This window comes from Cupriavidus sp. DF5525 (genome assembly GCF_040149425.2).
Taxonomy (GTDB): Bacteria; Pseudomonadota; Gammaproteobacteria; order Burkholderiales; family Burkholderiaceae; genus Cupriavidus; species Cupriavidus pickettii_A.
In genome coordinates this window covers 284,335-340,884 of record NZ_CP168266.1, presented here as the reverse complement: position 1 = coordinate 340,884, position 56,550 = coordinate 284,335, and the positions used below count along the sequence as shown (strand labels likewise).

Genomic DNA, 56,550 nt, shown 5'->3' with positions numbered 1-56,550 from the left:
CTGACCCAGGTGGCGGCGATGCAGGCGGCGAGTGCGACGAGTGCGCCGGAGGTCCGTGCGCAGGCTGCGTGCGCGGCCAAGATCCAGGCAGGCCAGGCGGGTGCCTTCGTCGGCCAGGCCGCGGTGCAGATCCACGGCGGCATGGGCGTCACCGAAGAACTGGCGGTAGGCCACTACTTCAAGCGCGTCACGGCGATCGACCTGCAGATGGGTTCGGCCGAACACCACCTGCGCCGCTACGCCGACCTGCTCTATCCTGCCGCGGCATAAGGCCCGCCTCCCCGCCAACCCAGACGACTATCCCAGCGAGGCCCGTCGATGCATCTCGATTTCTCCCCGCAAGACCAGCAGTTCCGTGAAGACGTACGCGCCTGGATCGCCCAGGCCCATGACGCCGACCTGCGCGCCATGATGGCGCAGTCCAAGAACGGCTACCTCGACAAGGCCGGCCAGGTGCGCTGGCAAAAGGCGCTGCATGCGCGCGGCTGGGCCGCGCCCAACTGGCCCGAGGAATACGGCGGCCCGGGCTGGAACGCGACCCAGCGCTTTATCTTCCAGTCCGAGCTGGCCGCCGCCGGCTGCCCGCCGGTATCGCCGATGGGCCTGAAGATGGTGGCGCCGGTGATCATGAAGTACGGCACGCCCGAGCAGAAGGCGCGCTTCCTGCCGCCGATCCTGGCTTCCGACGTCTGGTGGTGCCAGGGGTATTCCGAGCCCAACTCAGGCTCGGACCTGGCCTCGCTGCAGATGCGCGCGGAGCGCGTCACCGATGGCGACGGCGAGTACTACGTCCTGAACGGCGCCAAGATCTGGACCACGCACGCGCAGTGGGCCGACTGGATGTTCTGCCTGGTGCGCACCAGCCGCGAATCGAAGCGCCAGGAAGGCATCTCCTTCCTGCTGCTCGACATGCATACGCCCGGCATCACGGTGTCGCCGCTGCCGACGCTGGACGGCCCCATGGCCGGCCAGCAGGAAGTGAACCAGGTCTTCTTCGAGAACGTGCGCGTGCCGGTGACAAACCGCATCGGCGAAGAAGGCAAGGGCTGGACCTGTGCCAAGTACCTGCTGGAGTTCGAGCGCGGCGGCACCTACAGCCCGATGCTGCGCAAGCAGCTGGCCAAGATTGCCGACATTGCCGCCGACCAGCCCGCCGACGACGGTGGCCGGTTGCTGGACGACCCCGCCTTCCGCCGCAAGCTGGCGGCGCTGCACGTGCGCGCCGCGGCGCTCGAAGCGGTGGAGTTGCGCGTGTTCTCGGGCTTGGAATCGGGCAGTTCGGTCGGCGCGGCTTCGAGCATGCTGAAGCTCACGGGCACGGAGACGCTGCAGGCGGCCAGTGAACTGGCGGTGGAAGCCGCCGGCCCGGCGGCGCTACCGTTCGTGCGGGACACCTGGGCCGAGCTGCAAGGCCGCGAGGCCGCGCCGCGCGTCGGGCCGGACTATGCCGCGGTGCTGGCGCCGCGCTATTTCAACTATCGCAAGGCGTCGATCTACGGCGGGTCCAACGAGATCCAGCGCAACATCATCGCCAAGCTCGTGCTCGGGCTCTGAGCGGCAGGTCGCCGCCCGCCGGCAGCGGACGTTCTCCAAGGCCAGCCGCCATGTGCGGCTGGCCTTTCTTTTTTGTCCCATCTGTCACGGCCTAGGGTTCACCCTTGGTTGACGCCATCTCAGCCGGTTTGCTGGCGGCCAACGACCTGACCATCTTCGCAGGCCGGGTGCTGACGCGTCTCAGCGCGTCGCTGCAGCTGTCGGCCTACCTGGTCGTGCGCGACGGCGGTCATGCGCTCTACCTGCTGCGCCATATGCCCGAAGCCGCCCTGGTCAGCAATATCCAGGTGGGCAGCCGTGTTGCCGCGCACCTGACCACGCCCGGCCGGATGCTGATCGCCGAGCTGCCTCCGGAGACGCTGCGCGAGTTGCTGGGGCCGGACCCGCTGCCGACCGTGACCGGCCAGAGCCCGGCCACCCATGCGCGGCTGGCCGATATCCTGGCCGCCGATCGCGAGCGGGGCTGCGCGTGGAGCATTTCTGCCTACGAACCGGGCATCGACTCCTGTGCGGCACCGGTGCGCGGCGCCGACGGCGAAGTGATTGCCGCCATCAGCGTGGCGGGGCCGCAGCAGCGCTTCGAGCACGATGGCACGTTGCGCGAGCGTGTGGAGAAAGAGGTCAAACTGCGACCTGTCGGGGCTGATGGGTTATCGCCCCGAACGCTCACGCTGAAGGCGACTCCGCACTATTCCGCGGTAAGCATATCGCTTCCAGTCGGATGGCCGGTCAGACGAACGGCTTGGGCACCTGCGGCCGGTAATCGAGCAGGCGCGACAGCTCGGCGGCCGACTGCCTGACCTTTTCCACCACGATGTCGAGCTGGTCCGGGTCGATGCGCGCGGCCGGGATGGTCGCGCCCAGCGCCGCCACGACCTTCCCGCTGCGGTCCCGCACCGGCGCCGCGATGGTCGAGATGCTGGCCTCGAAGAATCCTTCGTGCAGCACATAGCCGCGCTGGCGGTCGCGCTGGACCATCTCGTACAGCTCCTCGACGGTGCGCGGGGTGCTTTCGGAGTAGACCTCCAGCCGCTCCTCCGGATACAGCGCGCGCAGCTCTTCCAGCGACAGGTCCTCCAGCAGCACGCGCCCCAGCACGGTGGCGTGCGCCGGCAGCCGCGTGCCGACATTGACCGTGCTGGCAAACGGCCGCGCCGCCACCGACTTGGCCACGTAGACGATCGAGCGACCGTCGCGCACCACCAGGTTGCACGGGTAGTGGATCTCGTCGCGCAGCCGGTCCAGCAGCGGCCGGCCCAACTCGGTCAGTTCCAGCGACGCCAGGTAGTCGAAGCCAAGGCGCAGCACCGCCATGCCGAGGCGGAACTCGCGCCCGCCATCGGTGCGCTCGACGAAGCCCATCATTTCCAGCGTGGCCAGCAGCCGGAACACGGTAGAACGCGGCACCTTGAGCCGGCGCGCCAGCTCGGCGGCCGACAAGGTGCGCTCGCGGCTGCTGAACTCGCCCAGCAGCCGCAGGCCGCGCTCCAGCCCCGGCACGATGTATTTGTCCTGGCCGCTATCCTGGCCGCTACCCTGGCCGCTCTCCTGGGCCTCATCCTGCGGCGAATCGGTAGTCATGGTCTGTCTCTGCAATATTCGGTCTTGGCGTAACGTTCCCATATATCACGCCTGCGACCCGTAGGGTACCCGTATTGCGGACAAAACCCTGCCCTGCGCCCGCTATGCCTCCTGGCGCAGGTAATCGCGCAGCCAGGCCGCGCACTGCTCGCCATGCGCCGCCGGCCAGCGCACCACGACGGTTTCGTCACGTCGGCGCAGTTCGACGCAGATGTCGCTGTGGGGGCCGCGCGCGGCCTCGCCGCGGCCGAACCAGCGGGCGAACAGCCCGCCCATGGCCGCGGCCGCCGGCACGGATGGCGCCGGCAGCACCGCATGGCCGTTGACCGCGACCGGTCCCTGTCCCGCAGCGGCTTCCGGCCGCCGGGGCGCAGGTTGTGGCGCGGCAACCGTTGCGTTGTCAGGCGACAGCCGCGCCAGCAGGTTGGCGCCGAACTCGTCCCACATGCGGTCGGCCTTGGTCTTCATCACGCTCAGGCCGAAGGTGCCCAGCCGGCCCAGCACATCGACCTGCACCTTGATCCGCAGCTGCGTCGAGCCATCATCCTGCCCGGTCAGGAAGATCTCGCTCGACTGGCGCAGCGAGCTGGCCACCGAGGCATCCTCGCCGGTGCCCTCGGTGCGCAGGTAATGCGGCGCCCGCGTCTCGACGATCTTCGTATGCAGCCGGAAACGCGCGTTGATAAAGGCGATCTTGACCACCATGTGCGCGATGTACTCGACATCGCTGAGCACTTCGATGGATTCCATGCCGGGCACGCAGGCGCCCATCACGTTGGGGTCGAGCAGCAGCTCCCACACGCGCGCCGGCGGCGCCGCGGTGATGAGGGTCTTTTCAATTTCCACGCATTTTCTCCGCGGCGGACAGGATGGATTCGACGATGCCGACGTAGCCGGTGCAGCGGCACAGGTTGCCGTTCAGGCCGTGGCGGACCTCTTCTGCCGTAGGGTTGGGGTTATTGGCGAGCAGCGCGCACGAGGCCATCAGGAAGCCCGGCGTGCAGTAGCCGCACTGCAGCCCGCCGTTGTCCATGAAGCACTGCTGCAGCGGATGGAGCTGCCCGTCGGCGGCCAGTCCTTCCACGGTCATCACATGGCGCCCGCGCACTTGCACGGCGAGCATCAGGCAGGACTTGACCACCTCGCCGTCGACCAGCACGGAGCAGGCGCCGCAAATGCCGGTCTCGCAGCCGCGCTTGGTGCCGGTCAGGTTCAGGTCGTCGCGCAACAGGTCGGAAAGCAGGCGCCGGGCCAGCACTTCCACCTGGTGTTCTTCACCGTTGACGGTGAGTTCGATGCTGACTTTGTTCATGAGGACTCCTTACTCGGATGCCACGCCGAACAACTCGGCGATGGTGCGGCGCGTGACTACCCGCACCATTTCGCGCCGGTAGCTTTCGGACCCGCGCATGTCCGAGACTGCGTTGATGTCCGCGGCGACGATGGCTGCCGCTTCCTCGGCCAGTTCCGCGGTGACGGCCTTGCCGGCCAGCAGCGCCTCGGCACGGCGCAGCCTGGCCGGGATCGGCGTGGATGCGCCTACCGCCAGCCGCGCCTCGGCGCAGAACGCGCCTTCGCGACGCACCGCCAGCGCCACGCTGGCTAGTGGCCGATGTTCGGCGGCCGTGCGCAGGAAGCGCGCATAGCGGCCATCGGCGCCCACGCCGGGCGCGGGCAGGCGAATCTGCGTGACGACCTCGTCCGGTGCCAGTGCGGTGACGTAGTAGTCGACCAGGAAGTCCTTGATATCGATCACGCGCTCGCCGTTGCCGCCGCTGACCACGATCTGCGCGCCGAGCGCCATCAGGCAGCCAGGCGGATCGGTGGCGGGATCGGCATAGCAGAGGTTGCCGCCAAGCGTGCCCTGGTTGCGCACCTGCGGATTGGCCACGCGCGCGGCCATGCTGGCCAGCATCGGGTAATGCGCCTGCACCAGCGGCGAGCGCGCCACCTCGGCATGCAGCGTCAGCGCGCCGATGCGCAGGCCTTCGCGCGCATCGAAGCTGATCCCCCGCAGCGCGTCCAGCCGCCCCAGCGACACCAGGTGGCTCGGCGTCAGCATGCGCTGGCGCATGCCCAGCATCAGTGCGGTGCCGCCTGCGAAGATGCGGCAGCTATCGCCGAGGTCGGCCAGCATGCGGCTCGCCTCGGCCACGGTCGCCGGCTCCAGGAACTCGAAATCACGCATTGGTAGCCCCCTGCTCCCTCAGTTCGCGCAGACCCGCCAGCACCTTCTCCGGCGTGATCGGCAGCGACTGGATGCGCACGCCCACGGCGTCGAAGACGGCATTGGCGATCGCCGCCGCACCCGGCAGGATCGCGGTTTCGCTGGCCCCCTTGGCGCCATACGGTCCATTGGGATCGTTCGACTCGACCACGTCCGTGCGCAGCATCGGCACCGCATCGGCGGTAGGCATGGTGTAGTCGGCAAAGTTGCCGTTCATCAGGCGGCCATCCTCGTAATGCAGGTTTTCATACAGGGTCCAGCCGATCGCCTGCACGGTGGCGCCGTGGGTCTGGCCGTGCACCGCGAGCGGGTTGATCGCCTTGCCGCAGTCGTCTGCGACAAAGCTGTCGATCACGGTGACCTGGCCGGTGCTGGTGTCGACTTCTACCTCCACCGCCTGCACCGCGAACGAATGCGCCGGCGCGACGTTGCCGTAGTAGTCGGCGTCATGCATCACCGTGGGCGCGTCGTAGGTGGCGCGCACGTGGATGCCCTCGCCGCCGTGACGGAAGATATGCAGCCGCGCGATCTCGGCCAGCGTGGCGGATTTGTCCGGCTGGTCCTGCGCACTGATACGGCCGTCGGCGATCACCAGCCGCTCCGCATCGACGCCGAGCTTTTCCGCCGCCAGCGCCAGCAGCTTCGCGCGCGCTTTGCGCGCAGCGCGCAGCACCGCGTTGCCGGAGATGATGGTCACGCGCGAGGCCAGCGAGCCCAGGCAGAACGGCGCGGTATCCGTGTCGGGCGCCATCACGGTCACGTGCGACAACGGGATGTTCAGTTCCTGCGCACAGATCTGGCTGAGCATGGTGTTGGCGCCCTGCCCGATGTCGCATTCGCTGGTCTGCAGCATCACGCGGCCGTCCTCATTGACCTTGAGCAGGATGGTCGAGCCGTCCCAGTTGCCCAGCGTGCGGTTGCCGCTGACGTGCATCGCCGCGGCAATCCCGACGCCGCGCCGGCGCGTGCCGGTGCTGCGCGGGGCGGCGCGTTTCTCGTCCCAGCCGATGGCCTTGCGGGTCATGTCCAGGCACTCTGCCATGCCGGTGCTGCTGATCTTCCAGCCGTGCACGCTGGTCTCGCCCGCGCCGATCGCGTTGCGCTTGTGCACCTCCACCGGGTCCATGCCGATCATGCCGGCCAGCACGGTCAGGTGGCAGTTCAGCGGGAACTGCATCTGCTGCCCGCCAAAGCCGCGGAAGGCGCCGCGCGGCGGGTTGTTGGTATAGGCCATCACCGCGTGCGAGCGCACGTTCTGCACGCGGTGCATATTGTCGCTGCGCATCGCGGTGACGTGCATCACGTCGCCGGCCAGGCCCGAGTACGCGCCGCATTCGGCGACGATGCGCACGTCCTTGGCGAGGATCACGCCGTCGGCCGACAACCCCATGCGCAGCCAAACCTTCATCGGCACGCTGGCGCGCGCGCCCTGGAAATCTTCCAGCCGGCTGTTGACCAGCCGCACGGGGCGCTCCAGCCGGCTCGCCAGGAAGGCGCAGATCAGGCTGTTGTTCTCCTCGACGATCTTGGCGCCGAAGCCGCCGCCGGTGGTGGCCTGCACCACGCGGATGGTCGACGCGGGCCGGTCCAGCGCCTCGGCCAGCCGCGCGCGGGCCAGGAACACCGACTGCGTCGAGGCCCATAGCGTCAGCCGCCCGTTGCCGTCCTGCGCCGCGACCGAGGCCATCGGCTCCAGGTAGCCGGGGTACTGCGAGTGCATGTCGTAGGTGGCTTCATACACCGCGGCCGCCGCGGCAAAACCCGCCTCCACGTCGCCACGTTCGATCCGCATCTCATGGCCAATATTGTGCGTGCCGGGGTGGAGTTCCGGCGCGCCCTTGGCCAGGGCCGCTGCCGGCGTCAGCAGCGCCGGCAGCGGCACGTACTCGATGCGGATCAGGTCCAGCGCATCGCGCGCGATTTCCTCGCTGACTGCGACCACCGCCGCGACTTCCTCGCCGACATGGCGCACCACGCCACACGCCAGGATGCGCTGCTCCTTGCGGTGCGGGCCCCAGTTGCGCGTGGGCACGTCATGCCCGGTCACCACCAGCTTCACGCCGGGCAGCGCCTTTGCCGCCGACGTATCGATGCCGACGATGCGCGCATGCGGGTGCGGGCTGCGCAGCACCTTGGCGTGCAGCATGCCGGGCAACCTGATGTCGCCGGCATATTGCGCGCGCCCCATGACCTTTTCCCGTGCGGTCACCTGCGGTGTTGAGGTTCCCACGATGGCCTTGCTCATGCCGGTCTCCTGCTTGTCGGATTGCATGAATGCGATGCGCTGGCCGGCGTCATTCCGCGGTGATGGCCAGGTCGCGGATGACCTTGCCCAGCCGCTCGTAGTCGGACGCGTTGACCTTTTCCAGCGCGGCCGGCGCGCCGCCCACCGGGATGGCGCCGAAGGTCGCCATCTTCTCGGTCACGTCAGGCATACGGATCACGTCGTTGAGCTGCTGGTTCAACACCTTGACCACCTCGGCCGGCGTGCCCTTGGGTGCCATCACGCCATGCCAGGCGCCGACCACCACATCCTTGTAGCCAAGCTCGGCCAGCGTCGGCACGTTGGGCAGCAGCGGCGAGCGCTTCGCGTCGGTGATCGCCAGCGGGATCAGCCGGCCGGTGTTGATGTACTGCGCCACCGGGCCCAGCGTGACATAGGCGAAGTTCACATGCCCCGCCACCACGTCGTTGACCGCGGGCGCCACGCCCTTGTACGGCACGTGCTGGATCTTCACGCCGGCGGCGCGGTTGAGCATCTCGCCGGCGATATGCATCGGCGAACCGGCGCCGGGGCTGCCGTAGGTCAGCGCCCTGCCCCCCTTGGCCGCGGCGACCATCTCACTGACGGTCTTTACGCCCGCCGCCGGATTCGCCACCAGCAGCACCGCCTGCACCGCGGTCTGGATCACCGGGGTGAAGCCGTGCAGCGGGTCATAGCTGGCCGCGGGCGCGAGCTTGAGCACCATCGGTGCGAGGGTGAACGGGTTGGGCGTGTACAGCAGCGTGTAGCCGTCGGCCTGCGCGCGGCTGACAAAGCTCGCGCCGACCACGCCGCCGGCGCCTGGGCGATTCTCGACGATCACCGGCTGCTTCAGGCGCGCGGACAGCTTGTCGGCATACAGGCGCGCCATGGCGTCGGTGTCGCCGCCGGGCGGATAGGCGACCACCATGGTCACGGTCCTGGCGGGCCAGGCGGCGCTTGCCAGCGGGCTGCCAGCGGCCAGCGTGAAGGCGGCCATGGCAGTGGCGGCAAGGAAGATACGGCGGGGGCGGTCTTGTCTCATCAACAGCTCCTGTGGGGGCATTCGCGGTGTGGAGTGGGCTGTTGTGCGCACCGCGGAAACAGGGTTGGCTCGGGGTTACAACGCTTCGGTTGTTTTATTAGCGAAACTTACGTTCACATCAGGAACACAAGCATCCTAGGTCGCCAATATTGACGACTCAACTTACGTTAAACCCTAATTGACATTTATAGATACTCACATTCTGGTTTCGGAGTATCGACAGCAACACACCCCGGCGGATTCGGATGCCGCATATGAGACAATCTGGCCCGCCAACCGGCCCTGACATTCCATTGCCGACAGATTCGATCAAGAGGACCGCATGCCCCGTGACGCCGCGCCCGCGAAGGGCCAGCCCGCGCCAGACATCCCTGCCAGCCCCTGGACCGACCTCGACGAGGCCGGCAGCGGCCTGACCGTCGACAATTTCCTGACCACGATGCTGAGCCAGTTGGTCACCGCGCTGCGCAGCACGGTGACGAAGCCATATGCCGAGCAGTTCGGGCTGACCGTGCCGGAGTGGCGCATCCTTGCGCTGCTCGCGCACGCGCGCGAACTGCCCTTTGCGGAGCTGGTGAAGCAATCAACGTCGGACAAGGCGCTGGTGAGCCGCACGCTGCGGCTGCTGGAAGAGCGCGGGCTGGTGCACCTGACCTCGACAGGCAACACGCCGCGCAAGAAGCTGATCTGCGCGATTACCGAAGCCGGCGCCGCGCTGCACGACCAGGTGATGCCGCTGGCGCGGCGGGGGCAGGCGCAGGTGATCCGGCAGCTTTCGCCGGAAGAGCGCGAGGCGGTCTACCAGGGGTTGCGCAAGCTGTTGCGCGCGCAGGGCTGACAAAGAATATGGTTCCGGCCGAACTGCGCTGCTGGAACCGTCACAAACACGGCTTGCCGGGTGCCCGAACCCGGCCCTCACGACGCCTCAGTGCCGCGCCGCCACGTTCTGGCGCTGGTACGAAGCCAACGTCATCCGCATGGCGTCGCGCACAGCGGCCACCGAGCGATTGTCGTCATCACCCTTGCGCGTCACCATCGACAGGGTCAGCACCGGCGCCGCGCGGCCCAGCCGCACCAGCCGCACCGGGTAGTTCTGCACCAGCGTCGGATCGGGCCCCTGCAGAATCGACACACCCAGCCCGGCACTGACCATCGCCACGATCGCCGGCGCACTGTCGAATTCCAGCGTGCCGCGGATTTCGGACACGTGCGTATGCACGTATTGCGCAGCCATGGCGCCTGACACGGTATTGCGGTCATAGCGGATCCAGTCGTACAGCCGGAACAGCGACGCCACGTTGGTCTCGGTGGACGCGGGTGGTGCGATCAGCATCAGTTCGCGCCGCATCATCGGCGTCCAGCGCAGCCGCGCCGAGCCGCCGCCTGCCGGCTGCGCCACCAGCGCCGCATCGATATCCCCCGCCTTGACCGAGGCCGTCAGCGTGCTGCTGCGGCCGCGCACCAGGCGCAGCTCCAGTTTGGGATGACGCTCGCGCACATAGCGCACGATGCCGGGCAGCACGACCGGCTGCAGCGACTCGATCACCCCCAGCCGCACCACTCCTTCCACCGCCAGCCCGCTGCCGGCGCGCAGCGCCTCCAGGTTCTGCAGCGCCTGGCGCATGGTGTCGGCCACCTCGTGCGCGAGCTGGTTGGGCCGCGCCTGCAGCCCCGAGCGGTCGAACAGCGGCTTGCCCAGGTACTGCTCGAGCTGCTTCATCTGCATGCTGACCGCGCTGGGCGTGACGTTGGCCTGGCGCGCGGCGCCGGCGAAGGTGCCAGTCTGCAGCACGCCTTCGAGCGTATGGAAGGTCTCGATTTTCATCAAAAACTCTTATGAAGTAACTCAAATATGTTCGCTTTTCTAATGATAGGCGACGTCGCTAGACTTGCTTCCAACGTCATGCACAAACACCCGAAGGAGCCCCCACATGTCACCCATCGCCGCATCGCAACGCCCCGTCGCCTGGACCGCCCAACAGGCTCGCGACGACCGCTCCTGGATCCTGCGCATGAACGAGGCAGAAATCCAGGGCATGCGCGACGCCCTCGACCACGCCAAGACGCTGAACAAGCCGCTGCTGGAGATGGAACAGGCCGACTTCCCGCTCAACCAGGCCGCGCGCGCAGTGCTCAAGCGCGCCATCGACATCACCCAGGGCGGCTGGGGCATGTGCCTGGTCAAGGGCTTCCCGGTGGACGAATGGACCGAGGAAGAATCGCGCCTGGCCTACTGGGGCATGAGCCTGTACATGGGCGTGGGCCGCACGCAGAACCGCGCCAGCCAGTTCATGAACGACGTGCGCAATGAAGGCGGCGAATACAAAGTCAAGGGCGGCCGCGGCTACAACACCAATGCCGGGCTCGATTTCCACCAGGACTCGTGCGACGTGGTCGGCCTGCTGTGCCGCCGCACCGCCCGCGCGGGCGGCACCAGCAAGGTGATCAGCTCGATCGCACTGCATGACGAAGTCCAGCGCCGCCGCCCCGACCTGATCCCGGTGCTCAAGGGCACCTTCTTCCACAGCTACCAGGGCACCCAGGACTCCAGCCAGCCGCCGTACTACCGCTGCCCGATCTTCGGCAGCCATCCCGAGTATTTCTCGGCGCGCACCAACCGCAAGAACACCGACGCGGCCCAGCGCGACTTTGCCGAGCTGCCGCGCCTGACGCCGGCGCAGGTCGAGGCGCTGGACTTGCTGGACGAGCTGATGCCGAGCGATCAGCTTTGCTTCACCATGGAGCTGGAGCAAGGCGACATGCAGCTGCTGAACAACTACGTCACCCTGCATTCGCGCACGCCGTTCGAGGACTATGAGGAGCCGGACCGCAAGCGCCACCTGTTCCGCCTGTGGCTGGCCGTGCCGGGTTCGCAGCCGCTGCCCGACGACTGGAAGGAGTACTACGGCGACGTGCGTGCCGGATCGGTGCGCGGCGGCGTGCGCGGCAGCGAGATCACGCAGGCCTTCCTCAAGTACGAGAAGCGCCAGGCGGCCGCGCTCGGCATGGCGTTCGATACCTGGCGCCCGCAAGTGCGCCAGGAAGACATGGCGCGCATCCTGGCCGAGCATGCGGCCAAGGCCGCCGAGGGAGCTACGGCATGAGCGCCGCCGGCATGCCCTCCCCTTCGCTGAAGGAACGCCTGCGCCGGCGCGAGCCGGTGCTGGCGCCCGGCGTCTACGATGCGCTCAGCGCGCTGCTGGCCGAGCAGGCCGGCTTCGAAGCGCTGTACCTCTCGGGCGGCGCGGTCGCCTACACGCTGCTGGGCCGCTCCGACGTGGGCCTGACCACCGCCACCGAGACCGCCGACGTGCTGGCGCGCATCACCGACCGCGTATCGCTGCCGGTGATCGTCGACGGCGACACCGGCTACGGCAACGCGCTCAACACGCAGCGCACCGTGCGCGCCTTCGAGCGCGCCGGCGCCGCCATGATCCAACTGGAGGACCAGGGCTTTCCCAAGCGCTGCGGCCACCTCGCCGGCAAGTCGCTGGTGTCGGTGCGCGAGATGTGCGGCAAGCTGCAAGCCGCGCTCGACGCGCGCCATGACGCCGACACGCTGATCCTGGCGCGTACTGACGCGGTCGCAGTGGAAGGCCTGGACGCTGCCATCGAGCGCGCCGAAGCCTACCTGGCCTGCGGGGTCGATGCGCTGTTTATCGAGGCGGTGATGTCCGCCACCGACATGGACCACGTCTGCGGCCGCTTCGGCGCGCGCGTGCCGCTGCTGGCCAATATGGTCGAGGGCGGCAAGACGCCGATCCAGAGCGCGTCCGAACTGGGCGAGCGCGGCTATCGCATCGTGATCTACCCGGGCGGCACCGTGCGCTTCCTCTCGCACCAGCTGCAGCGCTACTTCGCCGGGCTCAAGGCCAATGGCAGCACACGCGCCTTCATGGAGGAAATGAACGACTTCGATGCACTGAACCGGCTGATCGGCACGCCCCAACTACTCGATGCCGGCCGCCGCTACGCGGAAGACGACTGACGGCACACGCCGCAGCCCATCGAACAAACATAAATAGAGAAACGGAGACAAAACATGGAACGACGCGAATTCCTGGCGCTGCTGGCGGCCAGCACGATGCTGCCCAGCACCCTGCAGGCCGCCCCGGCCGTGACCAAGGTGCTGGTCGGCGCCACGCCAGGCGGCGGCACCGACTTGGTGGCCCGCGCGCTGGCCGCTGAACTGGAGCAACGCCTCAAGCATCCCTTTATTGTCGAGAACCGCGGCGGCGCGGCCGGCAATATCGCCGCGACCGCGGTGGCCAAGGCCGACCCCGACGGCGGCACGCTGCTGCTCAGCTACACCAGCCACGCCATCAACCCCGCGCTATTCGACAAGAAGCCGTTCGATCCGATCAAGGACTTCACGCCGATCTCGCTGATCGCCAGTTCACCGCTGCTGCTGGTGTCGCGGCCCGACCTGGGCGCGAACAACGTGCGCGAGCTGATCGCGCTGGCCAAGTCCAAACCCGGCAAGCTCAGCATCGCCGTGGCCGGCCTCGGCAGCGCCAACCACCTGGCCGGCGAGATGCTCAAGCATGAGGCCGGCATCGACCTGGTCAGCGTGCCGTACAAGGGCGCGGGCCCTGCGGTGGCCGACGTGGTCGCCGGCCAGGCCGACCTGCTGCTGGGCAATGTCGCCACCGTGCAGCCCCTGCTCCAGGCCGGCCGGGTCAAGGGCCTGGGCATCAGCAGCCTGAAGCGGCTGGCCACGTTCCCGCAGATCGCACCGATCGCCGACGTGGTACCCAATTTCGATTACAGCTCGTGGTATGGCCTGCTCGGCCCGGCCGGCATGCCGGCGGACCTGGTTGCGCAACTGGAGAAATCCGTGCGCGCCGCGGTGGCGTCGCCGGCCATGCGCAAGCGCCTGACCGGCGAAGGCCTGGTGCCGGTGGGCAACGATGCCGCCCAGTTCACGCAGTTCCTGCAGAGCGAGATCGCGCGCTGGGCCAAGGTGGTGGCGGTTACCGGGGCGAGGATGAGCTGAGCCCCGCAGAAGGAAAAAAGGCCGCACCGGATCACGGTGCGGCCCTAACTGAACGGGACGAGCACTCCCCCGTTCAGACCTCCAGTTCCTCCAGCACCCGACCCTTGGTCTCGATGCCCAGGAAATGCACGGTGATGGCCGCCAGCGCCGGCACCACCGCCAGCGCAAAGAAGGCGACGCTGAGGTTGCCGCTGCCGATGGTGCCGGCAATCAACCCGGGCGCAAAGATCGCCGCCAGCTTCAGCCAGGCTCCGCCCAGGCCGCAGCCCATCGCGCGCACGCTAGTCGGGTACAACTCCGGCGTATAGACATAGGCGGTGATAAAGCCGCTCGCGAGGAAGCCCATCGCCAGCGCACAGAAGGTCGCCACCACATATACCGAGGAGGCGTGGAACACGCCCGCCAGCACCAGCGACAGCGCGCACAGCAGGAACGACACGTTGATCACCGGCTTGCGTCCGACCTTGTCGACGATCATCGCGCATACCAGCGAACCGACCACACCCAGCACCGAAGCACCGGCGGCAAGGTTCAGCGCCAGTTGCAGCGGCGCGTGGTACACAGTCTTGTAGACCGTAGGCAGCCACGTCGACAGCCCGTACTGGATAAAGCCGCAGGTCGCCCACAACATCCATACCGCCAGCGTGCGGCCGAGGTAGGCCTTGCTGACCAGGTCACGCACGCGCCGGCGCGGGTGCTGGGTCATGCGGTCGTAGCTGCTGGCATTGACCGGCGGCGGCAGCGGACCCCTGGCGCGCGCCTCGAACGCACGCAGTGCGGCATCGGCTTCGTCAAGACGGCCTTTCTCCGCCAGCCAGCGCGGCGATTCCGGGATCACGCGGCGCAGGATGAAGAACAGCACCAGTGGCACGCCGCCGATGAAGTACATCACCTCCCAGCCGTAGTGCGGCACCAGCCAGGCGCCAACGCCGTTGGACACCATCAGGCCGATCGGGAACACCACCTCGTACAGCAGCACGAAGCGCCCACGGCCATGCGCGCGCGTGACTTCGTTGATATAGGTGGCGGCCACCGGCAGCTCACCGCCAAGGCCGAGGCCCTGCACGATGCGCAGCAGCAAGAAAATCTCGAATGACGGCGCGAAGCCGCAGGCAATGCTCATCAGTCCGATGATGCCCGCGCTCCAGCCGATCGAACGCAGCCGGCCGAAGCGCTCGGCCAACCCCGGGAACAGCAGCGCGCCGACCAGCTGGCCGACCGAAGGCGCCGCGATCAGGAAGCCGATCTGGCCTGGCGTCAGCGACCACTGCGCGATCAGCAGCGGCAGCGTGGCGGCGATGGCGATGACGTCGAAGCCATCGAAGAAGGTGGCCAGGCCGATCAGCAGCCGGGCGCGGATATGCATGGCGTTGCCCGGCATGCGTTCGATGCGGGCGACGATGTTGCCGCGGGTGACGGGGCCGGTACGGGCAGTTGCCGTGGCAGCGCCCTGGCTGGCGCTGTCGGCCGTGGTCACGATACCTGCGGTGGCGGCCACCGGCGCGCCGGGCGGCGCTGCGTCTTGTCTCTGGGTCAACACGGGACTTCTCGTTTGATTCGTGGGGGTGGTTTGCTCCCCTCTCCCGCTTGCGGGAGAGAGGCCGGGGGAGAGGGCTGGCGTTCGCGATCGGCATCCACGCGTGGAACTACCACCCGGCGGCCTTTGAAGAGGAGATCGGAATGTGGCAGTGCGTCGCCTGCGGCCAGCGCTTGCCCTCTCCCCCGCCCCTCTCCCGCACGCGGGAGAGGGGAGCACCCAGTCGCGAAATTACAGGTCCAGCACCAGGCGATTGCCCTTGCAGCCGGAGACGCACACCATCATGGTCTTGTTGCTGGCGCGCTCGCTGTTGCTCAGCACGCTGTCGCGGTGGTCCGGGCAGCCTTCCAGCACGGCGGTCTCGCACGAACCGCACACGCCTTCGCGGCAGCTGTAGTCCATCTCCACGCCGGCATCGAGCAGTGCGTCCAGCAGCGACTTGCCCGACGGCACCTTGACGGTGGTACCGGTGCGCGACAGCGACACCACATACTCGCCCTCCTGCACCGCCTCGGTCGACGGGTCAGCGGCAAAGCGCTCGATATGGACATTCGGATAGCCGTGCGCTTCGCAGGCGGCCTCGAATGCCTTGAGCATCGGGCCGGGGCCGCAGCAGTAGAAGTGCGTCTGCGCATCCTGACCGGCCAGCATTGCCTTCAGGTCAGGCGGCACGCCAGCCTCGTCATCGAAGTGGAATCGCACCGCATCGCCATGCGCCGACAGCGCCTCGACAAACGCCGCCTCGGCGCGCGAACGCGCACAGTACAGCAGCGTGAACGACTTGCCCAGCTCGGCCAGCCGGCGCGCCATGCAGACGATCGGCGTGACGCCGATGCCGCCGGCGACCAGCACGGTGTGCGCGGCGGACTCGTCCAGCGCGAAGTTGTTGCGCGGCGCGCCCACGGTCAGCGTGGTGCCCACGCGCAGCTGCTCGTGCACATAGCGCGAGCCGCCGCGGCTGCCGCGGTCCAGCAGCACGCCCACGGTATAGCGCTGGCGCACTTCCGGCGCACCGCACAGCGAGTAGCTGCGCACCAGGCCATTGCCCAGGTGCAGGTCGATATGGGCGCCCGGGCTGTACTCGGGCAGGGTCTTCCCTTCGGGATCTTGCAATTCGATGCTGACCACGCCGCGCGCTTCGTAACGCATGGCCTGGACACGCAGGGTCAGGGACTGGTGGGCACTCATGCTGCTTCCTTCGTTTCCGCTTGCTGCTGACTTACCGCTTCTCGGTCAGGAACTTGCCTGCCGGTCCGCCCGCGTTCTTCTGGCGGCGGGTGTTGCCGTCGATGCCGCCCTCGATCGCCCACTCGGCGAACATGGTCGGGCCAGGCTCGAAGGCGCGCGGCTCCCAGTGCTCGTCGAGCTGGTCTTCGTCGGCGTAGTACTCGATCAGGCCGCCGGCCGGATTCTTGAAGTACCAGAAGTAGGCCGACGAGATTGGGTGGCGGCCCGGGCCGAGCTGCGTGTCCCAGCCCTTGCGCGAGACGTGCATGCCGCCGCCGAAGACCTCGTGGATGTCGCGCACGGTGAAGGCAACGTGGTTCAGGCCGCTCTTCGGTTCCGGCAGCTGCAGCAGGAACAAGTCATGGTGACCGCCGTCCGCCGTGCAGCGCAGGAACGCGCCGCGATCCGGATAGCGATCCGACGGCACGAAGCCGAACTTCTCGACATAGAAGCGCTCCGTGGCCTTTACGTCTTTCACGAAGAACACCACGTGGCCCACCTCGATCGGCGTGGCGTGGTCGTAGATCGGGCTGCGCTGGTTCAGGCGCGGCTTGTCGTTCCATGTGTTCATCAGCGCGCATTCGACCTGCACGTCATGCTTGCGCGTGACCTGGAAGCGCACTGCCAGGCCGTTCGGGTCGGTGCAGCCGATGCGCAGGGTGTCACCCTCGCCTTGCTTCACATAGCCCGGTGCGTCGGCAATTGCGTCCGCCAGATGGTCGAGCGATGCCTGCGAGTCCACGCCCCACACCACTTCGCGCAGCGTCGGGCCGGCTTCGATGGCGGGCGGCAACGTGGCGTCGTCGATGCGGCGCACCAGCACGCGGCAGCCGTTCAGCGTTTCGAAGTCCAGGCCCTGCGCGTCGTCGCGCTTGATGGCCAGGCCCCAGTCCGAGAAAAAGCCACGGCAGGCGTCAAAGTCATCCGCGCCGTAGACGATCTCGTCGATCCCCAATACCTTGATCATTGCTAGCTCCAGCCTGCCGGGTTCAGTGGTTGGCCCACGGCAGCGGTTGTTCGTTCAGGCCCCAGTACACGCTCTTCTGCTCCATGTACTGCAGGATGCCAAGCCGTCCCTTCTCACGGCCCAGGCCGCTGTCGCGCCAGCCGCCGAACGGCGTCGCAATCGAGAACTGCTTGTAGGTGTTGATCCACACATTGCCCGCCTGCAAGGCCCGTGCCACGCGCCAGGCGCGCTTGTAGTCGCGCGTCCAGATGCCGGCGGCCAGCGCGTAGACGCTGTCGTTGGCCTGCGCGATCAGGTCGTCCTCGTCGTCGAACGGGATCGCCACCAGCACCGGCCCGAAGATCTCTTCCTGGCAGATGCGGGCGTTGTTATCCAGCCCTTCGATGATGGTCGGCGTGTAGAAGTAGCCGTTGGGCAGGCCAGCGACCTCGGGACGCAGCCCGCCAGTGCGCAGTTGGCCACCCTCTTCCACGCCTGCTGCCACGTATGACTCGATGCTGTCACGGTGGCGGTCGGTGATCAGCGGCCCCATCTGGGTGCGATCGTCGGCGGGGTCGCCCACGCGCAGGTGCGCCGCGCCCGCGGCCAGGCGGTCGATAAAGGCCTCGTACTGCGAGCGCGCCACGAACAGGCGCGAGCCGGCGATGCACGACTCCCCCGACGAGCTGAAGATGCCGTACAGCACGCCGTTGACCGCGTGGTCCAGGTCGGCATCGTCGAACACCATGGTCGGCGACTTGCCGCCCAGCTCCAGCGACACCGGCATCATCTTGTCGGCGGCGATATGGGCGATGTGCTTGCCGGTGGTGGTGCCGCCGGTGAACGACACGCGGCGCACCAGCGGATGCTTGGTGATGGCGTCGCCGATCACCGAGCCCTTGCCGGGCAGCACGCTGATCAGGCCCTTGGGCACGCCGGCCTCTTCGCAGATGCGCGCCAGTTCCAGCGCCATCAGCGGCGTGACCTCGGCGGGCTTGACCACCACGGCGTTGCCGGCTGCCAGCGCGGGCGCCATTTTCTGTGCCTCGCTGGCGATCGGCGAGTTCCACGGCGTGATCGCCGCGACCACGCCCATCGGCTCGTACACGCTCATGGTCAGGCAGTCGCCGCGCTGCGGCGTGATGGTCTCTTCCAGCGTCTCGCAGGCGGCGGCAAAGAACTGGAAGGTGCCGGCGGCGCTGGCCACCAGCGCGCGCGTCTCGCTGATCGGCTTGCCGTTGTCCAGGCGCTGGCGCTGGGCGAGCGGCTCGGCTTGCGCGCGGATCAACTCGGCAACGCGATAGAGGACGGCAGCACGCTCGTGCGGCTTGCGCTGGGCCCAGCCGCTGGTGAGGAAGGCCTGATGGGCGCCCTGCATGGCTTCTTCCACGTCCGCCAGGCTGGCGGCGTTGAGTTCGGCCACCACTTCGCCGGTAGCCGGGTAGCGCGTGCCGTAGCGGTCGCCGGTCCCCAGGCGCCATTCGCCCGCGATGCAGATGCGGAGTACTTCTTGTGGGTTCATTGTCGTTGCCTGCTAAGTCTGTGGGGCGCGTGGAGCGCGACTAGATCGAGACCGCGTGGGCGCGGTTGCCCAGCGCCCGCACCACGCTGAACACCGTCAGCGCGGAAGTCTTGGGATTGGCCGCGAGCGGCTTGCCGCGCATGGTCAGCTCGAAGCCGCCAAACGCGCCGCGCGCTTCCACGTGATGCACGTTCTCAACCGCATGCGGATCGGCCAGCAGCTTCACCGACGTGCGATCCAGCCCGAGCCCGGCCAGCGAGACCGTGGCGGCCACGTTGGCGTTCTTGGGATAAAGACGCGCCGCGTCACGAGCGCTGCCTTCGAAGATCACGGTCGGCTCGGTCAGCGCATCCAGGTCGAACAGCTGCTCGGCCGGCGTGCCGACCCAGGCGCGCGCCGGCTTGCGGCCGGTGTAGATGACCTCGTCCAGGCCGCCGACACGCGCCGCTGCCAGCGCGTCGATGGCGCCGATCGCGCCAGACAGCAGCTGCACCTGCGTGCCGCCGCGGCGCGCGGCTTCTTCCAGCCGCTCGGCCATGCCGGGTTCGGACAGCGCGCCCACCGACACCACCATGCACGGGATGCCGCGCTCCAGCGCCGGCACGATGTGCTCTTCCAGCGCATGGTGGCCGGCACACTCGACCAGCAGGTCGGGACGGCCGTCGCTGTCGTTCAGGTGCGTCGCCACGCGGACGCCTGGCGCCAGCGCGGAGAGCGCGCCGCGTGCTTCGTCCATCGTGCTCTCGGGCACGATCACCACGTCGAACACGACATCCGGATCGCTCTTGAGCAACTCGAGCACGCCGCGGCCGATCGCACCGCACCCAATCATGGACACATGCAGCATTTTTCTGGTCTCCCTCAGGCGCTGACGGTGGCCTGTTCCGAAGCCGGGGTTTCCTTGTTCACCGGCGGGCCGGCAAACACGGTCTTGAAGCTGCCGATGGACAGCATGTCGATTTCCAGCAGGAACGGACCGGGCTCGATCGTGGCCTGCTCCAGCGCGGTGCCGATCTCGGCCAGGCTGCTGACGCGTGCATGGCGCAGCGACAGCGACTTGGACAGTGCGGCGTAGTCGGGCGTATGCAGGTCTACGTAGTGACGGCGGCCGCCATACTGCGCGTCCTGGATGTTCTTGATCACGCCGTAGCCCTTGTCGTTCATCAGCACAATGACCATGTCGGCACGTTCCTGCACCGCAGTCGCCAGCTCGCCCAGGTTCAGGATGAAGCCGCCGTCGCCGGCCAGCGTGAAGGTCTTCTTGCCCGAGGCCGTCGCCGCCGCGCCGATGGCGGCGCCGATGCCCATCGCCAGGCCCTGGCCGATGCCGCCGCCCAGCGCATGCACGCCGGCACGCGAGTCGAAGATGCGCAGCTGGCGGTTGCCCCAGGTGCTGTTCGACACGGTCACGTCGCGCACCCAGTTGAAGTTGCGGCCGACCGCTTCCTGCAGCGCCTGCACCAGCGCCGAGTACGGGCCGAGGCCATCGACCAGGCCGTTGACGGCGACGTCATGCGCGCGGCGCAGGTCGGCGGCAAAAGCCGGGTCGACCTTCATGCGGCCTTCCAGGCGGTCGGCCAGCGCATCCAGCGCCAGCGCGGCGTCGCCGCTGACAAAGCAGTCGCTCTGGTAGCAGCGGCCTTCGGCGGCCGGGTCGGCGTCGATGCGCAGCAGCGGGCGCGGCAGCTTCAGTTCATACTTCAGCGTTTCATTGCCGCGCAGGCGCGAGCCCACCACCAGCATTGCGTCGCAGGTCTGGTAGAAGTTCTCGACCGGCTTGTGCAGGTTGAAGGCGCCAAGCGTTCGGGGATCGTCTTCCGCCACGATGCCGCGGCCCTGCGTGCTGGTGACCACGCCGAAGCCCAGGTCCATCAGGCGGCGCACCTGCGCCGAGGCGTGGCGCGCACCGCCACCCAGCCACAGCAGCGGACGCTTGGCATTGGCCAGGCGCTCGGCGAGCGCGTCCAGCGCGTGCGTCGACGGCACGTGCTTGGGCACCGGCAACGGCTGCAGGTCGGCCGGCAGGTCGATCAGCGCGGCCTGGATGTCGATGGGGATCTCCACGCTGACCGGGCCGGTCGGCGCCGTCAGCGCGGTCTGCACCGCCAGCTTGATGGTGCTGATAGCGGTATCCGCGCTGCGGATGCGGAAGGCGGCCTTCGACACGGCCTTCAGCATGGTGAGCTGGTCCGGCGCTTCGTGGATGTAGGCCAGGCTCTGGTCCAGGTACGGCGTCTCGATCTGGCCGGTGATATGCAGCAGCGGCGTGCCGGCGGTCAGCGCTTCCACCATGGCGCCGGCGGCATTGCCCGCGGCGGTGCCTGTGCTGGTCAGGCACACGCCCAGGCCGCCGGTGGTGCGGGCATAGGCATCGGCCATGTTGGTGCCGCCCGCTTCGCCGCGCGCCGGCACGAAGCGGATCTTGCCGCGCTCGCCCATGGCGTCGAGGATCGGCATGTTGTGGATCGAGATCACACCGAATGCAGCCTTGACGCCGCACTGTTCGAGAAACGCCGTGATGGCGCAGCCCACGGTGACCTGTTGTTGTTCGTACTGTTGCTGATTAGGCATGACGGGAGTGTCCTCCGGAGATATCGATATGGCTGCCCGTGGTGTACGAAGACAACGGCGAGGCAAGGAACAGGATGGCGCGGGCTGCCTCGACAGGCAGGCCCAGGCGGCCAAGGGGAATATGTTTCTGCTGGGCCAGGCGCGCGGTCCACGCGGCCCAGTCCAGGTGGCGGTCTTCTTCGGGGCGCGCTTCAAAGCGGCGGCGCCACTGGCCCGATTCGACCAGCCCGATCAGGATGCCGTTGACGCGGACACCCTTGGGCGCGAACTCGGTGGCCATCGAGCGCACCAGGTTGAGCACACCAGCGCGCGCAGCGGAGGTCGCCACCATGTGCGGCTCCGGCTGCTGCGCCAGCAGCGAATTGACGCACACGATGGCGCCCTGGCTGGAACGTTCCAGCTGCGGCAGGAAGGCGCGCGTCGGGTGGATCACGGAGAAGAACTTGAGCTGCAGTTCTTCCATCCAGGCCGCGTCCTCGGTGTTCGCGAAGGTGGAGACACGACCCTGGCCGGCGTTGTTGACCAGCATGTCGGCGTTGCCCAGCGTGGCCTGCACGGCGGCGGCAAAGGCAGCGACCTGTTCAGGCTTGAGCACGTCACAGGTGGCGGCAAAGAGCCGGCACCCGGCAAACTTCTCGCGCAGCTGCGCTTCGGCGCTGCGCAGGCGGGCTTCGTCGCGGCCGCACATGGCGACGGCGGCACCCGCTTCGAGCAGCAGTTCGACGGTCGCCAGCCCGATGCCGGAGGACCCGCCGGTAACGACGGCAACCTTGCCGCCGAGTTCAATCATGGACATTGTCCTCACTCCCGATACAGATTCACCACCTTGCCGGTGCTGTGCAGCGACGGCCGGTAGTCGAGCAGGCGCGACAGCTCGCCCGCGGTAAGCCTGACCTGCTCCACCATCGCGTCCAGTTGTTCCGGATCGATATGCGCGGCGGGGATGGTCGCGCCCAGCGCCGCCACCACCTTGCCGCTGCGGTCGCGCACCGGCGCCGCGATGGTCGAGATGCTGGCTTCGAAGAAGCCCTCCTGCAGCACGTAGCCGCGTTCGCGGTCACGCTGGACGATGCCGTGCAACGCATCGACCGTTCGCGGTGTGCTGTCGGAGAAGACTTCGAGATGGGTCTCCGGATACAGCGCGCGCAACTCCGCCAGCGACAGGTCTTCCAGCAGCACGCGCCCCAGCACCGTGGCATGCGCCGGCAGGCGCGTGCCGACGTTGACCGAGCTCGCGAACGGCCGCGGCGACACCGCCTTGGCCACGTAGACGATCGAACGCCCGTCGCGCACCACCAGGTTGGTGGGGTAGCCGATCTCGTCGCGCAGCCGCTCCAGCACGGGTCGGCCCAGCTCGGTCAGCTCCAGCGATGCCAGGTACTCGAACCCGAGCCGCAGCACAGCCATGCCGAGCCGGAAATCCCGGCCGCCGTCGGCACGCTCGACAAAGCCCAGCATTTCCAGCGTGGCCAGCAGGCGGAACACGGTCGAGCGCGGCACCTTGAGCCGGCGCGCCAGTTCCGCGGCCGACATGGTGCGGTCCTTGCTGCTGAACTCGCCGAGCAGGCGCAGGCCGCGCTCCAGGCCCGGGACGATGTACTTGTCCGGAGTCTCGTTGGCAGCGGCTTGCGTGGCTGGGATTGCGTTCGTGCTCATGGTCAGTGCTGGCGGACGGGCGGATGCCGGCATCAGCGCTTGATCTTCGACAGCGGGTGCTCGGGCGGGTACGTCGGCGTGATCGGCTTCTTGGCGCCGAGCATCACGCACATCAGCGCGTCTTCCTCGCCGATATTGATTTCCTCGCGGTAGACGCCCGGCGGCACCGAAACCAGGTCGCGGTCGGTCAGGATGGTTTCGTAGCGCTCGCCGTCCTTTTCCAGGATCAGCTTGACCTTGCCGCGCAGGATGAAGAACACCTCTTCCACGTCGGTGTGGATATGCGACGGGCCTTCATGGCCGGCCGGGATGATCATGGTGGAGAAGGTGAAGTTCTCGCTCGGCACGGTATTGGTGTCCGCGGCCACGCCGGTGCCGCCGGTGCCGAGGTAGCGCATCTGCGCGCGGCGGTACTTGGGGTCGTAGTCGGCCTGGAACTTCAGCGCGTCCCAGTCGTACTTGCGCGTGGCGAAGCGCGCGACGCGGCCTTCCATCCACTGGTCGAACGAGGCGCCGGCCGGTTGGTCCCAGGAACGCTTGATGTTTTCTTGTTGGGAAAGATCGCTCATTTGGATTCCTTGTGTTTTCCGTGGATCGGTGATCAGTGCATGACAAAGCCGCCGTTGACCGCCAGCGTCTGGCCGGTCACGAAGCGGGCAAGATCGGAGAGTGCGAACAGCACCGCGCCGCAGACGTCGTCGGGCAGCTGCTCGCGCGAGATCGCGCGCTGTTCGCGATACAGGTCGTGGCGATGCTGGGGCACGTATTCGGTCGCTTCCACCAGCGTCAGGCCGGGCGCCACCGCATTGACGGTGATCTGGTCGCGGCCCAGTTCGCGGGCGAGCGAACGGGTCATGCCGATGATGGCGCTCTTGCTTGCCACGTAGGCCAGCAGGTTGGGCGCGCCCCACAGCGGCGTGTCCGACGCCAGGTTGACCACCGCGCCGCGGCCGCTGGCGCGCAGTGCCGGCAGGCAGGCGGCGGTCATCAGCCAGGTGCCGCGCACGTTGACGTTCATCACGCGGTCCCAGGTGGCGATGTCGATGGCGCTGGCGTCGCGCCCGCCGGAATCGGTCACGGCGGCGTTGTTGACCAGGCCGTCCAGGCCGCCCAGCGCCTTGACCGCGGCCTCGGCACAGGCCTGCACCGAGGCGGGATCGGCCAGGTCTACCGGCACCGGCACCACCTTCAGGCCACGGGCGCGCAGTGCATCGGCTTCCTGCTGCAGGCGCTCGGCCAGGATGTCGGCCATCGCCACCGAAGCACCCGCTTCAGCCAGCGACTTGACGAAGGCCAGGCCCAGGCCGCGCGCGGCGCCGGTGACCAGCACCTTGCGGCCGGCCAGCAGCGTGTTGTTCGTGAGGGCCTCAGGCATGGCTGGCGGCTCCGGCGGCTTGCGCGGGTTTCAGCATGGCGACCGGCTCATCGGCCACTTCCTGGTCGGCGCGGCGCTTCAGCAGCCGGCGCACGCGCGTGATGCCGGCGTCGTGCTGGTACAGCATCTCGTGATCGCGCGCATTGGGCGCCATCATCTCCAGCACCACGCGGTCCTGCTCCAGCACGTCCCAGTGCAGCTGCTCCAGGCGGTTGCGATACAGGAAGCGCCACACATCGCGCTCCCAGCCCTGCACGTGGCGGGTACGCCAGAAGAACACCATGCAGTGGTCTTCATCGACCGGCGTGGCCATGCCGACGATGCCGAACGGGCCGCCGGGGCCGACCTTGGCGCGGTACGGGATCGCCAGGCGCAGCCACAGCGTGCCGGTCTCGCCGAATTCCACCCAGTCGAAGTTGACGCCGCGCTGGCCGGTCTTCTCGAATACCAGGCCGTGCTCGGTTTCGCGGATCTGCATCACGGCGGACTTCTCGCCGCTGGCCATCGAGTGCGACACCGCATGCAGATAGGCGCCGTGCATCGGGTCCATCACGTTGTCGATGGCATAGCGGTAGTTGCAGTCCCAGTGCGCCACACACAGGAAGTTGCTGTGTTCTTCGCTGACCAGTTCTTCCGGCAGGCGCAGCTCGTCGGGGCTGCCCTCGCCTTGCGGGGCCTGGTCGCCGAACCACAGGAAGATCGCGCCGGCCTTCTCCTGCACCGGGTAGCTGCGCACGCAGGTGCGACCTTCCAGCGGGCAGCTCTCGACCGCCGGCACGCTCTTGACCTGGCCGTCGCCACCGACTTCGACGCCGTGGTACCAGCAGGCGACGCGGTCGCCGAGGTTCCAGCCCATCGACAGGCGCGCACCGCGGTGCGGGCAGCGGTCTTCCAGCGCGTGGACCTGGCCGGCGCCATCGCGCCACAGCACGATGTTCTGGCTCAGGCGGGTGATGCCGATCGGGGCATGGGACACCGCCCACGAGGCGGCGACCGGGTACCAGTAGTTGCGCAGGCCGGTGTTCAGGCGGGCTTCGGCGCGGGCTTGCTTGTTCGATTCCATGTTGTTCTCGCTACGACGCGTTTCGTGGAGGGCGGGCGGGCCGGGGCTCAAGCGCCAAGCCGGCGCATTTCGGCCAGGAAGCGCTCTTCGGTCCAGGGCTGGCCGTCGACGCCGAGGAAGCCGGCGGCATTAAAGGCGCGCACGATGTCCTGCGGGTTCTGCGCGCCGCCCTCGAACGCGGCTTCCAGGGCATCGCCCAGCGCGTTCTCGTAGGCGGTCGCGGCGCTGGCGCGGGTCTGCCAGACGATGTTGGCGACCTTGCCGGGTTGCTCGATATGGCCCTTGCCTGCGACGTTGTTCGGCGCCGGACGCTCCCAGGGCACCAGGTTCGGGTTGTACGAGAGGCTTTCCATTGCGCTTTGCTCCATGTCTTGCAGCTTGGGGGACCGTGTTCCAACGTCGTCCGGATGCACCTTGCTTTGCGTCCGTCATGTTTTACTAATGAAACACTGGTTTAGATATTGAACACAGGTACGACTATAGACAACGTCGCCTTAAAAATTGACTGGGGTTAACCCGCGGAATGCGCAGCGATGTGGGACGGGTGGCGCAACGTGCGCGCCGATGGCGGCGATGCGGGGCACCGCCGCTATTGGGTCAGGATTAAGAGGCCTGGTCGGCAGGCAACGCGGCCCGGATCAGGCGGGCGGTGGCGGCCGCCTGATCGATATAGCAGGCGTGGCCGGCATCCGGGATCAGCGAGAACGGCAGCCCGAAGCGTTCGGCGAGCGTGCCGCATGCAGGCGGCGTGGTGACCACGTCGCGGCTGCCGCAGGCGATCTGCGTCGGCGGCGCTGCCGGGCGGCGCGCCAGGTAGGCGTCGATATCGTCGCCGCACAGCATGGCGACCGCCTGCCGGTAGCCGTCCGGGTTCAGCCGCTGCATGTTCCAGCGCACCCAGGCCTGGGCGCCGGGGTCGGCCTCCTCGCTCAGCAGGCGGGCCGGGCCGCGCTGCGCCAGGCCCTCGACGCCGAGGGATTCGAGCGCTTCCAGCCGCTGGCGCGCCACCTCCTTTGCCTGCGCTTCCTTGCCCGGGCCGCCGTAGCCCTGCGCCACGCTGAGCAACAGCAGTCGCGCCGGCAGGTTGCGCGCATTGGCGACATAGGCCGCCGCCATCAGCGCGCCGAGCGAGTGCCCGACGATCAGCGCGGGCTGCACGCCGAGCGCCTGCAGCAGCCCGTCGAGCCGCATCGCATAGTCGGCCGCCAGCGGCCGCGGCTGCGCCAGTGGCGTCGAGTTGCCGTAACCCGGCGCGTCCCAGGCGATCACCCGCGCCTGCGCGGTCAGCAGGCTGGCGCACGGCAGCCACGAGGCAGCGCCGGAACTGATGCCGTGCAGCAGCACGATCACCGGGCCGCTGGTGCCGCCGCTGCGGTAAGCCACCTGCGCGCCGTCGGGTCCGACCTGCGCGACCCGCTCCGCAAACCCGCTGTCAAGGGCTTCCAGCAACTGCCGGTCCGGTTGTGCCGGGATGTGGGGCTGTCTTTGTTTCATATATAAAACCTAGGTTTGCAAATAAAACCTTTGAAGCATAGGCGTCGGCCTGGCGAAGTGGGATCAGGGTTAACGATAGTGTCGAAATCCTCTGTCATGGACTGCTTCGGCATGGTGCATGTGCCGGTTCGCGCGCGCCTCGCAGCGCCGGACCCTGTCATCCGGCGCAATGCCTTTGTTAATGCGGATTTCAAGCTGACCCGGCCAAGCGGCGGACGCGGCCACGCATGCCGCTCCCTGCACTGCCAGTGCTCACCCGTCGCACTCGCCGGGTGCAGAACCAGCCGGCCAATGCCGTCGTCGCGCGACCGCACTAGGGATAACCCTCCTCACAGTTTAAGGAAAGTCGCGGCTATATTTTCATCAACGTTTCTTAGGTTGTTTGACGTTCCATATATAAAACATACAAGAGGCTGAAGCAGCATTTTTCACCGGTTCCCATGGGCCGCTGCATCAAAGCCCCGCCAACGGGACATGGCTGCCCTGACTGCATCGCCCTGGCCCGCCTGCCCGCGCAGACCCATAACGAGGAGAAGAACCTGCCCACCACAAGCCTGCCCTGAAGCGCGGCCGCCATCGAAGCGGCCCGGACCACAAGACGATTACAAGACGGAAAACTGGAAGGAAACTGGTAGATGAAACTTGCACGAATCGCCGCGGGCCTGGCCGCGGCTTTCCCCCTGCTGGCCTCGGCGCAGTCCTCGGTCACCCTGTACGGGGTCATCGATACGGGTGTCGAGTACGTGAGCAATGTCGGCGCCAACGGCGACGGACTGGTGCGCATGCCCAACCTGACCGCCACCGTGCCCTCGCGCTGGGGCATCCGCGGTACCGAGGACCTGGGCGGCGGACTGAAGAGCATCTTCGTGCTGGAGTCGGGCTTCTCGCCGGACTCGGGCACCTCCAACCAGGGCGGCCGCCTGTTCGGGCGCCAGGCGCTGGTCGGGCTGACCAGCCAATATGGGCAACTTTCGTTCGGCCGCCAGTACACGATGCTGTTCTGGGCTCTCCTGGACAGCGATATTCTCGGCCCCAACGTGTACGGCTCGGGCTCGCTCGACAGCTACCTGCCCAATACGCGCGCCGACAATGCGATCTCGTACAAGGCCAACTTCAGTGGCTTCGTGCTCGGCGCCACCTACAGCTTCGGGCGCGATGCGGTCAACGCCGGCCCGAGCCCCTCCGGCACGAACTGCGCCGGCGAGAACGCCGCCGACAAGAAGGCGTGCCGCGAGTGGTCGGCCATGATCGGCTATGACAACAAGACCTGGGGCGTGACCGCGGCATACGACTCGCAGCGCGGCGGCCCTGGCGCGTTCGGCGGCCTGACCAACAGCAGCCTGACCGACGACCGCCTCTCGGTGGGCGGCTACATGCTGCTGAAGCGCACCAAGCTCGGCGCCGGCTGGATCCGCCGCGACAACGAAGGCAGCCCCACGCCGATCAGCGACCTGTACTACGCCGGCGTGTCCTACGACATCACGCCCGCGGTCAACCTTGCCGGCCAGGTCTACTTCCTGAACTACCACGGCAGCGACAACCAGGCCATGCTGTATACGCTGCGCGCGATGTACAGCTTCAGCAAGCGCACCTCGGTGTATGCGACCGCCGGCTTTATCAACAACGGCGGCCAGCTGGCGATGTCGGTCAGCGGCGGCTCGCCCGGTTCGAACCCGCGTCCGGGCGAGAACCAGTGGGGCTCGATGGTCGGCATCAAGCACATTTTCTGAGTCCGGCGGTCGCCCGGTGCCGCGCAGGCGCCGGGCTCTCCCCAGCCATGCGGCCCCCGGCCCTGCCGGGTGCCCAGTTTTCCCGAGGTCTGAACATCATGAAGTCTGCACGCCGCAAAGTACTCGCCACGCTGGCCGCCGCGACCGCGCTGGTCGCCACCGCCACCGGCACTGCCCTGGCCCAGGGCGCATACCCGAACAAGCCCATCACCATCGTCGTCGCCTATCCGGCCGGCGGCGATGTCGACGTCCTGGCCCGCCTGTTCGCGGAGAAGCTCGCCCCGCGCCTGAAGCAGTCGGTGGTAGTGGAAAACCGCACCGGCGCCGCCGGCACCATCGGCAGCGCCTACGTGGCCCGTGCCAACCCGGACGGCTACACGCTGCTGCTGGCACCCAACACCGTCGCCATCGCGCCGCTGGTGCTCAAGGCCGGCACCGGCGCCAGCTACGACGTGCAGCACGACTTCACGCCGGTCGCGCAGATCGGCACGCAGTCGCTGTTCGTGGTGGTCAACAAGGGCACCGGCATCACCAAGATGAGCGACCTGGTGGCCCGCGCCAAGGCCGGCAAGGTGGAAACCTATGCCACGCCGGGCAACGGCTCGCCGATGCACATCATGGGCGAGCTGTTCAACAAGTCCGCCGGCATCAAGATCAGCCAGGTGCCCTACCGCGGCCTCGCCCCTGCCATCGTCGACGTAATCGGCGGCCAGGTGCCGGTGACCTACGTCACCTACGGCGCGGTCGCGCAGTACGTCGGCAACGGCAGCCTGGTGCCGCTGGCGGTGGCCGACCAGAAGCGCTCGCCGTTCGCGCCCAACGTGCCGACGCTGGCAGAGCTCGGCTACAAGGATGTGGAGATCGGCGCGTGGCAGGCATTGCTGGGACCCAAGAACATGCCGGCTGACGTGGTGCGCCTGCTCAACACCCACGTCAACGAGATCCTGAAGATGCCCGACGTGGTGTCGCGCATGGCGACCATCGCGGTGACGCCCGCGGGCGGCGAGCCGGCAACGCTGTCGAAGCTGATTGCCGCCGATACCACGCGCTATACCAAGATCGTCAAGGAGTTCGGCATCCAGGCCGACTGAGGCAGCGCACCGGCTTCGGCTTGCGCCGCTTCGCGGCAGCAAACCGTGTGCGGCTGGGGTAACCGGCAAAGCAAAAGCCCGCCAACTATGGCGGGCTTTTGCTGTGGGCGTACTGGCTCAGTTCACCTGCCGGTTCATCCCTTCCCAGAACGGCTCGCGCAGCTTGCGCCGCAGCAGCTTGCCCGACGGATTGCGCGGCAGCGCATCGACGAAGTCGATACTCTTGGGCACCTTGAATCCCGCCAGCCGTTGCCGCGTCCACGCGATGATGCCGTCGCGGTCGGCTTCCAGTCCGGGCTTGAGCACGACGATGGCCTTGACCGCCTCGCCCCACTTCTCGTCGGGCACGCCGATCACCGCCACGTCCGCCACCTGCGGGTGGCCGTAGATCGCGCTCTCGACCTCGGCCGGATAGACGTTCTCGCCGCCGCTGATGATCATGTCCTTGACGCGGTCGTGGATGTACAGGTAGCCCTCGGCATCCATGTAGCCGGCGTCGCCGGTGCGCAGCCAGCCTTCGGCGTCGATGGCACGCGCGGTCTCTTCGGGCTGCTTCCAGTAGCCGGCCATGTTGTGCTGCGCGCGCACCACCACTTCGCCGACTTCGCCCGGCGCCAGCTGGCGCCCCTCGTAGTCCACCACCTTGAGTTCGACACCCGGCAGCGGCTTGCCGGCAGCCCGCATGCGCGGCACCTCCTCGGTGGTGTGGTCCTCGGGCGGCAGCGCCACGATGGTGCCGGTGGTCTCGGTCATGCCGTACTGCTGCACGAAGCCGCAGCGAAACACCTCTATGCCCTCGCGCAGCAGCGCCGCGGGAATCGGCGCGGCGCCGTACAGCAGGTACTTCAGGCGCGAGTAGTCCACCTGCCGCGCGCGTGGATCGCGCAGCACGATCTGCATCGCGGCCGGCACCATGAACAGCTTGCTGATGCGTTCCTGCTCGATGAAGTCGAGCACCGCGCGCGGGTCAAATTCGCGCGCCACCACGCCCTTGGCGCCGGACAGCAGGTTGCGCAGCCCCCAGCCGGAGCCGCCGATATGCGCCACCGGCATCGCCACCAGCGAGATGTCGTCCGCGGTCCAGTGCGACCACGGAATGCTCTCGCGTTCGCTGACTTCAGTGCCAATGGTCAGGTTGCGGTGCGTGAGCATCGCGCCCTTGGGCCGGCCGGTGGTGCCGGACGTATAGAGCTGCAGCACGACGTCGTGCGCCGCCGGATGGTGCGCCGGTGGCGTGGCGGGCTGCGCATCGCGCCAGGCGGTGTAGCAGGGGCGTTCGGCCAGCTCCGCGCAGGGTTCCATGGCGATCACCTTGCGCACCATGGGCAGCGCCGGCAGCAGGCGCGTCACCAAGGCCGCGGATTCCGGCCCGACGAAGAGCACCACCGCATCGCAATGCCCGACGATGAACTTCACCTCCGGCGGCGCCAGCCGCCAGCTGACCGGCGTCATCACCGCGCCGCACTTGCCCGCGCCCAGCAGCAGTTCGAAGTAGTGATCGCTGTTCTTGCCGATGTAGGCGATGCGGTCGCCCACGCCGACCTCCTCGGCCAGCAACGCCTGCGCCACGCGGTCGGTATTGCTCTCGAACCCGGCATAGGTGGTCAGCCGGCCTTCGAACGAATACGCCGCGGCATCGGGCCGCAGCCGGGCAAAATGGCGGACTGCAGCGGGCAGCGTCGCCAGGTAGCTGAATTCCATCCGCGTCTCCGTGATGGTTGCGGGGGCGGGCCGGCTCGATGGTGGCCGGCCGCGCCGATCAACTGGCGCCGTTGCCGGCCTCAGCGCGGCGCCATGCGGATGGCGCCGTCCAGGCGCACCGACTCGCCATTGAAATAGCCGTTGCGGCACATCTCCACGGCCAGCGAAGCGAACTCCTCCGGCTGCCCCAGTCGCTTGGGGAACGGCACCGATGCGGCCAGCGCTGCCTTGACGTTCTCGGCGGCGCCCTGCAGCAGCGGCGTATTGAAGATGCCCGGCAGGATGGTATTGACGCGGATGCCCTCGCCCGCGAGGTCGCGCGCGATCGGCAGCGTCATGCCGACCACGCCGGCCTTCGATGCCGAATACGCGGCCTGCCCCATCTGGCCGTCCTGCGCCGCCACCGACGCGGTGTTGATGATCACGCCGCGCTCGCCGTCGGCGCTGTCAAGCGTCAGCATGCCCGCGGCCGAGCGCGCGATGCAGCGGAAGGTGCCGATCAGGTTGATCTGGATGATGCGTTCGAAGGCATCGGTCGGGAAGTGCTTGATCTGGTCCGGCGCTTCCTTGGAACGCGAAGCGGTCTTGATGGCGTTGCCAGTGCCGGCGCAGTTGACCAGGATGCGTTCCTGGCCGATCGCGGCACGCGCCCTGGCAAACCCGGCTTCGACTTCGGCTTCGGAGGTGACGTTGACCTGGCAGAACACACCACCGAGCTCGCGCGCCAGCGCTTCGCCCTTTTCAACGTTGAGGTCGAACAGCGCCACGCGCACGCCGTGCGCCGCCAGCGCGCGGGCCGTTGCCGCGCCCAGGCCCGAGGCCCCGCCCGTCACCACTGCCGATACCGATGCATTGAGTTCCATGCCGTCTGTCCTTTGTCTGTTGTCACTGGCCGGGCCGCGCCGGATGCGTGCGGCCCCGCGGTTTCGATGTTGCCGGCATGTGCCAGGAGAAATTACGCCTGTGCCGGAGTGGGTTCGAATTTCGTGCATCGGGCCTGCACACGCATCGTCCGAAGCGACGAACGGGGTGGCATGGCAGCGACGCGCGCGTGCCGGCATTTTTGCGCAGTGCGCCGCCTTGGCCACGCGCCCCCGGCATCACCCGCGCCAGTCGCGGCCGATGCGCTACAGTGAGGCGATCGACGGCCCCTCCCCCGCCAGGCCCGACAGCGGCACGCCGGACCCGGCAACGGATTCCAAGCCATGCGCAAAACCGAACGCAATGCCCCCGCTCGTTTGCCGCTGCCTGGCGCCACGCCGGCGGCGCCGATCTTGCTCACGATCTTGCTGATGACGTGGCTGTGCGCGCTGCTGCAGGCGCCAGCGGCCCGCGCCGCACCGGCCGGTCCGCTCGCCGGGCTGCTGCCGCAGGCGGCGCGGCCGGCGCCCGCCAGCGCGCCTGCCGCGCCGGCCAGCGTGCTGCTGGCGCAGTCGCTGGACCAGGTCATCGCCACCCTGCAGGACGATCGCGAGCGGCGCGCCCTGGTGGGGCAGCTGCAGGCCATGCGGCGCGGCCTGGATGCCTCCGCCGTGGCGCCCGCCTCCGCGGCGGCTGCCGAGGCCGGCGCGTCGGCGCCCGGGCTGATCACGGCCGTGGCCGAAGTGCTGGACGAGGTCGACTTGCACCTGCGCGAGGACCACGGCGCGAGGCAGTACTGGCGCTGGCGCATGCGCTTCGCAGGTGAGGAATGGCGCGCCGCGATCACCCACAGTGGCACGCGCACGGCGCTGGCGTCGCTGCGCGAGTTCGCGCTGGTGCTGGCAGTGTGGGCGATATGCGGCTTTTTGTTGTGGGAGATCGGCCACCTCATCCGGCGCCGGCGTGCGCCCAAGCCAGCGCGTGCCGAGCGCGGCAAGCTGCCCGAGCTGCCCTCCTGGGTCGACATCGCCATCTACATGCTGCGCCATATCGGACCGTGGATGGTGGCCTTCGGGCTCACGATGCTGCTGGCCAACCGCACCTTTGCCCAGTCGCCGGCGAGCGTCGCCGGCGTGCTGGTCGCGTATGCGATCGTGGCGGGCGCGCTCGCGGCGGCGATATGCCAGGTCATCTTCGTGCTGTTCCGCAGCGCCCACCGGCAGCTCGCGGTACGGCAGCTGCTGGCGCGCTCGCCGTGGCTGTTGTTCTGTACCGGCGCGCTGGCGGCACTGGGCGACAGCACCACCGACGGCCGCGTCACCGCCGTGATCGGCACCAACCTCGCGGCGCTGGTGTCCACTACCGCCAATATCGCCGCGGCGCTGGGCATCGGCGTGTTCGCGCTGTATTTCCGCCGCCAGATCGGCCAACTGATCAGCCAGCGGCCGCTGGCCTTTCGCCAGGCGCATCCGGCCGTGACCGACCTGTTGCGGCTTGCTGGCCAGGCGTGGCACCTGCCAGTGCTGGCGGTGGTGGTGGCGTCGGTGATCGGCACCGTCCTGGCCACCGGACATGCCGACGTGTTCCTGCGCCGCACGGTCGCGTCCGTGGCACTGTTCGTCGCCGCACTGCTGCTGACCATGCTCGCCAGGCGCTCGCCCAAGGCCACGGCGCATGCACTGCGCATCCGCGACCGCCGGCGCTCGGCCTACCTGCAACGCTTCGGCCGCTTTGCGATGGCGCTGGTGCGCGTGCTGGTCTGGGCGTTTTTCCTGGAAATGATCATGCGCACCTGGGACACATCTCTGGTCCGGCTGGCCGAATCGTCGACTGCGGGGCGCCATATCACCGAGACGGTGTTCAGCGTGACCAGCACCGTGCTGCTGGCGTGGCTGGTCTGGCTGCTGATCGACACCGCCATCACACAGACGCTGTCGCCGATGCACGGACGCGGCGCGCAGCCCGGCATGCGTGTCAAGACCATCCTGCCGCTGGTGCGCAATGCCTCGTTTATCGCGCTGCTGGTGATCGCGGTGATTGCGGTGCTGGCCAACCTGGGCGTCAACGTGACGCCGTTGCTGGCCGGCGCGGGCGTGGTCGGGCTGGCGATCGGCTTCGGCGCGCAGAGCCTGGTGCAGGACCTGATCACGGGGCTCTTTATCGTGGTCGAGGACACCATCGCCATCGGCGACTCGATCGAACTGCCCGACCATGCCGGCGTGGTCGAAGGCATGACCATCCGCACGGTCAAGCTGCGTGACGGCCGCGGCGCGCTGCATACGCTGCCGTACAGCCAGATCAAGGCGGTCAAGAACCTGTCGCGCGGCTACGGCTACGCGGTGTTCAATATCGGCATCAGCTACCAGAGCGACCTGGACCGCGCGGTGGAACTGATCCGCGCCACCGGCGCCGAGATCGCGCGCGACCATCGCTACGCGCGCAACCTGTTGTCGGGGCTGGATATCCAGGGGCTGGACCGCTTCGACCCCAGCGGCCCCGTGGTGATGGCGCAGTTCAAGACCCGGCCGCTGACGCAGGCGGAAATCACGCGCGCCTTCAACGTACGGCTCAAGCGCAATTTCGACGCCAACGGCATCCGCATGGCCTCGCCCAGCCTGACGATCCAGGTCGATGGCGGCGTGGCCCAACTGGCCGGCACCGACAATGGGCCTCCCGCATCACAATAGAGGGCTCGAGCCGCACGCAGAAACGGGTACGCTGTGTTTTTTTGCCCCTGTATGACACGATCATTGCGCCCGCCGGATGTGGCGCGCGCGAAACGCCTGGCACTGTTTCAGCGCTGAAAATTTTGAAGTTTTCCTCTCGGCGATTACCATCGCGGCGCGGCGGTATCAGGCCCCGTACGGACAAGAGCGGCCGGCCAACGCCGACAATCCGTGTTTTCCCCCCCGACACGGGGGATAAAACAAACAACATTGTTTGGCATGATTGGCGTACCGCAACCGCCCGGAACGGCGCGTTGCCCGCAGCAGCCGTATCGGCGCATATACAGAACGCCAGAACGGAACCGATAACACTAGAGGATGGCCACTTGCCGTGGCGCTGAGCAAGAGGCGTTTGCCACCGGGGGGAATTTGAACATGGGCGAACACCCGACTTCGGACGATGACTTTCATCGCCTGGTCGACTCTATCTACGAGTCAGCGCTGGACGTCGCGGCCATGCCCGCCGCCCTTGACCTCTTTTCCCGCTACACCTCCACCGGCAGCCCCCGCTACCTGATCTGGGACAAGCTCGCAGGCCATGCCCGCCTGGGCGTGACGCCGCACGGCTGCTACACCAGCGGCGTCAGCGTGCCCGGGTGGCTGCCCGGCCCGCTCGACCTGCCCCACGGCGGCCCCTGCTGTGCCCCGTCCGATATGCCGGAACTGGCGCAAGCCACGGTCGCGGCCGCGCATGACGGCAGGGTGGTCGCCCCGGCCGCGGCCACGCTCGCCTGCAGCGGGCTGGAACAGGGCATGCGCCTGATCGAGAACGCCGAAGTCTGCGTGCTGATGAGCGGCACCAGCGCCGGCAGCATCAGCGCGGGCCAGCGCGAGCGGCGCCTGGCGCATGTGATGCCGCACTGGGTGCGCGCAGCGCGGATGCAGCAGCGCAATTTCGAGCTGAGCGGGCTGGCCAGCCTGGGACTGGCCGGCCTCGATACGCTGGACTTCGGCGTGATGGTGCTGCAGGCCGACCTGCGCGTGCGCTACGCCAACAGCTGGGCCGAGGCGCTGGTGCAGGCCGACAGCAACCTGTCGCTGCAGGACGGCGTGCTGCGCGCCCACAGCGACGCGCTGCAGGCGGTGCTGCGCCGGCTGCTCGACGGCGCGGTGCGGGACCGCGGCGCCGATGCAGCGTCGGGCTCATGGATGCATATCACCTCCGGGGGCCAGCCGGTGCCGATCATCGTCACGCCGCTGGTGTCGCGCCAGCCGGTGGAAGGCCCGTGGCAACTGCCGGCGGCGATGATGCTGCTGGGCAATTCGGAATCGCGTTCGGTGCTCGATGCCAGTGTACTGACATCACTGTTCGGGCTGTCGCGCAAGGAAAGCATCATCGCGATCCGCCTGGCGGCTGGCGAAACGCTCAATGAGATCGCCGAGCGGGAATTCCTGTCGCCCCATACCGTGCGCGTGCATATCCGCGACACGCTGCGCAAGACCGGCACGCATCGCCAGTCCGAGCTGGTGCGCCTGCTGCACCTGCTGCCGGGCGTAAACCTGGAGCGTGCCGGCGTGACGTCGGCCGTCCGGCCGCGCACGCCGCGTCCGACGCGGGTCGCCTAATCCACCTGAGCCGCCTCCCTATTTCCCTTCGCCGACCGCTTCCTGCGCCGCGGCCAGGAAGCGCTGCACCTGGCGGTCGCCAGCGTCCGGCCGCGCCGCCAGCGCGATACCGATGCGCCCAGCGGGCCGCGGGCTGGACAGCGGCAGGAAGCGCACGCGCCGGTTGGCGTAGCGCGCCGCCACGCTGGGCACCAGCGCCACGCCCAGGCCGCTCTCCACCAGGCTGACCTGGGTCTGCACCTGCACCGCCTCCTGCGTGACGCGCGGGACAAACCCCGCCTGCTGGCACAGCATCATCGCCACGGCATGCAGGTTGGGCACTTGCTCCGCCGGATACATGATGAAGGGCTCGGCCGCGAGCGTGCGCAGCGGGATCGATTCCTCGCCTGCCAGCGGGCTGTCGGCCGGTACCGCGGCCACGAACACGTCATTCTCCAGCGGCGTCAGCGAATAATCGCCGCTGCTCAGGATCGGGAAGCGCACCAGGCCGGCGTCGAGCTGGTGCTTCTCCAGGCGGTCCAGGATCGATGCGGTCGTCGATTCATGCAGGATCAGCTCGATTCCCGGATGCGCCGCCCGGAACGCCGGGATCAGCTTGGGCAGCAGCGCATAGGTGGCCGAGCCGACAAAACCGATGCGCAGCGCGCCGCGCTCGCCCTGCCCCGCCGCCATCGCCGCGGCGCGCGCCTGCTGCGCGTGGAACAGCGCGCGGCGCGCGTCGTGCAGGGCCGCCTCGCCCGCCTGCGTCAGCCGCACGCCGCGCGAGGTGCGCACGAACAGCGCGGTGCCGAGCTGTTCCTCGAGCTTGCGGATCGAGATCGACAGTGGCGGCTGCGCCATGTGCAGGCGCTCGGCAGCGCGGTGGAAGTTGCCGGTCTCGGCCAGGGCGACGAATTGCTGCAGTTGGCGAAGGTCCATGATGGCCTGATATCCCACACATATCGGTTACTAAAAAACTAATATTAGACCAGCGGGGCTCCCTGATCTACGCTGTGCCCCACGGTACAAAGATCGGAGACAACAGCATGCTGCCGCTCGCAGGCATCCGCGTGGTCGATTTGTCCACGGTGGTGATGGGGCCCTACGCCAGCCAGTGGCTGGCGGACCTGGGCGCCGAAGTGATCAAGATCGAGCCGCCCGAGGGCGATTCCACGCGCCGCACCGGCCCCGCCGCCGAGCCCGGCATGGCGGCGATCTTCCTTGGGGTCAACCGCAGCAAGCGCAGCGTGGTGCTGGACCTGAAGCAGCCGGCCGCGCAGGCGGCGCTGGACCGCGTGCTGGCCGGCGCCGATGTGCTGATGCACAGCATGCGTCCGCAGAAGCTGGCAGCGCTGGGGCTGGCGCCGGATGACGTGATAGCGCGCCACCCTGACCTGGTCTTCGTCAGCCTGCTGGGCTTTGCCGAGGACGGCCCCTACGGCGGGCGGCCGGCGTACGACGACATCATCCAGGGCCTGTCCGGCAATGCGGCGCTGATGGCGGCGCAGACCGGCGAGAGCCGCTATTTCCCGACCATCGCAGCGGACAAGACCAGCGGGCTGGTGGCCGCGCTCTCCGTCTGCGCGGCGCTGGCCGGGCGGGCGCGGCGCGCGCCCGATGCCGGTGGCAAGGGCACGCTGGTGGAGGTGCCGATGTTCGAGTCCATGGTCGCCTTCAACCTGGTCGAGCATTTCTACGGCCGCCATTTCGAGCCGCCACGCGGGCCCAGCGGCTATCCGCGCGTGCTGGCACCGTTGCGCCGGCCTTACCGGAGCGCAGACGGGTACGTCTGCATGATGCCGTACACCGATGCCCACTGGCGCGACTTCTTCCACGCCGCGCAGCGCCCCGAACTGGCCGCCGACGCGCGCTTTGCCGATATCGCCGCACGCACGCGGCATATCGAGACGTTGTACGAGATCACCGGCGAGATCGTGGGCCAACACACCATCGAGCACTGGCTGGCGCTGTGCGAACGCCTGCAGATCCCGGTGGCGCGCATCAACGAACTCGACGACCTGCCTGACGACCCGCACCTTGCCGCGACTGGCTTCTTCGAGACGCTCGACGACCCGGCCATGGGCACGCTGCGCTTTCCCGGCGCGCCGGTACGCTTCGACGGCGAGCGCGCGCCGCTGGGCATCCCGCCGCGGCTGGGCGAGCACACCGCCGGCGTGCTGGCGCAGGCGGGGCTGTGCGCCGACGAGATCGCGCGCCTGCAACAGACCGGCGCGGCGCGCTGCAGCCAACCCGCATCCACCGAGGAGACACCATGATGCACACCGAATTGCCCCGGCTGGGGCAGGGCTTCTACTGGCAGGACCTTAAGGAGGGCCAGGCCTTCCGCACCTTCGCCCGCACCGTGACCGAGACCGACCTGGTCAACTTTATCTCGGTCACCGGCATGGTCGAGGCCATCTTTATCGAAGCCGGCTACGACGGCGGCGCGATCCAGGGCCGGCCGGTGCCGGCGGCACTGACCTACACGCTGATCGAAGGCTTCATCCTGCAGACCATGATCCAGGGCACCGGGCTGGCGATGCTCGAACTGGCGCAGCAGATCCACGCGCCGGTGATGGTGGGCGACACCATCCGTGCCACCGTGACCGTGACCGGCATCCGGCCGACTTCGCGTAGCGGCCGGGCGGTGGTGGATTCGCGTATCGAGGTGTTCAACCAGCGCGACGAAAAGGTCATGACCTATACCGCGCGCCGGCTGCTGGCGGGACACTGAACCATGCGGCACGCGAGGGTGCATGCTTCGCCGCAACGTCTTGCCTACCGATTGCGTGCCCCCTCTCCCGCAAAGGCGGGAGAGGGGGGCGAACCGCCGGCATATGAGACCGCCTCCGCAATATCAAGCCACAGGATTTCATCGTGACCGCATTGCTTTCCACCTTCGACCTCACCACCCTGCCGCCGCACGCCATCGCATTCCGCGGCGAGGTGCGGGCCTTTCTTGACGAGCACCTGCCCTCCCTGCCGCCGGAAACCCGCGCACGCTCGTGGATGGGCTTCGACGCCGCCTTCAGCCGTGCACTGGCCGTGCGCGGATGGGTCGGCATCACGCTTCCGGCGCAATTCGGCGGCGCGGGGCTGGACCCGTTTTTGCGCTTCGTGCTGGTAGAGGAGCTGTTGGCCTGCGGCGCGCCGGTGTCGGCGCACTGGATCGCCGACCGCCAGAGCGGCCCGCTGATCCTGCGCTACGGCAACGACGCGCAGAAGGCGCGCTACCTGCCAGCGATCTGTCGCGGCGAGGCGTTCTTCTGCATCGGCATGAGCGAGCCCAACTCCGGCTCGGACCTGGCCAGCGTGGCCACGCGCGCGGCGCGTCAGCCGGACGGCTCCTGGCGCCTGACCGGCCGCAAGATCTGGACGACCAACGCCGACCGCTGTCACTTCATGATCGCGCTGGTGCGCACCTCGGGCACGCCGCAGGACCGGCAAGCCGGGCTGTCGCAGTTCATCGTCGACCTGCACGCGCCCGGCGTCACGGTACGGCCGATCCGCGATCTCGCCGGCGATGCGCATTTCTCGGAGGTCGCCTTCGACGACGTGGTGCTGGCCGCCGACGCGCTGGTCGGCCAGGAAGGCAGCGGCTGGGAGCAGGTCAATGCGGAACTCGCGTTCGAACGTAGCGGGCCGGAACGCCTGTACTCCAGCGTGGTGCTGCTCGATACCTGGCTCGACGCGATGCGCCGCCTGCCGCCGGCACGCCGCGACACCGTGACCGCAGGCCGGCTGGCCGGCCACCTGGCGGTGCTGCGCGCGATGTCATTGGCGGTGACGGCGCGCCTGGCTGCCGGCGAAAGCCCGGTGGTCGAGGCCGCGCTGGTCAAGGACCTTGGCACCACCTTCGAACAGTCGATTCCCGCGCTGGTGGAAGCGGCACTAGGCGACGAACCCACACTGGCAGCCGATGCGGCGCTGTACCGCACGCTCGCCTACGTCACGCAGATCGCGCCATCGTACTCGCTGCGCGGCGGCACGCGCGAGATCCTGCGCGGCATGATCGCGCGCGGGCTGGGCCTGCGCTGAACCGCCACCGCACCGCATCCCACGAGACCCCATCATGCATAACGCCTACTCCGACGCCCTCGATGCGCTGCTGCGCGACTGCTGCCCGCCCGCCACGGTGCGCGCGCTGGAACACCAGGCCGATCCGCTGCCGCTGTGGCAAGCGCTGCGGGACAGCGGCTTTGCCGACTGCCTTCTGCCCGAAGCCGCGGGCGGCGCCGCGCTGCCGCTGCGCGAACTGGCGCCGGTGCTCTTTGTCACTGGCCACCACGCCCTGCCGCTGCCGCTGGCGCAGACGATCTTTGCGCGCGCGCTGCTGCATGCAAATGGCATCGCCCTGCCCGCCGGCCCGATTGCACTCGCCGGCTTTGAAGACAATGCCGCCGCAGCGCTGGTTGCCGACGCGCGCCACGCACAGTGGTTCCTGCTGCAGGATGGCGAGCGCTGCCTGCTGCTGTCCGCAACCGACGCGCACGCCCAGGCCACCGGCACGCACGCCGACCTGACGCTGCGCGTGCCACGCCCCGATGGCGCAGCGCCGGCGGCCTTCACGCTGCCGGAAGGCACGCTGCGCACGCTCGGCGCCTGCCTGCACGCCGCGCAACTGGCCGGTGCGCTGTCGCGCGTGCTCGACCTGACGCTGCAATACGCCAACGACCGCCAGCAGTTCGGCCGCGCCATCGGCAAGTTCCAGGCGATCCAGCACCAGGTCAGCGAGATGGCCGAGCATGTCGCTGCAGCGCGCGTCGCTGCACAACTGGCATGCGACAGCAGTACCGGCGAGCCCGACCCGCTGCGCGCGGCCATCGGCAAGCTGCGCACGAGCGATGCGGTGACGCCGGTGGCGGCCATCGCCCACGCCGTGCACGGCGCGATCGGGATTACGGAGGAGTACGACCTGCAGCTCTATACGCGCCGCATGCACGCGTGGCGCGTGGCGGACGGTTCGGAGCGGTGGTGGAGCCGGGTGCTCGGCGCAGCCGTGTGCGCCAGCGAAGGACGCAACGCCGTGGAACTGGTGCGCAGCTGGAGCGAACCCGCGCCCGCGGTGTAAGCCGCGGGCGGGCGGGCGCCGGCCCGTCAGCGCGCCAGCGAGTCAGCCAATCAGGCGGCCAGGCTCAGGCCGCCATGCGGCCGGCGGTGCTTGCGTTCGGGCTTGCACTCGTACTTGAGTTCGGTGCGGCCGTCCTCGTACGCGACTTCAAGTCGCACAGTGAAGCCCCACAGCCGCGTCACGTGCCGTATCACCTCGTCGAAGTTGTGCGCCAGCGGCCGGCGGTCGTTCTGCAGGTGCCGCAGCGTCAGCGAGCGGTCGCCACCGACATCGACATTGGTGACCTGGATATTGGGCTCCATGCTCGACAGATCATACTGCGCCGCCATCAGCTGTCGGATCGCGCGGTAGCCTTCGTCGTTGTGGATCGCGGTAACGCGAAGCTTGCCTTCGCGGTCGTCGTCCAGCACCGAGAACAGCTTGAGTTCGCGGATCACGCGCGGCGACAGGAACTGCAGCAGGAAGCTCTCGTCCTTGAAGTTGCGCATGGCGAAGTCGAGCGTGGTGCGCCAGTCGGTGCCGGCGATCTCCGGCGCCCAGCGGTAGTCCTCTTCCGTCGGATGCTCGCACATGCGGCGCAGGTCCTGGAACATCAGGAAGCCCACGGTGTATGGGTTCATGCCGCTGTAGTACGGGCTATGGTACGGCGGCTGGTAGATCACGTTGGTGTGGGCCTGCAGCAACTCCATCATGAACGCGTCGTTGACCAGCTTTTCCTCGTAGAGCTGGTTGATGATGGTGTAGTGCCAGAACGTGGCCCAGCCTTCGTTCATCACCTTGGTCTGGCGCTGCGGGTAGAAGTACTGTGCGATCTTGCGCACGATGCGCACGATCTCGCGCTGCCACGGCGCCAGCTTGGGCGCGTTCTTCTCGATAAAGTACAGCAGGTTTTCCTGCGGCTCGGGCGGGAAGGTGATATCCGGCTCCCCCGAGTCGTCGTCCGACGCCAGCGCATGCGGACGGTGCTTGGGCAGCGTGCGCCACAAGTCGTTGACCTGCATCTGCAGGTAGTTCTCGCGATCGGCCTGGCGCGCCTTTTCTTCGGTGATGGATAGCTTCTTGGGCCGCTTGTAGCGGTCCACGCCGTAGTTCTGCAAGGCGTGGCAAGAGTCCAGCAGCAGTTCCACCTCCCGTTCGCCGTAACGCTGCTCGCACTCGGCCACGTAGTTCTTGGCGAACAGCAGGTAGTCGACGATGGCGTCCGCGTTGGTCCAGGTGCGGAACAGGTAATTGCCCTTGAAGAAGGAGTTATGGCCGTAGCAGGCGTGCGCGATCGTCAGCGCCTGCATCGGCATGGTGTTCTCCTCCATCAGGTAGGCGATGCAGGGGTTGGAGTTGATGACGATCTCGTAGGCCAGCCCCATATGGCCGCGCTGGTAGCTGCGCTCGGACGCCAGGAAGTGCTTGCCGTAGGACCAGTGGCTGTAGCCGACCGGCAACCCCGCCGACGCGTAGGCGTCGAGCATCTGCTCGGCGGTGATGATCTCGATCTGGTTGGGATAGGTATCCAGCCCGAATTCGCCGGCGATGCGGGCGATCTCGCGGTCATACCGGTTGATCAGCTCGAAGGTCCATTCCGAACCCGTGGAGAGATAAGCCATCTTCGCCCCTTGTTGCCCGGGCAAGGCGGCAGACCTGTCCGGCGCGCACGGATTCGCCGCGCCGCGTGGTCCGCGTTGCCTCGCCATTTGCCTTCTGTGGCCTTCCGGCTGGAAGACCCGGATCGGCGCCAGTCTACGCCGCGCGCTTCTGGAACAGGTCGTGCAGCACCGGGTAGATCTCGTCCGCGCCGATGATGCGCTGCATCGCGAAGTGGTCGAACTGGTTCTTGACCGTCAGGTACTCTTCCCAGAGGTTCTGCGGTTCCTCGGACGCCACTTCCACGTATGCGTAGTACTGCACCAGCGGCAGGATCGACTCGCGCAGCAGGCGTCCGCACAACTCGGAATCGCCAGCCCAGTTATCGCCGTCGGAGGCCTGCGCGCAGTAGATGTTCCACTGGCTCGGCGGATAGCGGTCGTGGACCACTTCCACCATCAGCTTCAGCGCACTGGACACCACGGTACCACCGGACTCGCGCGAGTGGAAGAAGTCTTCCTCTTCGACTTCCTTGGCCACCGTGTGATGCCGGATGAACACCACGTCGATACGCTCGTAGTTGCGCTTCAGGAACAGGTACAGCAGCATGAAGAAGCGCTTGGCCAGGTCCTTGCGGCTCTCGTCCATCGAGCCGGACACGTCCATCAGGCAGAACATCACTGCCTGGGCCTGCGGGCGCTTCTTGAGCACGCGGTTGTTGTAGCGCAGGTCGAGCTTCTCGATAAAGGGCACGCGGTCGATGCAGGCACGCAGGTGCCGCATCTTCTCCATCAGCTCGAGCGTGCCTTCGGCGTAGGGGCCGTCCTTTTCCAGCGCCTCGGCGTAGGCCAGCTCCAGCTCGCGCAGGCGCTTCTGGTAGGGGCTGGACAAGGCGATGCGCCGCCCGATCGAGCTGCGCATGGTGCGCAGGATCGACAGGTTGGATGGCGTGCCGTCGATGGAAAAGCCGGCGCGCACCTTGCGCACCTCGGCGATCTTGGCGAGGTGGCGCTTGGCCAGGTCCGGCAGCGCCATGTCCTCGAAGAAGAAGTTCAGGAAATCCTCGCGCGACAGCGTGAAGACGAAATCGTCTTCGCCCTCGCCGCTGTCGCTGGCCCGCGAACCGGTCCCGCCGCCGCCCTGCTGCTGGCGGTCGAAGGAATCACCCTTGACGAACTTCTTGTTGCCAGGGTGAATCCACTCGCGCCGCCCGCCCGGGCCGTGGTGGAAGATCGGTTCGGAGATGTCCTTGACCGGAATGGACACCTGGCCACTCTGCTCGATGTCCATGATCTTCCGGCCGGACACCGCCTTTGCCACTGCTTGCCGGATCTGCTCGCGGTAGCGTTTGATAAAGCGTTGCTGGTTGACGGCACTTTTGTTGCCGCCGTTTTCGCGCCGATCGATGACCGTAGCCATATGTTGCCCTCGTTGAGAGACCTGTTCCGCGGCGCCGTTACGATGATTTTCTTACGCGCAGATACCACTCCACCAGAAGTCTCACTTGCTTGGGCGTGTACCCCTTCTCGACCATGCGGTTGACGAAGTTCTCGTGCTTGTCCTGGTCTTCGCGAGAAGACTTGGCGTTGAACGAGATCACCGGCAGCAGGTCCTCCGTGGTGGAGAACATGCGCTTCTCGATCACCATCCGCAGCTTTTCATAGCTGGTCCAGACCGGATTCTTGCCACTGTTGTTGGCCCGCGCCCGCAGCACGAAGTTGACGATCTCGTTGCGGAAGTCCTTCGGGTTGGAGATACCCGCGGGTTTTTCCACTTTCTCCAGCTCGTCGTTCAGCGCATTGCGGTCGAGGATCTCACCGGTATTCGGATCGCGGTACTCCTGGTCCTGGATCCACAGGTCGGCGAACACTACATAGCGGTCGAAGATGTTCTGGCCATACTCGGAATACGACTCCAGGTACGCGGTCTGGATCTCCTTGCCGATGAACTCCACGAACGGCGTGGTCAGGTACTCCTTGATGTGCGACAGCAGCTTGGCTTCCTGCTCCGGCGGGAACTGCTCGCGCTCGATCTGCTGTTCGAGCACGTACAGCAGGTGCACCGGGTTGGCCGCCACTTCGGTGTTGTCGAAGTTGAAGACCTTGGACAGGACCTTGAACGCGAAGCGCGTCGAGAGCCCGTTCATGCCCTCGTCGATGCCGGCATAGTCGCGGTACTCCTGGTACGACTTCGCCTTCGGGTCCACGTCCTTCAGGCTCTCGCCGTCGTAGACGCGCATCTTCGAGAAGACGTTCGAGTTCTCGGGCTCCTTGATGCGGGTGAGCACCGCGAACTGCGCCATCATCTTCAGCGTGTTGGGCGCGCACGGCGCGGCCGACAGCGAACTGCAGCGCAGCAACTTGTCGTAGATCTTCACCTCGTCGGACACGCGCAGCACGTACGGCACCTTGACGATGTAGATACGGTCCAGGAATGCCTCGTTGTTCTTGTCCGACTTGAAGGTCGTCCACTCCGCCTCGTTCGAGTGCGCCAGGATGATGCCATCGAACGGGATCGCACCGAAGCCCTCGGTGCCCTTGTAGTTGCCTTCCTGCGTTGCAGTCAGCAGCGGGTGCAGCACCTTGATCGGGGCCTTGAACATTTCAACGAACTCGAGCAGGCCGCGGTTGGCCAGGCACAGGCCGCCGGAATACGAGTACGCATCCGGGTCGTCCTGCGGGAAGTCCTCGAGCTTGCGGATATCCACCTTGCCCACCAGCGACGAGATGTCCTGGTTGTTCTCGTCGCCCGGCTCGGTCTTCGAGATCGCGATCTGCGACAGCACCGACGGGCGCAGCTTGACCACGCGGAACCTGGTGATGTCGCCGTTGAACTCGTGCAGGCGCTTGACCGCCCAGGGCGAGGCGATGGTGTTCAGGTAGCGGATCGGAATGCCGTAATCCTCTTCGAGGATCTTGCCGTCTTCTTCCGGCGCGAACAGCCCCAGCGGCGACTCATGGATCGGCGATCCCTTGAGCGCGTAGATGGGGATCTGCTCCATCAACGCCTTGAGCTTCTCCGCGAGCGAGGACTTGCCGCCGCCAGGAGGCCCGAGCAGATACAGGATCTGCTTGCGCTCTTCCAGGCCCTGCGCCGCGTGCTTGAAGAACGAGACCATCTGCTCGATCGTGTCCTCCATGCCGTAGAAATCGCGGAAGGCCGGATAGATGCGGATGACCTTGTTGAAGAACAGTCGGGACAGCCTCGGGTCATGGTGGGTGTCCACCAGTTCCGGCTGACCGATCGCGGCAAGCATGCGCTCGGCAGCGGTCGCGTAGGCAGTGGGATCCTTCTTACAGATCTCCAGGTATTCCTGGATGGTGTATTCCTCTTCCTTGCGAGCTTCGAAGCGCGTAGCGTAATGGCCGAAAATGTCCATACCTCACTCCCGTCAGAGTCAACATCCGAGGCGAAGGTAGTTCTACCCCTCAAGGCTTCGCAGGTTTCGCGGTACAACCACCCCGGCTTGGCTACCGCTGAATGTTGCGAAGTCTTTACTTCATCATAGTCAAATAACGGCGATGGTGGAGGCCGAGTTGACGAATCGTGCATCGATGCAACGGCTGTTTCTGTGCTGCATTTTCTGCCGGATTTCGCTGTCAGCTTTTGGCTGATTTCCGCTCTGCGCTTCGCCCCCGCACGCGACGGGCCATTGACCATGCTTGTGACACACCTTACACCTTTCCCGCCAACCGTGCACAGCCGGTTTTGTAACCAGAGACACAAAAGCCGGCACAGGTGCCGGCTTTCGATTGGTTTCAGAATTTGCTTCTGCGCGCACTAGCACGCGGACACTGCTGATAGCGGAACGCGTCAGAGCGTGCGCGCCACCAGCTCCTTCATGATCTCGTTGGAGCCGCCGTAGATCTTGCCCACACGTGCGTTGGCGTACATTCGCGCGATCGGGTATTCCAGCATATAGCCGTAGCCGCCGTGCAACTGCAGGCACTCGTCGATGATCTCGCAATTCTTCTGCGTGCACCACCACTTCGCCATCGCCGCGGTGGCGGCGTCAAGCGTGCCCGCCATCAGCCGCATCATGCAGTCGTCGACGAAGGTCGCGGCGATGGTCGCCTCGGTCTTGCACTCGGCCAGGCGAAAGCGCGTGTTCTGCAGGTCCGCCAGCGGCTGGCCGAACACCTTGCGCTCACGCACATATTCAGTGGTGAGCTCGATCGCGCGCTGCATCGACGCGGTCGCGCCAAGGGCGATGATCATCCGCTCCTGCGGCAGCTGCTGCATGAGCTGATAAAAACCCTGGCCTTCCTGCTCGCCGAGCAGGTTCTCGCATGGCACCAGCACGTCGTCGAAGAAGAGCTCGGCGGTGTCCTGGCCCTTCTGCCCGATCTTCTCCAGGATGCGCCCGCGACGGAAGCCCGGCAGGTCGCGCGTCTCGACCATGATCAGCGAGACGCCGCGCGAGCCGGCCTGCGGATCGGTCTTGGCGACCAGGCACACCAGGTCGGCGTGGTAACCGTTCGTAATAAAAGTCTTTGCACCGTTTATGCGATAGCAGTCTCCGTTTTCGGCTTTTTCCCGCACCGCGCGGGTGCGTACCGATTTGAGGTCGGAACCGGCGCCAGGTTCCGACATGGCGATGGCGGCCACCATCTCGCCGCTGGCCATCTGTGGCAGCCATTTGCGCTTCTGCGCCTCGGTGCCGTAGTTGAGCAGGTAATGTGCCACGATGCCGCTGTGCACGTTGTTGCCCAGGCTGGTGCATATGGCGCGCGCCATCTCGCGCGTGATCACGGCCTCGTGCGTAAAGCTGCCCCCGCCGCCGCCGTACTCCTCCGGGATGCTGGCGCACAGGATGCCGGCCTGGCCGGCGCGGCGCCAGACGTCGCGGTCGATATAGCCCTGTTCGGCCCAGCGAGCCTCGTTCGGCGCCAGTTCGCGTTCGACAAAGCGGCGCACGGTTTCCTGGAACATGGTCAGGTCTTCGGTCATCCAGGGGGTCTGGCGTCCGGCGGGCGCCGCGTGCTGGTCGTGGGATCCCATATTGGTGTGCTGATGCGAGGGTAAACGATGAGTCGGAAGGCCGCGGGCCGGGTCCTGCCGGCCGCATGCCTGTATACGTAAACGGTGCGATGGCGAACCGACCGGCTGCTGCATCGCATCAACCGGCCGGCGCGTCCGGTCAGTCGGGCCAGCGATAGCGCAGCGGTTGCTTGGCCATGAAGCGGTTGGCGGCTTCCATCCGGTATTCGGTGGAGAAGGCGATGCCCTGCCCGTCCGCTTCCATCGCCAGCATGGTGTGCAGGTCCTGGTTCAGCGAGGCGTTCAGCGCCTGCTTGGTCAGGCCGACCGCCACCGGCGAGGCTTCGATGAAGGCGCGCGCCAGCGCCTGCGCGCGCGCGGCCAGGCTTTCCTGCGGCACGATTTCCATGACGATGCCAAGGTCTTGCGCTTCCTCGGCACTGAGTTCCTTCATCGAGAACATCAGTGCCTTGGCGCGCTGCACGCCGACGATCCGTGGCAGCGTGTAGAACACGCCACAATCCGGGATCAGCCCCATGCGCAGGAACGGCAGGCCGAAGCGCGCCCGCGGTGTCGCCAGGATGATGTCGGCGGTCAGTGCCAGGCTGAAGCCGGCGCCATAGGCCGCGCCGTCGACCGCGGCGATCACCGGCACATCGAGCTGGATCAGGTCTTCCAGCCAGCCGTGGGCCTGCTGCAGGCGGCGGCGCCCCTGCGGCGCGCTCATTTCGGTCTGCATCGAGCTGATATCGCCACCCGAGCAGAACTCGGTGCCGGCGCCGGTCAGGATCAGCGCGCGAACGTCATCGTCGGCACGTACCTGGCGAATCACTTCCGCGATCTCGCCGCGCATGGGGATCGACAGCGCATTGCGGCGCGCGGGGAAGTCGAGGGTCAGGGTGGCGATCCCGTCCTCGACGGCAAAGCGGATGTATTCCATGGATGGACTCCGGAACGGCTGCCTCAGTCGAGCTGGATGTTGGCGTCGCGCACGATCTTGGCCCACTTGGGCGTGTCGGCGCTGACCACCGTGGCGAGTTCCTGCGGCGTCGACCCGACCGGCTGCAGGCCCATGCCGGCCAGCTTCTGCGTCACCTCGGGCAGGCGCACGATGCGCGCGGTCTCGGCCGCCAGCTTCGCCGTCACGTCCTTGGGCGCGCCGCCCGGCAGGAACAGTCCGAACCAGCCATTGGGCTCGAAGCCCGGCAGGCCGAGTTCGGTGAAGGTCTGCACGTTGGGCAACGCCTTGTAGCGCTGGCTGCCGGTGATGCCAAGGATCTTGAACTTGTTGCTGGCCAGGTGCGCGTTGGCCGAGGTCACGTCGACAAAGGCCGAGTCCACCTGCCCGCCGAGCAGGTCGCTGATCAGCGGCGCGGCGCCCTTGTACGGGATGTGGGTCAGCTCGATGCCGGCCTGCTGCTTGAGCAGCTCGCCATGCAGGTGCGACGAGGTGCCGTTGCCATACGAGCCGTAGCTGAGCTTGCCCGCCTTGGCCAGCGCCAGGAACTCGCGCATGTTATTGGCCGGCACGCGGTTGGGCACCACGAACAGGTCCGACGACTTGGCGATCAGCGACACCGGCGTAAAGTCCTTGGCCACGTCGTACGGCATGCGCTTGTACAGGCTGGGCGACTGGATCAGCGCGGTGATCGCCAGCAGGATGGTGTAGCCGTCGGCCGGTGCCTTGGCGACGATGTCGTTGCCGAGCATGCCGCTGGCACCGGGCTTGTTCTCCACCACCACCGGCTGGCCCAGGCTGTCGGCCAGGCGCTGGCCGATCAGGCGGCCCACGGTGTCGGTGCCGCCGCCGGCGGGGTAAGGAACGATCATGCGGATCGGCTTGCCGGGATATTGCTTGGGATCGGGCTGCTGCGCGAAGGCCGTGCCCGCGCTGCCAAGGACGGCCGCGCCGGCCAGGGTGCCGGCCTGCGCCAGCCAGTTGCGTCTGCTTTGCTGCATGCTGTCTCTCTCTTTCTTTATGTCGCGGCGAGGCTCAAGCGCGCGGGTTGTCCGCCTGCATCTCGCGTTCCTGCAGGGCGCGCCACTGGATCTTGCCGGTGGCGGACTTGGGCAGCGCATCGACAAGATCGACGATGCGCGGCACCTTGTATGCGGCCAGGCGCTCGCGGCACCAGGCCATGATGCTTTCCGGATCGGCCCCGGCAGTGCCGCGCGCTTCGGGGCGCAGCGCCACCACGGCCTTGACAGTCTCGCCGCGGCGCTCGTCGCGCGCGGCGATGACGCAGGCCTCGTGGATGGCCGGGTGCGCGTACAGCAGGTTCTCCACCTCGGCCGGCCATACCTTGAAGCCGGAGGCGTTGATCATGCGCTTGAGGCGGTCGCGCATGAAGAAGTAGCCCTCTTCGTCCATCAAGCCCAGGTCGCCGGTGCGCAGGAAGCGCTTGCCGTCGAGCTCGATAAACGAGGCCTCGTTGGCCTCCGGGTTGCCCCAGTAGCCCACCATCACCTGGCCGCCGTGGGCAACGATCTCGCCGGTCTGGCCCTGCGGCAGTTCCTGCAGCGTCTCCGGGTCGATCACGCGCGCATCGACGCCGAAGGTGGCGATGCCCAGGCACTCCCGCTTCGGCTTTTCGCGCGGGTTGGAGAGCAGGAACGACGCGGTCTCGGTCATGCCGTAGGCTTCGACGTACGGCAGGTTGAAGCGCTCCTGCAGCATGTTGGCGACCGCGTCCGGCATGGCCGCGCCGCCGCCGCCCAGGTAGGCCAGGCTCGACAGGTCGCGGCTGTCCAGGTCGGGCTGCGCGAAGAAGTCCACCAGCATCGCCGGCGGCGCGCCCCAGACCGAGACGCGGTAGCGCTCGATCAGGTCGGCGGCCAGCGCGCGGTCCCAGCGCGGCATCAGCACCACGGTGGCGCCGAGGTAGAGCGGCGAATTCATGCAGTTCTGCATGCCGAGCAGGTGGAACATCGGCGCCACCGCCAGCACCACGGACTCAGGCGTGCTGCTGCGCCAGATCTGCGAGCCCACCGCCGCGGTCATCAGCGTGCCGTGGGTATGCATGCAGCCCTTGGGGTTGCCGGTGGTGCCGGAGGTATAGGCCAGCATGCACAGCGTGTCGTAGCGGGCCTGGTGCGGCAGCGGGCGATGCCCTGCCGCGCTGGCTGTATCCCACGCCACCGGCATCGCGCCAGACGGCGCGGCCTGCAGTGCGGGCGCGGGCTCGCGCAGCCAGTCCGGCACCGGCAGGCCGCCGTGCTCGCGCAGCATGCCGGCGTAGTCGTGCACGATTACATGGCGCAGCGCCGGGCCGTACAGCGGCGCCATGCGCTGGTACAGCTCGCTGCCGGCAAAGGCGGCCACCGCGCCGCTATCGTCAACCACGTGGGCCAGTTCGGCCTCCAGCCACATCGGGTTGGCCGGCACCACCACGCCCTCGGCGCGCAGGATGGCGTAGTAGGCAATGATGAACTGCGGGCAGTTCTGGCTGAACAGCACCACGCGGTCGCCCGGCTGGATACCGCAGGCCTGCTGCAGGTAGCCCGCTATGCGTTCGATCTCGTCCTGCAGCTGCGCGTACGTGATCGCGGTACCGAAATACTGGATCGCGGTCTTGTCCGGATAGCGGTGCGCCGCGGCCTCGACGTTGTAGAACAGGCTGGTGCGCGGCGTATGCAGCGTGGCCGGCAGGCCGGGGGGCCAGGCGGGAGAGCGGAACGGCTGGTGGTGACTTGTAGCAGGCTTCATATGCAGCAGATCAACAGGTGAATCAATCAGGGCTCAGTCCAGGCGGATGTTGTTCACGCGGATGACCTTGCCCCAGCGGGCGTAGTCGGTCCGGACGACCTGGGCGAAGGCATCGGGCGTGCTGCCGGTCAGCACGATGCCCAGGTCGCTCATGCGCTTGCGCACGTCGGGCTGGGCCAGGATGCGGTTGACGTCGGCCGAGAGCTTGTCGACGATGGGCCGCGGCGTCGCGGCCGGCAGGAACAGGCCGAACCAGCCCTGCCCGTCCATGCCGGCCACGCCGGCTTCGCGGAAGGTCGGCACGTCCGGCAGGTGCGGCGAGCGGCCGCCGCCGGTGACCGCCAGCGCGCGCAGGCGCCCGGTGGCGTTATGCGGCTTGGCGCCCATCACCGAGATGATCGCGGCGGGCACCTGTCCACCGAGCAGGTCGTTCAGCTCCGGCGCCTCGCCCTTGTACGAGACGTGCACCATGTCGAGCTTGGCCGACTCCTTGAAAATCTCGCCATACAGGTGGCCGCTGGAGCCGGTGCCGTAGGAGCCGTAGGAGAACTGCTTGGGCTTGGAGCGGACCAGTTCGATGAATTCCTTCAGGTTGTTGGCCGGCACCGAGCTGTGCACGGCGAACACCAGGTTGGTGGTGGCCAGCTCTGACACCGCGACAAGATCCTTGACCGGGTCGAACGGCGGCTTGCTGTAGAGGCTGGGCGCCTGCACCAGCGTGGTAATGGTCAGCAGCGCGGTATGGCCGTCGGCTTCGGCGCGGGCCACCGCCTCGGAGCCGATCATGCTGCTGGCGCCGGGGCGGTTCTCCACCACCACCGGGCGCTTCCAGGCCTTGCCGAGGCCGTCGGCCAGCGCGCGCGCCAGCACGTCAGTGGCGCCGCCGGCCGGGTATGGCACCACCAGGCGCACCGGCTTCGACGGGAATTCGCCCTGTGCCCAGGCGGCACCGGTGGCCAGCATCCCGGCCGCGGCGGCGGCTACGGTCAATACCCCGGCGCTGAGGCGCCGCAATGCATTACGACGATTTTCCTGCATGGGCTTGTCTCCTTTGGTGTCTGGAAGCGGGCGCGGGGTTCTGTCCCCTGTGTGCGTCCCGCCTGGCCGGTGCGTTCCGGCCATTGCTTGTCGGCGTGCGGGCAGCGCTGCCCGCAGGTGTCCGTGTTATGAGCCGGAGAGTGCGCGATGCTGCGGTGCTTGGACAATGACCAGACTCGCCAAAATGATTGGCCGAATCGCTCAGGCGAAAGACAGCCTTTGGCAAATCCCGATTGTGCGGTGCGCGCGCGGCTTGCTAAGGTGGCGAAAAGACCGGCCAAGCCCGCGAATATGACTGCCGCGCCCTACCAGGGCGCCCGCGCGTCACCCTGACCAGGAGACCCATGCACACCGCCGCCCTGTCATCGCACCCCCCGCCCGTGCCGGGTAAGCTGCACATGGCCGGTGCGCTGCCGGCCTTGCTGGACAAACCTCTGGTTCGACCTGCCGAGCCGCCGCCCGCCGCGGTTGCACCGGCGCGCCACACCATCGCGATCAAGCATGTCGACCACATCCTGCTGGGCGCGCGGCGGCTGGGCCTGGACATCGACGCGCTACTGCGCCGCGCCGGCATTTCGCCGGCCCTGCTGGCCTCGCCCAGCGCGCGCGTCACCCAGGGCCAGTACGCCGCGCTGATCCGCACGCTGCGCCGCGTCACGCGCGACGAGCTGTGGGGCTTGCTGGACCGCCCGGTCACACCCGGCGTGTTCGCCCAGGTATGTGGCAACCTGGTCCACTGCGCCACGCTCGAAGACGCCATCCGGACCGGGATGCGCCTGTACCGGCTGCATGTCGACGCCTTCGCGCCGCGCCTCCACCTGAGCGCCGATGGCCAGACCGCCACGGTGGAGCTGCACCCGCGCGTGCCGGCCTCGGCCTGCCGCAGCTTTGCCGAATCGACCTTTGTCTTCCATGCCTATGCGCTGGTCAGCTGGCTGGTGGCGCAGCATATCCCGCTGCGTCGCGTCGACCTGAGCGCCGCGCCCTCGCAGGGCGGCACCGACACCGAGCGCGTGTTCAAGGCCGCCGTGCACTATGGCCAGCCCGTCACCGCGCTGCATTTCGACGCCGCCTGCCTGCGCCTGCCGGTGATGCGGGATGCCACCAGCCTGCGCGAGTTCCTGCGCGAGACTCCGCGCAACCTGCTGATCCGCTACCGCGACAACTGCTGCCTGGCCGAACGCATCCGCCAGCACCTGCGCTCACACTTGGACGACGAACTGCCCTCGCTGGAGCAGATGGCCAAGCTGCTGCGACTCACGCCGCAAACCCTGCGCCGCCGGCTGCGCGACCAAGGCCGCGGCTACCAGAGCATCAAGGACAGCCTGCGCCGCGACGTCGCCATCGGCATGCTGGAACGGCCGGGCATGACGCTGCAGGATGTGGCGCTGCGGCTCGGCTTCTCGGAGCCGAGCACCTTTCATCGGGCGTTCAAGAAATGGACGGGCGTGGCGCCGGGCGAGTATCGGCTGCGGGGGATGCGGGGCGAGGGCGTGTTGGGCTGAGAGGCAAGCTTCAGCGGCAGGCGCCGCCCGCTAGCGCTGGCCGGCCGCCGACCCGGTCCGCTGGCCGACCTGGATCATCCCCTCCCTGGGCAGCGGCACCTGCAGCGTCGCCAGCAGCAAGCCCATGCCGGCAAGGATGCGGTACTGGCTGGCCAGCTCGGTGTACCGGCCGGTCACGAAGGCGGTGCGGGCGCTGAAATACTCGTTCTCGGCATTGAGCAGGTCGAGCAGGCTGCGCTGCCCGATCCGGAACTGCTTGCCGTAGCTCACACGTGTGGCATCGCTGGCCTCGACGTATTGCCCGAGGCTCGCCAGCCGGTCCTGCGCGGTCAGGTAGGCGTTATAGGCCTGCGACACGCTTTCCTGCACCTGCCGGCGCAGCCGGTCCAGGTTCTGTTCGGCTTCCTGTACCTGGTAGCCGGCCTCGTTGATGCGCGCCTTGTCGGCGTTGCCGCGGAACAGGTTGTAGCGCACCCGCAGCATGACGCTGCGCTCGTCGGTGGTGCCGAGCACGCGGTCACGATCGCGCGCCACGCCGACCTCGAGATCCAGCCGTGGCCACAGCGCCGACTTGGCCAGCGAGCGGCCGGCCTGGGCTTCGGCGATATCGGCCTGCCCGGCGCCTAACGCAGGATGGCTGGCGCTTGCCACCTGCTGCGCCTCCTGTTCGGTGGCGGGCAATACCGCCGACAGCGATTCCGGTGTGGATAATGCCTGCGGCGTCGCGCCGACCACGCGCAGGAAGGCCGTCACCGCGTCCTGCAGGCTGCCCTGCTCCGCCCGCAGGCTGGCCTTTGCCAGCGCCAGGCGGCTCTCGGCCTGGTACAGGTCGGCGCGGCGCAGCACCCCGTTATCGGCACCAAGCCGGATCTGGTCGTAGATGTGCTGGTGCGCTTCCAGATTGGCCACGCCGATGGCCACGGTCTCCTGGCGGCGCAGCACTTCCACGTAGACGCCGACTGTGCGCAGCGCGATGTCTTCAGCCGTCGCCCCGACCCGGTAAGCCGCGCCGTCGATCCGTGCGCCCTGGCGCTCCACGTCGCTGCTGGTGGCAAAGCCGTCGAACAGCATCTGCGAGATCGTCACGCCGGCCGCGTGGCTGGCATAGGAAGAATCGGACAGGCCCATCAGGCGCGTGCTGTGGCTGTCCAGGCGGACGCGGCCGGTGGCGGCGTTGACATCGACACGCGGCAGGTAACCGGCGCGCGCCTGCGTCAGTCCCTCGTCCGCGGCCAGGCGGCGGCTGCCCGCCGCCAGCACTTCGGGATTGGTGTGCACGGCTTGTTCGACTGCCTGGCGCAGCGCCTGGGCTGCCGCGAAATGCGGCACCGCCAAGACGGCCCATAGCAGTACGTGTGCCAGCCGGCACCCTGTCGTTGTCATGCTTCCCCCACTCGGGCGCACCCGCTGCCGCGTATCGGCTTGCCTGCGCGATACGGAAAGCGGTGCGCTACCCGTTTATTATGGTTTTCAACTTCACCGGCGTCCGGTTGCTGCCGTGCTGCTTTTTGCTTGCTGAACCCGCCACCCGCCGTACCCTCAGGCCGTGTGGATATTGCTGTTGCTCAGCAGCGTGTTGAGATCGAGCCCGACCACGCCCTGCAGCACAGCCACGTCCTGGAATGCAGCTGCCGTGCCGCTGCCATCGCGGTCCAGGCTGACCACGGTGTTGCCATCGACCTCCGACAGGCGGACGAACTGCGCGGCGTTGGCGGTGGTAACGGTGACGCCGGAGAGCAGATCAGACAAATCCAACACATCGCCGCCCGCAGCCGCGGGCGCCCGGTCAAAATCGGTGATCTTGTCCACCGAGGCCGGGTCGGCCCGGAGAAAGGCGAAGGTATCGCTGCCTGCACCGCCGGTGAGGATGTCGACACCGGCACCGCCAATCAGGGTATCGTTACCGCTGCCACCAGCCAGGCTGTCGTCGCCGGCCCCGCCACGCAGCACGTCGTTGCCACTCGAGCCAATGAGGTTGTCGC

Annotated in this window: 48 protein-coding genes and 1 pseudogene (2 of these 49 cut by a window edge); 16 read left to right on the top strand and 33 right to left on the bottom strand. The window is 67.6% G+C overall.

Going from position 1 to position 56,550, the window contains the following annotated elements; genetic code table 11:
* From ABNX08_RS22740 to ABNX08_RS22730, 3 genes and pseudogenes are all read left to right on the top strand, one after another.
* Nucleotides 1-270: the final stretch of an acyl-CoA dehydrogenase family protein gene (locus ABNX08_RS22740; RefSeq protein ID WP_022537958.1), read on the top strand. 885 nt of this gene lie to the left of the window's left edge; only the last 270 of its 1,155 coding nucleotides appear in the window; its start codon lies beyond the left edge, outside the window; its stop codon occupies nt 268-270.
* 48 nt (nt 271-318) lie between these two features.
* Entirely contained in the window at nt 319-1,554 is a 1,236-nt protein-coding gene (locus ABNX08_RS22735) for an acyl-CoA dehydrogenase family protein (protein ID WP_022537957.1), read from the top strand.
* A gap of 131 nt (nt 1,555-1,685) precedes the next feature.
* A pseudogene (locus tag ABNX08_RS22730) lies at nt 1,686-2,229 on the top strand (IclR family transcriptional regulator); the annotation flags it as partial.
* A 54-nt stretch (nt 2,230-2,283) separates the two neighbouring features.
* Here ABNX08_RS22730 and ABNX08_RS22725 read toward each other — a convergent pair.
* The 6 genes from ABNX08_RS22725 to ABNX08_RS22700 form a co-directional block, all read right to left on the bottom strand.
* On the bottom strand, nt 2,284-3,135 hold the full coding sequence (locus ABNX08_RS22725; RefSeq protein ID WP_022537955.1) for an IclR family transcriptional regulator: 852 nt from the start codon (nt 3,133-3,135) through the stop codon (nt 2,284-2,286).
* 102 nt (nt 3,136-3,237) lie between these two features.
* Nucleotides 3,238-3,981: a CoxG family protein gene (locus ABNX08_RS22720; RefSeq protein WP_022537954.1), complete on the bottom strand. Its 744-nt coding sequence runs from the start codon at nt 3,979-3,981 to the stop codon at nt 3,238-3,240.
* Complete coding sequence (locus tag ABNX08_RS22715) at nt 3,971-4,447, bottom strand: (2Fe-2S)-binding protein (protein ID WP_022537953.1); 477 nt, start codon at nt 4,445-4,447, stop codon at nt 3,971-3,973. Before ABNX08_RS22715 ends, ABNX08_RS22720 begins: the two co-directional genes overlap by 11 nt.
* A gap of 9 nt (nt 4,448-4,456) precedes the next feature.
* Nucleotides 4,457-5,323, bottom strand: a complete 867-nt coding sequence (locus tag ABNX08_RS22710) for a xanthine dehydrogenase family protein subunit M (protein WP_022537952.1) — start codon at nt 5,321-5,323, stop codon at nt 4,457-4,459.
* Complete coding sequence (locus tag ABNX08_RS22705) at nt 5,316-7,607, bottom strand: xanthine dehydrogenase family protein molybdopterin-binding subunit (RefSeq protein ID WP_041681963.1); 2,292 nt, start codon at nt 7,605-7,607, stop codon at nt 5,316-5,318. Before ABNX08_RS22705 ends, ABNX08_RS22710 begins: the two co-directional genes overlap by 8 nt.
* 49 nt (nt 7,608-7,656) lie before the next feature.
* Entirely contained in the window at nt 7,657-8,649 is a 993-nt protein-coding gene (locus tag ABNX08_RS22700; protein ID WP_022537950.1) for a tripartite tricarboxylate transporter substrate binding protein, read from the bottom strand.
* Between the two features lie 322 nt (nt 8,650-8,971).
* On the opposite strand from ABNX08_RS22700, the gene ABNX08_RS22695 reads away from it, so the two are divergent.
* Nucleotides 8,972-9,487, top strand: a complete 516-nt coding sequence (locus ABNX08_RS22695; RefSeq protein ID WP_022537949.1) for a MarR family winged helix-turn-helix transcriptional regulator — start codon at nt 8,972-8,974, stop codon at nt 9,485-9,487.
* 87 nt (nt 9,488-9,574) lie between these two features.
* On the opposite strand, the gene ABNX08_RS22690 is transcribed toward ABNX08_RS22695, so the two are convergent.
* On the bottom strand, nt 9,575-10,474 hold the full coding sequence (locus ABNX08_RS22690; protein ID WP_022537948.1) for a LysR family transcriptional regulator: 900 nt from the start codon (nt 10,472-10,474) through the stop codon (nt 9,575-9,577).
* A gap of 106 nt (nt 10,475-10,580) precedes the next feature.
* On the opposite strand from ABNX08_RS22690, the gene ABNX08_RS22685 reads away from it, so the two are divergent.
* From ABNX08_RS22685 to ABNX08_RS22675, 3 genes are read left to right on the top strand one after another with little or no spacing between them, the layout of a single operon-like run.
* Entirely contained in the window at nt 10,581-11,753 is a 1,173-nt protein-coding gene (locus tag ABNX08_RS22685) for a TauD/TfdA family dioxygenase (protein WP_041681713.1), read from the top strand.
* An 11-nt stretch (nt 11,754-11,764) separates the two neighbouring features.
* Nucleotides 11,765-12,637, top strand: a complete 873-nt coding sequence (locus tag ABNX08_RS22680; protein WP_041681962.1) for an isocitrate lyase/phosphoenolpyruvate mutase family protein — start codon at nt 11,765-11,767, stop codon at nt 12,635-12,637.
* A gap of 54 nt (nt 12,638-12,691) precedes the next feature.
* Nucleotides 12,692-13,645: a tripartite tricarboxylate transporter substrate binding protein gene (locus ABNX08_RS22675; protein WP_022537945.1), complete on the top strand. Its 954-nt coding sequence runs from the start codon at nt 12,692-12,694 to the stop codon at nt 13,643-13,645.
* A gap of 73 nt (nt 13,646-13,718) precedes the next feature.
* Here ABNX08_RS22675 and ABNX08_RS22670 read toward each other — a convergent pair whose 3' ends face one another.
* From ABNX08_RS22670 to ABNX08_RS22610, 13 genes are all read right to left on the bottom strand, one after another.
* Nucleotides 13,719-15,122, bottom strand: a complete 1,404-nt coding sequence (locus tag ABNX08_RS22670) for an MFS transporter (RefSeq protein WP_374063736.1) — start codon at nt 15,120-15,122, stop codon at nt 13,719-13,721.
* Between the two features lie 291 nt (nt 15,123-15,413).
* The gene (locus ABNX08_RS22665) at nt 15,414-16,370 is read right to left on the bottom strand and encodes a PDR/VanB family oxidoreductase (protein WP_022537943.1); all 957 of its coding nucleotides are present in this window, start codon (nt 16,368-16,370) and stop codon (nt 15,414-15,416) included.
* 31 nt (nt 16,371-16,401) lie between these two features.
* Complete coding sequence (locus ABNX08_RS22660; protein WP_022537942.1) at nt 16,402-17,376, bottom strand: VOC family protein; 975 nt, start codon at nt 17,374-17,376, stop codon at nt 16,402-16,404.
* Between the two features lie 22 nt (nt 17,377-17,398).
* Entirely contained in the window at nt 17,399-18,877 is a 1,479-nt protein-coding gene (locus tag ABNX08_RS22655) for an aldehyde dehydrogenase (protein ID WP_022537941.1), read from the bottom strand.
* Nucleotides 18,878-18,917: 40 nt separating this feature from the next.
* Entirely contained in the window at nt 18,918-19,724 is an 807-nt protein-coding gene (locus ABNX08_RS22650; RefSeq protein WP_022537940.1) for an aspartate dehydrogenase, read from the bottom strand.
* 14 nt (nt 19,725-19,738) lie between these two features.
* Complete coding sequence (locus ABNX08_RS22645) at nt 19,739-21,448, bottom strand: thiamine pyrophosphate-binding protein (RefSeq protein ID WP_022537939.1); 1,710 nt, start codon at nt 21,446-21,448, stop codon at nt 19,739-19,741.
* Entirely contained in the window at nt 21,441-22,244 is an 804-nt protein-coding gene (locus tag ABNX08_RS22640) for an SDR family oxidoreductase (protein ID WP_041681712.1), read from the bottom strand. Before ABNX08_RS22640 ends, ABNX08_RS22645 begins: the two co-directional genes overlap by 8 nt.
* Nucleotides 22,245-22,249: 5 nt before the next feature.
* Nucleotides 22,250-23,104, bottom strand: coding sequence for an IclR family transcriptional regulator (locus ABNX08_RS22635; RefSeq protein ID WP_041681960.1), 855 nt, complete (start codon nt 23,102-23,104; stop codon nt 22,250-22,252).
* Between the two features lie 32 nt (nt 23,105-23,136).
* On the bottom strand, nt 23,137-23,673 hold the full coding sequence (locus ABNX08_RS22630; RefSeq protein ID WP_022537936.1) for a cupin domain-containing protein: 537 nt from the start codon (nt 23,671-23,673) through the stop codon (nt 23,137-23,139).
* Nucleotides 23,674-23,705: 32 nt separating this feature from the next.
* Nucleotides 23,706-24,479 (bottom strand): SDR family oxidoreductase, encoded by a 774-nt coding sequence (locus ABNX08_RS22625; RefSeq protein WP_022537935.1) that lies wholly within the window; start codon nt 24,477-24,479, stop codon nt 23,706-23,708.
* Nucleotides 24,472-25,542: an aromatic ring-hydroxylating dioxygenase subunit alpha gene (locus tag ABNX08_RS22620; protein ID WP_022537934.1), complete on the bottom strand. Its 1,071-nt coding sequence runs from the start codon at nt 25,540-25,542 to the stop codon at nt 24,472-24,474. The genes ABNX08_RS22625 and ABNX08_RS22620 overlap by 8 nt, the downstream gene beginning before the upstream one ends.
* A 47-nt stretch (nt 25,543-25,589) precedes the next feature.
* Nucleotides 25,590-25,895: a recombinase-like helix-turn-helix domain-containing protein gene (locus tag ABNX08_RS22615; protein ID WP_374063702.1), complete on the bottom strand. Its 306-nt coding sequence runs from the start codon at nt 25,893-25,895 to the stop codon at nt 25,590-25,592.
* A 250-nt stretch (nt 25,896-26,145) separates the two neighbouring features.
* Complete coding sequence (locus ABNX08_RS22610; protein WP_022537932.1) at nt 26,146-27,036, bottom strand: alpha/beta fold hydrolase; 891 nt, start codon at nt 27,034-27,036, stop codon at nt 26,146-26,148.
* A 635-nt stretch (nt 27,037-27,671) separates the two neighbouring features.
* On the opposite strand from ABNX08_RS22610, the gene ABNX08_RS22605 reads away from it, so the two are divergent.
* Together ABNX08_RS22605 and ABNX08_RS22600 are read left to right on the top strand one after the other, a co-directional pair.
* The gene (locus ABNX08_RS22605) at nt 27,672-28,766 is read left to right on the top strand and encodes a porin (RefSeq protein WP_022537931.1); all 1,095 of its coding nucleotides are present in this window, start codon (nt 27,672-27,674) and stop codon (nt 28,764-28,766) included.
* Between the two features lie 98 nt (nt 28,767-28,864).
* Nucleotides 28,865-29,857, top strand: a complete 993-nt coding sequence (locus tag ABNX08_RS22600; protein WP_022537930.1) for a tripartite tricarboxylate transporter substrate binding protein — start codon at nt 28,865-28,867, stop codon at nt 29,855-29,857.
* Between the two features lie 117 nt (nt 29,858-29,974).
* Here ABNX08_RS22600 and ABNX08_RS22595 read toward each other — a convergent pair whose 3' ends face one another.
* Both ABNX08_RS22595 and ABNX08_RS22590 read right to left on the bottom strand, forming a co-directional pair.
* Nucleotides 29,975-31,558: a fatty acid--CoA ligase gene (locus tag ABNX08_RS22595; RefSeq protein ID WP_022537929.1), complete on the bottom strand. Its 1,584-nt coding sequence runs from the start codon at nt 31,556-31,558 to the stop codon at nt 29,975-29,977.
* Nucleotides 31,559-31,638: 80 nt separating this feature from the next.
* Nucleotides 31,639-32,421, bottom strand: coding sequence for an SDR family NAD(P)-dependent oxidoreductase (locus ABNX08_RS22590; protein ID WP_022537928.1), 783 nt, complete (start codon nt 32,419-32,421; stop codon nt 31,639-31,641).
* 429 nt (nt 32,422-32,850) lie between these two features.
* Between ABNX08_RS22590 and ABNX08_RS22585 the strand changes: the two genes are divergently transcribed.
* The gene (locus tag ABNX08_RS22585; RefSeq protein WP_349605227.1) at nt 32,851-35,106 is read left to right on the top strand and encodes a mechanosensitive ion channel domain-containing protein; all 2,256 of its coding nucleotides are present in this window, start codon (nt 32,851-32,853) and stop codon (nt 35,104-35,106) included.
* 414 nt (nt 35,107-35,520) lie between these two features.
* Nucleotides 35,521-36,711, top strand: coding sequence for a helix-turn-helix transcriptional regulator (locus ABNX08_RS22580; RefSeq protein WP_022537926.1), 1,191 nt, complete (start codon nt 35,521-35,523; stop codon nt 36,709-36,711).
* 18 nt (nt 36,712-36,729) lie between these two features.
* On the opposite strand, the gene ABNX08_RS22575 is transcribed toward ABNX08_RS22580, so the two are convergent.
* Entirely contained in the window at nt 36,730-37,629 is a 900-nt protein-coding gene (locus ABNX08_RS22575; protein WP_022537925.1) for a LysR family transcriptional regulator, read from the bottom strand.
* A 107-nt stretch (nt 37,630-37,736) separates the two neighbouring features.
* On the opposite strand from ABNX08_RS22575, the gene ABNX08_RS22570 reads away from it, so the two are divergent.
* The 4 genes from ABNX08_RS22570 (at nt 37,737) to ABNX08_RS22555 (ending at nt 41,761) form a co-directional block, all read left to right on the top strand.
* The gene (locus ABNX08_RS22570; protein ID WP_022537924.1) at nt 37,737-38,966 is read left to right on the top strand and encodes a CaiB/BaiF CoA-transferase family protein; all 1,230 of its coding nucleotides are present in this window, start codon (nt 37,737-37,739) and stop codon (nt 38,964-38,966) included.
* Nucleotides 38,963-39,424 (top strand): MaoC family dehydratase N-terminal domain-containing protein, encoded by a 462-nt coding sequence (locus ABNX08_RS22565; protein ID WP_022537923.1) that lies wholly within the window; start codon nt 38,963-38,965, stop codon nt 39,422-39,424. Before ABNX08_RS22570 ends, ABNX08_RS22565 begins: the two co-directional genes overlap by 4 nt.
* Before the next feature lie 143 nt (nt 39,425-39,567).
* Entirely contained in the window at nt 39,568-40,728 is a 1,161-nt protein-coding gene (locus ABNX08_RS22560; RefSeq protein ID WP_022537922.1) for an acyl-CoA dehydrogenase family protein, read from the top strand.
* 34 nt (nt 40,729-40,762) lie between these two features.
* Nucleotides 40,763-41,761 (top strand): acyl-CoA dehydrogenase family protein, encoded by a 999-nt coding sequence (locus ABNX08_RS22555; RefSeq protein ID WP_022537921.1) that lies wholly within the window; start codon nt 40,763-40,765, stop codon nt 41,759-41,761.
* 50 nt (nt 41,762-41,811) lie between these two features.
* Here the strand turns inward: ABNX08_RS22555 and ABNX08_RS22550 are convergent, their stop codons facing one another.
* From ABNX08_RS22550 to ABNX08_RS22515, 8 genes are all read right to left on the bottom strand, one after another.
* Nucleotides 41,812-43,362, bottom strand: coding sequence for a SpoVR family protein (locus tag ABNX08_RS22550; protein WP_041681710.1), 1,551 nt, complete (start codon nt 43,360-43,362; stop codon nt 41,812-41,814).
* A 133-nt stretch (nt 43,363-43,495) separates the two neighbouring features.
* Nucleotides 43,496-44,758 (bottom strand): YeaH/YhbH family protein, encoded by a 1,263-nt coding sequence (locus ABNX08_RS22545; RefSeq protein WP_022537919.1) that lies wholly within the window; start codon nt 44,756-44,758, stop codon nt 43,496-43,498.
* A 37-nt stretch (nt 44,759-44,795) separates the two neighbouring features.
* Complete coding sequence (locus tag ABNX08_RS22540; protein ID WP_022537918.1) at nt 44,796-46,718, bottom strand: PrkA family serine protein kinase; 1,923 nt, start codon at nt 46,716-46,718, stop codon at nt 44,796-44,798.
* 434 nt (nt 46,719-47,152) lie between these two features.
* The gene (locus ABNX08_RS22535) at nt 47,153-48,340 is read right to left on the bottom strand and encodes an acyl-CoA dehydrogenase family protein (RefSeq protein ID WP_349605221.1); all 1,188 of its coding nucleotides are present in this window, start codon (nt 48,338-48,340) and stop codon (nt 47,153-47,155) included.
* A gap of 139 nt (nt 48,341-48,479) precedes the next feature.
* Complete coding sequence (locus ABNX08_RS22530) at nt 48,480-49,259, bottom strand: enoyl-CoA hydratase/isomerase family protein (RefSeq protein ID WP_022537916.1); 780 nt, start codon at nt 49,257-49,259, stop codon at nt 48,480-48,482.
* Between the two features lie 23 nt (nt 49,260-49,282).
* On the bottom strand, nt 49,283-50,278 hold the full coding sequence (locus ABNX08_RS22525; RefSeq protein ID WP_022537915.1) for a tripartite tricarboxylate transporter substrate binding protein: 996 nt from the start codon (nt 50,276-50,278) through the stop codon (nt 49,283-49,285).
* A 34-nt stretch (nt 50,279-50,312) separates the two neighbouring features.
* Nucleotides 50,313-52,025 (bottom strand): long-chain fatty acid--CoA ligase, encoded by a 1,713-nt coding sequence (locus ABNX08_RS22520; protein WP_349605219.1) that lies wholly within the window; start codon nt 52,023-52,025, stop codon nt 50,313-50,315.
* A gap of 33 nt (nt 52,026-52,058) precedes the next feature.
* Nucleotides 52,059-53,063: a tripartite tricarboxylate transporter substrate binding protein gene (locus tag ABNX08_RS22515; RefSeq protein ID WP_349605217.1), complete on the bottom strand. Its 1,005-nt coding sequence runs from the start codon at nt 53,061-53,063 to the stop codon at nt 52,059-52,061.
* A gap of 344 nt (nt 53,064-53,407) precedes the next feature.
* On the opposite strand from ABNX08_RS22515, the gene ABNX08_RS22510 reads away from it, so the two are divergent.
* The gene (locus ABNX08_RS22510; protein ID WP_022537912.1) at nt 53,408-54,568 is read left to right on the top strand and encodes an AraC family transcriptional regulator; all 1,161 of its coding nucleotides are present in this window, start codon (nt 53,408-53,410) and stop codon (nt 54,566-54,568) included.
* Nucleotides 54,569-54,598: 30 nt separating this feature from the next.
* Here ABNX08_RS22510 and ABNX08_RS22505 read toward each other — a convergent pair whose 3' ends face one another.
* On the bottom strand, nt 54,599-55,951 hold the full coding sequence (locus ABNX08_RS22505) for a TolC family outer membrane protein (RefSeq protein ID WP_022537911.1): 1,353 nt from the start codon (nt 55,949-55,951) through the stop codon (nt 54,599-54,601).
* Between the two features lie 156 nt (nt 55,952-56,107).
* Nucleotides 56,108-56,550: the end of a beta strand repeat-containing protein gene (locus ABNX08_RS22500; RefSeq protein ID WP_374063701.1), read on the bottom strand. Its footprint extends 4,861 nt past the window's final position; the window shows 443 of its 5,304 coding nt (coding positions 4,862-5,304); the start codon falls outside the window, past its right edge — the gene reads right to left on this strand; the stop codon is at nt 56,108-56,110.

What these genes read in the sequence shown, in the direction of transcription:
- ABNX08_RS22515 (WP_349605217.1), bottom strand. Translation starts at nt 53,063, where the DNA reads ATGCAGGAAAATCGTCGTAATGCATTGCGGCGCCTCAGCGCCGGGGTA.
- ABNX08_RS22735 (WP_022537957.1), top strand. Translation starts at nt 319, where the DNA reads ATGCATCTCGATTTCTCCCCGCAAGACCAGCAGTTCCGTGAAGACGTA.
- ABNX08_RS22645 (WP_022537939.1), bottom strand. Translation starts at nt 21,448, where the DNA reads ATGCCTAATCAGCAACAGTACGAACAACAACAGGTCACCGTGGGCTGC.
- ABNX08_RS22585 (WP_349605227.1), top strand. Translation starts at nt 32,851, where the DNA reads ATGACGTGGCTGTGCGCGCTGCTGCAGGCGCCAGCGGCCCGCGCCGCA.
- ABNX08_RS22695 (WP_022537949.1), top strand. Translation starts at nt 8,972, where the DNA reads ATGCCCCGTGACGCCGCGCCCGCGAAGGGCCAGCCCGCGCCAGACATC.
- ABNX08_RS22665 (WP_022537943.1), bottom strand. Translation starts at nt 16,370, where the DNA reads ATGAGTGCCCACCAGTCCCTGACCCTGCGTGTCCAGGCCATGCGTTAC.
- ABNX08_RS22715 (WP_022537953.1), bottom strand. Translation starts at nt 4,447, where the DNA reads ATGAACAAAGTCAGCATCGAACTCACCGTCAACGGTGAAGAACACCAG.
- ABNX08_RS22615 (WP_374063702.1), bottom strand. Translation starts at nt 25,895, where the DNA reads ATGGAAAGCCTCTCGTACAACCCGAACCTGGTGCCCTGGGAGCGTCCG.
- ABNX08_RS22705 (WP_041681963.1), bottom strand. Translation starts at nt 7,607, where the DNA reads ATGAGCAAGGCCATCGTGGGAACCTCAACACCGCAGGTGACCGCACGG.
- ABNX08_RS22605 (WP_022537931.1), top strand. Translation starts at nt 27,672, where the DNA reads ATGAAACTTGCACGAATCGCCGCGGGCCTGGCCGCGGCTTTCCCCCTG.
- ABNX08_RS22530 (WP_022537916.1), bottom strand. Translation starts at nt 49,259, where the DNA reads ATGGAATACATCCGCTTTGCCGTCGAGGACGGGATCGCCACCCTGACC.
- ABNX08_RS22620 (WP_022537934.1), bottom strand. Translation starts at nt 25,542, where the DNA reads ATGGAATCGAACAAGCAAGCCCGCGCCGAAGCCCGCCTGAACACCGGC.
- ABNX08_RS22510 (WP_022537912.1), top strand. Translation starts at nt 53,408, where the DNA reads ATGCACACCGCCGCCCTGTCATCGCACCCCCCGCCCGTGCCGGGTAAG.
- ABNX08_RS22540 (WP_022537918.1), bottom strand. Translation starts at nt 46,718, where the DNA reads ATGGACATTTTCGGCCATTACGCTACGCGCTTCGAAGCTCGCAAGGAA.
- ABNX08_RS22525 (WP_022537915.1), bottom strand. Translation starts at nt 50,278, where the DNA reads ATGCAGCAAAGCAGACGCAACTGGCTGGCGCAGGCCGGCACCCTGGCC.
- ABNX08_RS22655 (WP_022537941.1), bottom strand. Translation starts at nt 18,877, where the DNA reads ATGAACCCACAAGAAGTACTCCGCATCTGCATCGCGGGCGAATGGCGC.
- ABNX08_RS22660 (WP_022537942.1), bottom strand. Translation starts at nt 17,376, where the DNA reads ATGATCAAGGTATTGGGGATCGACGAGATCGTCTACGGCGCGGATGAC.
- ABNX08_RS22680 (WP_041681962.1), top strand. Translation starts at nt 11,765, where the DNA reads ATGCCCTCCCCTTCGCTGAAGGAACGCCTGCGCCGGCGCGAGCCGGTG.
- ABNX08_RS22685 (WP_041681713.1), top strand. Translation starts at nt 10,581, where the DNA reads ATGTCACCCATCGCCGCATCGCAACGCCCCGTCGCCTGGACCGCCCAA.
- ABNX08_RS22630 (WP_022537936.1), bottom strand. Translation starts at nt 23,673, where the DNA reads ATGAGCGATCTTTCCCAACAAGAAAACATCAAGCGTTCCTGGGACCAA.
- ABNX08_RS22575 (WP_022537925.1), bottom strand. Translation starts at nt 37,629, where the DNA reads ATGGACCTTCGCCAACTGCAGCAATTCGTCGCCCTGGCCGAGACCGGC.
- ABNX08_RS22555 (WP_022537921.1), top strand. Translation starts at nt 40,763, where the DNA reads ATGCATAACGCCTACTCCGACGCCCTCGATGCGCTGCTGCGCGACTGC.
- ABNX08_RS22635 (WP_041681960.1), bottom strand. Translation starts at nt 23,104, where the DNA reads ATGAGCACGAACGCAATCCCAGCCACGCAAGCCGCTGCCAACGAGACT.
- ABNX08_RS22710 (WP_022537952.1), bottom strand. Translation starts at nt 5,323, where the DNA reads ATGCGTGATTTCGAGTTCCTGGAGCCGGCGACCGTGGCCGAGGCGAGC.
- ABNX08_RS22545 (WP_022537919.1), bottom strand. Translation starts at nt 44,758, where the DNA reads ATGGCTACGGTCATCGATCGGCGCGAAAACGGCGGCAACAAAAGTGCC.
- ABNX08_RS22520 (WP_349605219.1), bottom strand. Translation starts at nt 52,025, where the DNA reads ATGAAGCCTGCTACAAGTCACCACCAGCCGTTCCGCTCTCCCGCCTGG.
- ABNX08_RS22725 (WP_022537955.1), bottom strand. Translation starts at nt 3,135, where the DNA reads ATGACTACCGATTCGCCGCAGGATGAGGCCCAGGAGAGCGGCCAGGGT.
- ABNX08_RS22595 (WP_022537929.1), bottom strand. Translation starts at nt 31,558, where the DNA reads ATGGAATTCAGCTACCTGGCGACGCTGCCCGCTGCAGTCCGCCATTTT.
- ABNX08_RS22570 (WP_022537924.1), top strand. Translation starts at nt 37,737, where the DNA reads ATGCTGCCGCTCGCAGGCATCCGCGTGGTCGATTTGTCCACGGTGGTG.
- ABNX08_RS22580 (WP_022537926.1), top strand. Translation starts at nt 35,521, where the DNA reads ATGGGCGAACACCCGACTTCGGACGATGACTTTCATCGCCTGGTCGAC.
- ABNX08_RS22590 (WP_022537928.1), bottom strand. Translation starts at nt 32,421, where the DNA reads ATGGAACTCAATGCATCGGTATCGGCAGTGGTGACGGGCGGGGCCTCG.
- ABNX08_RS22550 (WP_041681710.1), bottom strand. Translation starts at nt 43,362, where the DNA reads ATGGCTTATCTCTCCACGGGTTCGGAATGGACCTTCGAGCTGATCAAC.
- ABNX08_RS22505 (WP_022537911.1), bottom strand. Translation starts at nt 55,951, where the DNA reads ATGACAACGACAGGGTGCCGGCTGGCACACGTACTGCTATGGGCCGTC.
- ABNX08_RS22640 (WP_041681712.1), bottom strand. Translation starts at nt 22,244, where the DNA reads ATGTCCATGATTGAACTCGGCGGCAAGGTTGCCGTCGTTACCGGCGGG.
- ABNX08_RS22625 (WP_022537935.1), bottom strand. Translation starts at nt 24,479, where the DNA reads ATGCCTGAGGCCCTCACGAACAACACGCTGCTGGCCGGCCGCAAGGTG.
- ABNX08_RS22535 (WP_349605221.1), bottom strand. Translation starts at nt 48,340, where the DNA reads ATGGGATCCCACGACCAGCACGCGGCGCCCGCCGGACGCCAGACCCCC.
- ABNX08_RS22610 (WP_022537932.1), bottom strand. Translation starts at nt 27,036, where the DNA reads ATGAAACAAAGACAGCCCCACATCCCGGCACAACCGGACCGGCAGTTG.
- ABNX08_RS22675 (WP_022537945.1), top strand. Translation starts at nt 12,692, where the DNA reads ATGGAACGACGCGAATTCCTGGCGCTGCTGGCGGCCAGCACGATGCTG.
- ABNX08_RS22690 (WP_022537948.1), bottom strand. Translation starts at nt 10,474, where the DNA reads ATGAAAATCGAGACCTTCCATACGCTCGAAGGCGTGCTGCAGACTGGC.
- ABNX08_RS22650 (WP_022537940.1), bottom strand. Translation starts at nt 19,724, where the DNA reads ATGCTGCATGTGTCCATGATTGGGTGCGGTGCGATCGGCCGCGGCGTG.
- ABNX08_RS22600 (WP_022537930.1), top strand. Translation starts at nt 28,865, where the DNA reads ATGAAGTCTGCACGCCGCAAAGTACTCGCCACGCTGGCCGCCGCGACC.
- ABNX08_RS22700 (WP_022537950.1), bottom strand. Translation starts at nt 8,649, where the DNA reads ATGAGACAAGACCGCCCCCGCCGTATCTTCCTTGCCGCCACTGCCATG.
- ABNX08_RS22565 (WP_022537923.1), top strand. Translation starts at nt 38,963, where the DNA reads ATGATGCACACCGAATTGCCCCGGCTGGGGCAGGGCTTCTACTGGCAG.